This is a genomic window from Rufibacter roseus, from assembly GCF_001647285.1.
GTDB lineage: Bacteria > Bacteroidota > Bacteroidia > Cytophagales > Hymenobacteraceae > Nibribacter > Nibribacter roseus.
Window position 1 is genome coordinate 344,153 of sequence record NZ_LRML01000004.1, and the last position, 57,671, is coordinate 401,823.

Below are 57,671 nucleotides of genomic sequence, written 5' to 3' on the forward strand. Positions count from 1 at the left end.
TGGACCTGCGTTACAAAAACGAGCCTGCCCGCCACAAACTGCTGGATCTTATTGGCGACTTAGCACTAGTTGGCCGTCCGCTGAAAGGCCAGATTTTGGCTGCCAGACCAGGGCATGCTTCTAACGTAGCTTTCGCTAAGAAGATAAAGAAGTACATAAACGAGACCATGGTGAAAAATGCGCCGATGTATGACCCAAAGCGTACCCCGGTCATGGATATCAACAAAATCATGCAGACGCTGCCGCACCGGTACCCATTTGTATTGATTGATAAGATCATTCACCTAGATGACACCACCGTTACCGGTATCAAGAACGTCACAGTAAATGAGCCATTTTTTCAGGGCCACTTCCCGGGTAACCCTGTTTTCCCGGGGGTTTTCCAGATAGAGGCCATGGCCCAGACTGGCGGCATTTTGGTGCTGAACACCGTGCCAGACCCAGAGAATTACTGGACGTACTTTTTAGGAATTGACAAGTGCCGGTTCCGTCGAAAAATAATACCCGGCGATACCATCATATTCAAATGTGAACTGCTGGCTCCAATAAAGCGTGGTATCGCGAAAATGCAAGGTCAAGCTTACGTGGCTGGCCAATTAGTAATGGAAGCAGAGATGTCTGCCAGCATCGTAAGAAAAGACGCATGAACCAACCCCTAGCTTACATACACCCCGAAGCCAGAATTGCGCAGAACGTAGTGGTTGAGCCATTTACCACCATCTCAAAAGACGTGGAAATTGGCGAAGGAACCTGGATAGGCCCCAACGTAACCATCATGGAGGGCGCCCGCATTGGCAAAAACTGCCGCATTTTTCCGGGTGCGGTAATTTCGGCCCCGCCGCAAGACTTAAAGTACAAAGGCGAACCGTCTACCGTACAGATTGGCGACAACACCATCATTAGAGAGTGCGTGACCCTGAACCGCGGTACGGCCCTTGATAAAAACACCACCGCCATTGGTGAGAACTGTCTTATCATGGCTTATGTGCACGTGGCGCACGACTGCCTTATTGGGAACAACGTGATTGTTGCAAATGGCGTGCAGTTGGCAGGTCATATTCTGGTGCATGACCACGTGTTTATTGGGGGCACGTCAGCGGTGCACCAGTTCGTGAGCATTGGTGCCCACGCCATGGTCTCTGGTGGTTCTTTGGTACGTAAAGATGTTCCTCCGTTTATAAAAGCCGCCCGTGAGCCATTGGCTTATGCGGGGGTAAATTCCATTGGCTTGCGCCGGAGAGGTTTCACCAACGAACAAATCAACGATATTCAGCAAATCTACCGCATTTTGTTCATGAGCGGCTTGAACACTGCCTCTGCTGTAGATAGAATAGAGCTAGACCTTTCCCCTAGCCCGGAGCGCGACGAGATTGTAAATTTTGTGCGTAACTCTGGCCGCGGCATTATCAAAGGCTATCAGCGCGATGCAGATTAAGCTTTCCAATTTAGGCAAGCGTTTTAATTACGAGTGGATTTTCCGGAATCTGTCCTATGAGTTCACCACAGGCAAGGCGTATGCCATCTTGGGGCACAACGGGTCCGGGAAATCCACTTTGCTTTCTATCCTGAGCGGTTTCCAGTTAGCCTCTGAGGGTAAAATTGATTATGCGGTGAATGGTAGAGCCGTGACTGTTGAGGAGTTGTATCGTTACCTTTCTATTGCAGCGCCCTATCAAGACTTACTGGAGGAACTCACACTGGAGGAGATGATACTATTCCACACCCGCTTCAAGGCACTTAGGAACATTACCCCCCAGCAACTCCCCGACCTCCTCAACCTTCAAGCCTCCCGCCATAAACTGGTGCGCGATTTTTCCTCAGGTATGCGCCAACGGCTGAAACTGGGGTTGGCCATTTACTCCGACACTCCCCTGTTGCTGTTAGATGAACCTACCACCAATTTAGACCAAGATGGCGTGGCGTGGTATCTAGAGCACCTGCACCAGAACCGCAGGAATCGTTTGGTCATTATCGGCTCAAATGTACCGCATGAATACAGTTTCTGCGAGGAGCAACTGCCAATAAACCAGTTTCATTATAAGGCACAGGGACGGAAGAAGCTATAGGTATTTTCCTGTTTTCAGGCTGTTTTTCAAAAAAGAGGGCTAAAACAGAATGCGCCCGCTCAAAAAGACCTCGCAGTGTCTCCAAGACCTGCGAGTGTCTGTGCCAGTATCGTTTGCCTACCAATTCAGCACACTACAAGCGATTCACCCATTGAAGGGGGCAGAAATGTTTACACGTTTTAGCCATGACTTTCTCGACTGTAAGGACAGGTCGCGACCTGTCCAATCCGGTAGCCGCAGCAGCCAAGCCAGCCCTAAAAGAATAAACTGGCAATTTCTCTTGTTACATTGCGAACCAAATACCTCTCCTAGCGCAAAGGACAGGTCGCGACCTATCCCTACATCAGCAATGCGTGCTCTCCTTTCTAAACATCCCCCTCGCCCCCTTCAAAGTGGGAGTATGCTCTTTGCTCACTTTGATAATAACAGCAACTGAAAAAATAAAAAGCTAGACTGTCGTTTTCGGCCTGTTTTCCAAAAATCAGCCCCAAAACAGCTTTAAAAGTAAAAAAGCCACCGCAAGTGGTGGCTTTCCCATATATGTAGTAAGGTGGCGCAGGGCTTTGCTTTGGGCAAAGCATATATCTACAAGAGAAGTCTAATTACAGACCTCTTACCTTTCAGTCTTAATACAAAAAACGTTCCAAGTTTTACCAGTTACTCATTAGCCGGATACAGCACTGGGGGCTCCTTTTCCTTTGTTTTAAGGATGAACGGCCGAAGGGCTTCGGTCTCCTCTAAGTACAAGAATGCGTCGTACCGTTCCGGAATGATGGTAGGTACGTAATTGCCGAACATTTCGCGGTTAGGGTCATAGACTACACCAATGGCGCGGTGCCCTATCTGCTGACGGGCTTCGTCAATTTCGCGGAGTTCGCGGGAAAGCAGGAGCTTGTCGGTGGCGCCCAAGTTATGGAGCCAATCTTCCCAAGAACCTTCCTGGGCAGGTGGCATCTCCATCTTCTTCATTGGGGCACCCCAAGAGTCGCCGGCAATGACGGTACCTTCATAAGACCCGAAACCAGCTAAGTACACGTTTTCACGGCCGTACTGCTCGCGGGCCAGCTGACCTATGTTTACCATTCCGGCACGGGCCATATCGGTGAAGCGGGCGTCGCCTACATGGGTGTTGTGTTCCCAAATAATTACTTTGGAGTCAGGGCCATGGAATTCAAGCAGGCGGTTCAGCGTCTCCATCATGTGCGTGTCGCGCACGTTCCATGAGTTTCCGCCGCCCCTTACCATGGTCTTATAGTATTTCTCAGCGTTAACCGCTACCAAGGCATTCTGCTCAGCATCAAAATCAGACTCTGGATTAGAAGCAGGATTTTTGTGCTGTTGCTGTGCCATTTCCTTCAGCAGTTCAAGCACTTCTTCCTCGCAATCTTCTGAGACGTAAGCCACGGCTCTGGCATAATCCTGCGGGTCTGAGCTGTAAGGTTCAAAACATTTAAAGGCTTCTTTCGCGGCTTTTACGGCTTGGCCGTCTTTCTTCTCCAGGTATTTCATGATACGCTGCAGAGAATCCCAGAGGCTGTACACATCTAAGCCATAGAACCCTACTTTCTTGTTGTTGGGGTGGTCGTTGTGTTCTTTCAGCCACTCTACCAGCGCCGCAATTTCCCAGTTGCCCCACATCCAGGTAGGCCACCGGTTAAAATGCTTCAGCACGTCAGACACTTTAGTACCTGGCTTACAATAACCCTTAATGAATTGGTTTACCTGATAGCAGTCGGGCCAATCGCCTTCCACGGCAATAAAGGTAAAGCCTTTCTCTTCTATCAGTCTTTTAGAAATAGCCGTACGCCAGGCGTAGTAGTCAGACGTGCCATGTGAGGCTTCCCCCAACATCACAATACGGGCATCTCCTATATCATCTAATAAAACATCTAAATCAGCTTTGTTCTCCAGCCTATGGTATGGCAAGTTAGTGTATGTCATGGATAAAGCGGTAAAAGAATTACTTGCCCTTTTACCCCTCCTGCTTTCATAAGGTTTGCCTGATTTAAACCATTTTTTAAAAAAATATTACAAAATCATAAAAAGTCAGGTTTAGCAACGGGCGGAACAAAGCTTTTATCAAAAACCAGGACCTACATTTCTAAATCGCCACTCCCTCAGCTAAATATATCATTTTTAATATACTTTCTGTCTCAAATCAACCGCCCTTACGCCATAATTATCACCTATCACAGGTTGGCACGGGCAGTGAGACTTCTTGTTTTAGGCCTATTTTTACAAAAACAGACCTAAAACAAAAAAGCCCCACTCCAAAAAGGAATGAGGCTTCTTTAGCGACAAGAGTAAATCTAATTAGCGGCACCGCCAAACACACGGCGTAATAACTCGGTGGTGCGGGCAATAGGGTTTTCGCGGATGTTGGCTTCCTCCTGGGCAACTAATAAGAATAATCCGTCAATGGCTTTTTGGGTGGCATAGGCCTCTAAATCTGGATTAACCTTTTGCACTAGCGGTATGCGGTTGTATTGGTTCACCAAATCAGCGTAATACTTGGTGGCGTTCACCTTATCTAGCGACTGGCTCATGATGGGCCGGAAAGCCTGCGTCAGTTGGTCAGTCGTGGTGCGGCGCAGAAACTGGGTAGCGGCGTCTTTCTCGCCTCTTAAAATGTTCCAGACATCGTTAAACGTGAGTTGCCTGATAGCATTCATAAAAATAGGCACTGAGCTTTTTGCTGCGTCTTCGGCCCCACGGTTGAGCGTGAGAATAAACTTGTCAACTTGGTCGCCCAGCCCTACATTGCGAAGCGTATTTTCTACCCGCTGCACATCAGGCGGAAACGGAATACGGATAAGGCTGTTTTGGTAAAACCCGTTGGTTTGCGAAGCCTGCGTAGCTCCTCTGTTAATTCCTTGTGCCAGGGCTTCACGCAGACCCGAGGCAACTTCGGTTTGGGTCAAAGGTCGGTTGGCGCCTACGGTACCATTGATTCCGTCCATGGTTTGCTGAATCTGGCTGGCGGTGCAACCGGAAAGGCCAATAAAAGCGAGTACAGCCAAAACAAAAGCTGGCGATATAAGTTTGCTCATACGTGCGTTCATAGTGTTAAAAGTTGGTAAAGTACCCTACGCATAAATCAGACCAAAGAAATGAAAAAAAATATATTGGCAGAAATTATCACCGTTGGTGATGAACTTCTGTACGGACAGGTCATTGACACCAACTCGGCCTGGATGGGCGAGGAACTGGGCAAAATTGGCATAAGAATTAAACAGATAACCAGTATTTCTGACCAAAGAGAGGCCATTTGTGAAGCCTTGTCGGCGGCCATAGAACGGGCGGATGTGGTATTAATGACCGGCGGACTGGGCCCAACCAAAGATGACCTTACCAAACACACTCTTGCCGAATACTTTAAAACCGAGCTGCAATTGCACCAGCCTTCTTTAGACGATGTAGAAGCCATTTTTAAACGCTACAACAGGCCTATGCTGGAGGTAAACCGGCAACAGGCTTTCCTTCCGGCTACCTGCACCCCCATCAGAAATGTGTTAGGCACTGCACCCGGAATGCTGTTTCAGGAGCAAGACACCTTGATTTGCTCTATGCCTGGCGTGCCGTTTGAAATGAAACGCATGATGACCGATACCGTGCTGCCGCTCCTGCAATCCCACTTCCAGCTGCCAAAAATTGTGCACAAAGTGGTACAGACCATTGGCATAGGCGAATCATTTTTAGCCGAAGCCATTGCCGATTGGGAAAATAACCTGCCCCCCAACCTGAAACTGGCATATTTGCCACACCTTGCGGGGGTGCGTTTGCGGCTAACCGGTGTGCCTACCGCCGAAGAAAATCTGGAGCCCCTCATGCAAGCGCAAATAGAACAGTTAAGCCTGTTGATTCAGCCATACATTTTTGCCTACGGCGAAGTAACCTTAGAAGAAGCCATAGGCCAACTGCTCAAAAAACAGAACCTGACCATTGCCACAGCTGAAAGTTGCACCGGTGGATTGGTGGCACATAAACTCACCAGCGTGCCCGGCTCCTCGGCATATTTCATGGGCAGTGTGGTAGCCTACAGCAATGACGTAAAAACGGCGCAATTGGGGGTGAAATCAGAAACGTTGGCTCAACATGGCGCTGTAAGTGAAGAAACCGTCAAGCAAATGGCTGAAGGGGTGCGTACCCTGCTGAAAACCGACATTGGTGTGGCCACCAGTGGCATTGCAGGGCCAGACGGTGGCACCCCAGAAAAACCCGTCGGCACCATTTGGATTGCCTATTCTGATGCCCACCAAACCCTAGCCCGCAAAATTAACTACAACAAAACCCGATTGCTCAACATAGAGTACACCACCCTACAGGTGCTAAACCTAATCCGGCAAAGTTTACCGCCAACCGTTGACCAATAAGCAAAAATCTCTAATTTTGCCTAACAGATGTTAGCTTTTCAGGATTCTCTGCCTTGTTTGCCTGTTTGGTTTCAGGTTTTTCTGTAACATTGCATAGAAGACTATTTGCCTTCATCTCACAGACACCACGGTTTCTGTTTATTTTTAACTGATAACCCCAATACTGACAATATGGCCCTTGTAGAAATGGTGATGCCCAAAATGGGCGAAAGTATCATGGAAGGTACCGTGCTTAAATGGTTGAAACAAGTAGGTGACACCATTGAGCAAGATGAATCTGTACTGGAAGTAGCCACCGACAAAGTGGATACTGAAGTACCTGCCATTCAAGGCGGTGTACTGAAAGAGATTCTGGTACAAGAGGGTCAGGTAGTGGCCGTAGGCGCTCCCATTGCAGTAATTAGCACTGGCGGCGATGAAGGCAGCTCCTCTACTTCTGCTCCGGCACAAGCATCAGAAGCACCATCTGCCCCAGCAGCACAACCTACTACCCAGCCCGCCGCCCATCCAGCCGAGGCACCGCAGGCTTCCGCCCAAACGACACAGCGTCTGGAGCAGCCGGCATCCGGTAGATTCTATTCACCGCTGGTACTGAACATTGCCCGCGAGGAAGGTATTTCAATGCAGGAACTGGAGTATATTCCGGGTACCGGCAAAGAAGGACGTGTTTCTAAAAAAGATATTCTGGAGTATGTGGCTAACCGCCAAAGCGGCGCCCAAACTGCTCCGGCTCAGCCACAGCCAGCTGTCCAACCACAGGCACAAGCACCTGCTCAGCCATCTGCCCCACAACCGGCCGCTTCGGCACCAGCTTCTGCCCCATCGGCTCCGGCCCAGTCCTACAGCGGCAACGTAGAGATTATAGAGATGGACCGCATGCGGAAAATGATTTCGCAGCGCATGGTAGACAGCAAGCGCATTTCACCGCACGTCACCTCTTTTGTAGAGGCCGATGTGACCAACATTGTGAACTGGCGGAATAAAAATAAAGACGCCTACAAGAAGCGCGAAGGCGAAAACCTCACCTTTACGCCTATTTTTATTGAAGCCATCGTGAAAGCTATTAAAGACTTCCCGATGATTAACGTGAGCGTAGACGGTGACAAAATCATTAAGAAGCGCGACATCAACATTGGCGTGGCCGTTGCCTTGCCGAGCGGTAACCTGATTGTGCCGGTTATTCATAATGCCGACCAGATGAATCTGAACGGTTTGTCTAAAAAGCTGAACGACCTGGCCAACCGCGCCCGCATCAATAAACTCACGCCAGCTGACCTGTCAGACCCTACCTACACCATTTCTAACGTAGGTTCTTTCGGCAACGTGATGGGTACGCCTATCATTATGCAGCCGCAGGTAGCCATTATGGCCGTGGGCGCTATCAAAAAGAAACCAGCCGTAATTGAAACTCCGGAAGGCGATTTAATTGGCATCCGCCAGTTTATGTTCCTGTCGCACAGCTATGACCACCGCGTGGTAGACGGCTCTTTGGGAGGTATGTTTGTTCGCCGCGTAGCCGATTACCTTGAGGCTTTCGACCCGAATCAATCCATCTAAATCTGGAAATGTGGAGATGTGACGATGTTTTCGTTTCCGGTTCAGAACGGCTCTCTGCAAAAACAGAGAGCCGTTCTGTTTTCTGCCTGTTTTAAGAAAATCAGCCCTAAAACACATATTGCAAAACTCGATATCCTAGAATATAGTAAAAGCTTTATCTTGGCTGGCAAAACCTGACCTAACACTATGAAAAATACCCTGTTTCTTATTCTTACTGCTTTCTTCTTATTCTTAGCCATTTACTTTTATTGGGGCATGAGCAAAGCCGAAAGCCAGTTGGTGGTGTATGAAGAAAAGGTCACTAGCCTGGAAGAACAGGTGCGCCGGTACACCCACCGACCAAACGTTGACTCGCTCACCCCTATCTCACCTGTAACCCCACAGGTTGACACGTCACCGGATGACACTAAAGTCACGCCACCAGAATCTGCCGCCTTTGAAGACGAACTAGGTAGTTTGAGCAATGGAGATGTGCAAAGACTAAAGCGGAAAGGACTTAAAAACCCGGAAGCTGATTTGATGAATGACCTTATGCGCAAGCAGAAAAGCCTGCTCACCACTTCCGGTACTATGGGCGGCACCATGGCCATCAGAGACATCCGCATTTTAAACGACCGCCACGCCCTCGCCTATTTTGAAGACGGACACAACGGCGGCCACCTGTTGCTCAGATACAGCGTAGAAAACGGCAACATCTCCTGGACCAGGCTTGATTCTTATACTATCTAGCTTTTTTGGTTTGTTTTTAAGAAATTAGGGCAGAAACATACTTCGGCTGCAATTCCTAATATTATTCTTTTTTGAAGGGATAATTTTCTGCTGATTGTAAAATTCTTGATCCTTCACTTTTGTCATCCCGAGCGAAGCCGAGGGACCTAACGGAAACATTTTATAGAGAAAGGCGAAGTGGCTGCTACTGCATCTGATGGGTCTCGAGCTGTCCGTACATCATCATCAGCTGCTCAAAAGACCTCGCAGTGTCTCCAAGACCTGCGAGTGTCTCCGCCAATAGCCATTGAGCATTCAGCTACTTATTCAAAAACCTATAGTAAATCCAACCGCCTACTGCATACAGCACCACATCTACCACATCACCGGTGTAGCGTTCCATATACTGCGGCAGAACTACCTCAAACAGAACAGACACATACACCACCACAAACGCCACCTGATATACACTGAACCTAACCTGTGTTCCGTAGAAAAACCGCATGACAAACAGCGTGACGGTTAGAACAAGAGGCAGGCACAGCAGGTCGTCTAAGAAATGTTGAACAACTAGCGGACGCGGTATCTGGAGCCAAACAATGCCCCTATGCCCCAGGTAAATAGCCGTCAGTATCCAAAAGATTGGCCGGAAAGTTTGCCAGCTTAACCGGCCAGCACTGCTATCAGCCATAAAATAAAAGATACTACGGCTGCAAAGGCCAACTGGAACCCTAACCCTATAGATTTCCAGAGTTTGGTGAAGGAAGAATCATCGGGGTTAATCTTGATGAGGTCAACGGTGAAGCGCTTGCTTTCTTCTTCCTTCCGCTCTTCCTGCGCCTGCTGCCGGGCAAAGGCATCGGGATCTAAAAGGTGCTGGCAGTGCTCACATCTATCAGCTGGATCATGGTTCCAACTAGACCATTGGCCGCAGTGAGGGCATTTCTTACTTGATTTCATATCTTTACGTACGGGCTCAGGCATCAGAAGATTGTAAAAACGGAGTGTTCTGTCCCTTCATTCTTTGCTAAAGTAAAACAGGAAAAGAAAACTATACCATTGTGGCACCTACATCTTCTGAATAAACCCTGCTCTGCTTCTGCTTTTAACCTACTTTCTGAAAAACAGGCCCTAAACAGAAGCAGAGCAGCTACTTCAGCCAGTTCAGGTTTGAAAACAAGCAAAGGTATTTTCTGATAGTCATAGCGGTCTTGCAGATACAGGAAATCTGAAACTGTGGCAACGCATTCATTCTTGCTTATCTTTGCCCAAACCCGACTGCCGTGTATAAACAACTCATTCGCCCGCTGCTTTTTCAGATGGACCCTGAAAAGGTGCACCACCTTACCGCCAATACTTTAAAAGGAGCTTTTCAACTACCGCTAACCAAATCTATTTGCCGCTCTATGTTTCAGGTCTCAGACCCTAGGCTGGAGCGTGAGGTGTTTGGGCTGAAGTTTCCTAATCCGGTAGGACTTGCCGCAGGTTTTGACAAAGACGCACGGCTGATTGATGAGTTCTCTGAGTTGGGTTTCGGGTTTATTGAAATAGGAACGCTTACCCCTAAAGCGCAGGAAGGAAACCCTAAACCACGCCTGTTTCGGTTACCGCAAGACGGAGCCATTATCAACCGCATGGGCTTTAACAACCAAGGAGTTGACAGAGCGGTGGAACAACTGCGCATGCGCAAAAGCAATGTGATTGTGGGCGGCAACATCGGCAAAAACAAAGTCACGCCCAACGAGCAGGCGCTGCAAGACTACCTCTACTGTTTTGATGCGCTGTATGACGTGGTAGATTATTTTGTGGTGAACGTAAGCTCACCCAACACGCCAGATTTGCGGGCCTTGCAAGAAAAAGAGCCGCTGCTGGAACTGTTGAGCAATCTACAGAACCGGAACCAAGGCAAAGCTAAGCCAAAGCCCCTACTCCTGAAAATTGCCCCAGACCTAAATCATGCCCAGTTGAACGACATTGTGGAGATAGCCGTGCAAACGAATCTTTCTGGTGTTATTGCCACCAACACCACCATTAGCCGGGCTAATTTGAATACACCGGCGCAGGCCGTAACGGAAATTGGCGCGGGCGGTCTAAGCGGAAAGCCTTTGACCAACGCCTCTACTGAAGTGCTGAAATACCTTCGGCAGCAGTTGCCACAGCAAGTGAGGTTAGTGGGCGTGGGCGGCATTATGACACCCGAAGATGCCTTGGAGAAGTTAGCGGCCGGCGCCGACTTAGTGCAACTTTACACGGGCTTTATTTATGAAGGACCTGCCCTCATAAAGCAAATTAACCAACGCCTTATCAGTTAACTACTCTGTCTTTCACTATATTCAGAGAACCATATACAGCTAAATTCTTCCAAACTAATTGAACAGAAAATTGTAGATTTGAGGTTTGGAGATATCATGGCTACGAATACATATAAACGAGATGTAGGGACTGATCCGCGGCCTAAGAACATGCCGAGGAGTCAGAACGAACCAAAGGGGAAGTTTGAAGGACGGGCTCCTAAAGAGCCCCGGCAGAAAAGGACTTTTTCAGCCCCTCAGCTGCCTTTTACCTTTCTGAAAGATCGGCGGCTGCAGCTGTTCTTCGGTTTCTTCTTTCTGTTGTCTTCTTTGTACCTGTCTATTGCTTTTGTCTCGTTCTTGTTCACCGGAGCCGCTGACCAAAGTGTGGTTGAGTCTGTTACTACTTCTGATGTAAAAGAGGCGGGTCTGGAGTCAGAAAATTGGCTGGGCTTATTTGGCGCCTGGATTTCTGATTACTTTATTAACCGCTGGTTTGGAGTTGCTTCCTTTTTCTTTGTCCCAATGGTCTTTTACATTGGGTACCGTATTGTTTTCCGCCGCACCAATGTCACCCTATCCTCTATTGTTACCCTTTGCCTGTTTGGCCTGCTATGGGGCAGCATTTCTGCCGGCTACATTGTTCTCACTAGCCTGAATGTAGAAGGATATGGCTTTCTAAGTGGAGCCATTGGATATGAATCTGCCCTTTGGCTGCAAAGCCTGATTGGTGTAGGCACAGGGTTTTTACTTGTGTTTTTACTCGTGATGTTCGTGATTTTCTTCTTTGACATCACCACCCTTAACCGGCCTAAAGCCTCTAAGGCCAGTGAACCTGCCGTGGCGGCCAACACTGTGGCCAGACCAACAGAATCAGCAGCAAACGTGTATGCTTCTCCTTCTGTGGCCATGAACCACCTCACCAACCCGACCGGCACACTTGAACCCGAAGAAGAGGAAGAGCAAGAGCCCACTATAGAGCCGGAAGAAGAATTCACACCACCATTTGCCGTGCAGCAACAGGTATCTGCTGCTGCTAAGGAACTAATTATTGATCAAGAAGAAGAGAATGAAGTCGAATTATTCGCTGAAAATGATCTTCCCGTTACTCCGCGGCCCACTACTTCCACTTCCGTTCCGCTGTCTCTGGAGGTAGAAGACGATGTGCTGATCATTGAAAATGAGCAGAATGTACCGGCACTGGAAGATGAGGAGTTAGATTTGGACATAGCCAAAGTGGAGCCGGAAGACGAAGCCGACACCTTGACGAGTGAAAACTATGATCCTACCTTGGATTTGCCGCGCTACCAGTATCCTTCTATTGATTTACTCACCGATTACGGCGCCGCCAAAGTACAGGTAACCAAAGAAGAACTGGAGGCAAACAAAGACAAAATTGTAGAAACCCTCGGTAACTATAGCATTGGCATAGCCAGCATAAAAGCGACCATTGGCCCTACCGTTACACTGTATGAAATAGTACCAGAGGCTGGTGTGCGTATTTCCAAAATCAAAAGCCTTGAAGATGATATTGCTTTGAGTTTGGCTGCCCTAGGAATCCGGATCATCGCTCCTATTCCGGGTAAAGGCACTATTGGTATTGAGGTACCGAACAAGAAAAAGGAAATGGTGCCTATCAAGGCAATTTTGAGTACTGAGAAGTTCATGAAGAGCGAAATGGATTTGCCTATCGCCTTCGGAAAAACCATCACGAACGAAGTATTTATCACTGACTTGGCCAAAATGCCTCACTTACTTATGGCGGGTGCCACGGGGCAGGGTAAATCGGTAGGTTTGAACGCCATACTTACTTCGCTGTTGTACAAGCGCCACCCCTCACAGCTCAAATTTGTGTTGGTAGACCCTAAAAAAGTGGAATTGTCGCTGTTCAACAAGATTGAACGCCATTTCCTGGCCAAACTGCCTGACACAGATGAAGCCATCATTACTGATACAAAGAAAGTAGTTAACACGCTGAACTCGCTCTGTATGGAGATGGACCAGCGCTATGACCTTTTGAAGGAGGCAGGTTGCCGCAACCTAAAGGAGTACAACCTTAAATTTGTAGAGCGACGCCTCAATCCAAAGAAAGGGCACCGCTTTATGCCGTACATCGTGTTGGTAATTGATGAGTTAGCTGACTTGATGATGACCGCCGGTAAAGAAGTGGAAACACCTATTGCCCGTTTGGCCCAGCTGGCCCGTGCCATTGGTATTCACTTAGTGGTGGCCACACAGCGTCCATCAGTGAACGTAATCACAGGTATTATCAAAGCCAACTTCCCGGCTCGTATATCTTTCAAAGTAACGTCTAAAATTGACTCACGTACAATCCTGGACACTGGCGGAGCCGATCAGTTAATTGGCCAGGGCGACATGCTGTTCTCACTGGGTTCAGACCTGATCAGGGTACAGTGCGCGTTCGTTGACACCCCTGAGGTTGATCGTATCTGTGATTTCATTGGTGAACAACAGGGCTATCCGGATGCGTATATGCTGCCAGAGTTTGTAGGCGATGACAGCGGCAACGAAAAAGCCGAGTTCGACCCTAGCAACAAAGACGCTATGTTTGAAGAAGCAGCCCGGATTGTGGTGACTCACCAACAGGGAAGTACTTCTTTGCTGCAACGCCGCCTGAAGCTGGGCTATAACCGCGCAGGCCGTTTAATTGACCAATTAGAAGCCGCCGGCGTGGTTGGTCCGTTTGAAGGAAGCAAAGCCCGTGAAGTTTTAATTCCAGATGAATACAGTTTGGAACAGTTATTGAATAACATGAATCCATAACGTAGGAATTCATTTATTCTCATTTAACTATAGAACCATGAAAAGATTATTTTCTATGCTGCTCGCTCTCTTAGCTGTTGTTCAGATAGCAAGCGCGCAGAATAATACCAAAGACCCGCAGGCAGAGAAGATTCTGGATGCCATGAGCAAGAAGTACCAAAGCATGAAAGCTTTCAGGGCTTCTTTCTCTCAAACTACTGAGAGTCCTTCTGCCAAAGCGAAGGAGACTATTAATGGCGACATAACGGTGGCCGGCAATAAATTCAGACTGGCGGTAGCCGGACAGGAAATCATCAACAACGGCACTACCATCTGGACTTACATGAAAGATGTAAACGAAGTGAACATCTCTGACTTTGACCCGGATGATCAGGAAATGACACCTAACCAAATCTATTCGCTTTACAAGAAAGGCTACAAGTATTATTACGCCGGTGAAGCAAAAGAGGGCGGTGAGGCCGTACATGTGATAGAATTAACTCCGGAAGATCGGCAGAACCAGGTGTTCAAGATCCGGATGCACATCAGCAAGAAGGACAACACCCTGAAATCATGGAAAATGTTCCGCAAAAACGGCAACCGCTATACGTACACCATTAAAAAATTCACACCCAACCCAACCCTTGAAGCAAACTACTTCGCGTTTGACAAGAGCAAGTACAAAGGCGTGAATGTAGTGGATCTCAGATAGAATCAGGTAGCACGTATCAAGTATCAAGACAAAGAGGCTCCTGCTTTAAAGCAGGGGCCTCTTCTGTTTTAGTGCTGTTTTCTGAAAAGAATAGCTAAAAGGGCACTCAGCAAAGACTCTCGCAGGTCCTCCGGACGCTACGAGGTCGTTTGAGCAGGCGGTTTGGTATCAGCAGGCGAACTGAACCCACCCCTACCCCTCGAGTCCTGAGTCATCAAATAATATAGAAAAGATACCATTCCCACTCTTGCCTTTCCTGCGGGAGCGGGCAACGCAGTGCCAAGGGCACGCAGGCGCTTAGCGGGAGCACGAGACGAAGGTTCAAATTAGTAGTAGCCACCGATACAATGGAACTTCGCACGGCTGCCAAGTGGTAAAATAATTGGAGCCCCTCCTGTCTGAGCGGCAGCGAGTCAGGGGCTTCTTGATTCTTTTGGTTACTTTTCTCATCAAGGAGAAAAGTGACAAACCCCAGCAGGGAGAGAAGAAGCTAGAAATATAGGAATAGCGGTTGTGGGAGCAAAAGCCGTAGAGGTTGTTGGTGAGAACACGCAACAACGGCGGAAGGTACAGCGGTGTTGGGAGTAAAAGTGCTGGTAGAATATTGCATCTTCGTTAGATCCTTCGGCTAGCGCTCAGGATGACCAGAAGAAGTAGAATTTGAATTATGTTAGCTGAAACCTGTTTTTCATCCATTTCCCTAAAAACAAGGCAAAAACAACTTAGCTTTGCAACAACCCAATCCTGCCAAAACTATGACCAGAGACCAGCTATTTGAGCAAATCCAACGCAAGCGTTCTTATCTGTGCGTTGGCCTAGACACCGACATAAAAAAAATCCCGCCGCACTTACTCAACCACGAAGACCCAATTTTTGAGTTTAACCGTCAGATCATTGAGGCAACGTCAGATCTGTGTGTGGCATATAAACCTAACATTGCCTTTTATGAAGCCCATGGCCCCAAAGGCTGGGTGAGCCTACAGAAAACATTGGAAGTTATTCCGCAAGATGTCTTCACCATAGCAGATGCCAAACGTGGCGACATCGGCAACACATCAGAGCTATACGCGAGGGCATTTTTTGAGCAGATGAATTTCGACTCCATCACGGTGGCACCCTACATGGGCGTTGACTCGGTGCAGCCATTCCTGCAGTTCCCAAACAAATGGGTAATTCTGCTGGCACTCACCTCTAACCCGGGGCACGATGACTTCCAGATGCTGAGTGTGGTATCACATGGCAAATCATATTTCTTATTTGAGAAGGTGTTGGAAAAAAGTCAAGCTTGGGGTACGCCAGAAAATTTAATGTACGTGGTAGGCGCTACCCGCTCAGATTATGTAGAAAGAATAAGAGCCTTAGCGCCAGATAGTTTCTTGTTGGTGCCTGGCGTGGGCGCTCAGGGAGGAAGTCTTGAGGAGATTTCAAAATTCGGAATGAACAGCCATTGCGGTTTGTTAGTAAATTCTGCAAGACAAATTATTTACGCCTCACAAGGAGAAGATTTTGCAGAAAAAGCGAGAGAAGCGGCCTTGGCAGTACAGCAGGAAATGGACCGCTACCTGAACGACTATTTACCTGCCTAAGCGTTTTAGACCTAATTAAAGGAAATCAGCTGGAAAACGGCAACAGCCTTTCGGGCGCTCCTGCGTAAGAACAGGAGACGCACGAAAGGCTGTTCTATGAAAGAGGATTTTCTGCACTACATCTGGCAATACCAGTATTTCCACAAAGAACAACTGCAAACCACCGCAGGCGAGGAAGTGGTAGTGCTACACCCTGGCTTCTACAACAAAGGAGACGCTGGCCCAGATTTTTCCTCGGCGCGGGTACTAATTAACAACACTGAATGGGCTGGAAGTGTGGAAATACACTTAAAATCATCTGACTGGCGGCGCCACCAGCACCAGCATGATGCTAAGTATAATCAAGTAATTCTGCATGTGGTGTGGGAAGAAGACGAACCTGTGCGCCGGCAAGAAGGAACTCTTATGCCCACTCTTGAACTGAAAGGACTGGTAAATCTGCCGTTGCAGGCGCAGTACCAAGAACTGTTCTGGAGCAAAGAGATCATTCCCTGCGCTCCTCAGGCACCAAAGATTGATTCCGTGCACAAATCTTCCATGATGGATAAAACCTTGGTGGAGCGATTGGAGCTTAAAGCGGGTCTTGTGCTGGAAAGGCTGGAACAAAACAAGCAGGATTGGGAAGCCACTGTTTACCAAACCATGGCTTACGGCTTTGGATTTAAAATAAACCAAGATGGCTTTCTGCGGCTTACACAGGTACTGCCATGGAACATAATAAACCGGTACTGCAATAACCCAAACCAACTGGAAGCTCTTCTTTTCGGACAAGCTGGTTTTTTACATGTTGCAGAAACAGCCATTGCCGACGAATACGTGCAAACCTTAGCAAAAGAACACCGCTTCCTCGCTCATAAGCACAACCTCTCCCAGCCCTTGCCCAAGAGCGCATGGAACATGCTTCGCTTGAGGCCCGCTAATTTTCCGGCAGTGCGACTGGGTCAGTTTTTTGCCGTTCTGCAGGCGCACCCGCACCTATGGTCGGAGTTGGCTCTCTGTGACAGCAAAGAAAACTATTACCGCTACTTCCTTCAAACTCCACCTATTTACTGGCAACAGCATTATGCCCCTGGCAAACCATCAGCCCACCAGTTCCCGCACATAGGTGAAGAGAGCATACAGAACCTGTTAATCAATGTGGTGGCGCCATTACTGGTAGCCTATGGCAAGCGCATGGGCAATGAAACGTATCAAGATAAAGCCATAGAGTTGCTGGAGAGCCTAGGTAAAGAACAAAACAGAATCACTAGGTTGTACAGCAATTTAGGTTTCACCCATAGAAGTGCCGCTGACTCTCAGGCGCTCATTGGCCTCTACCACACGTACTGTACACCCCGAAAATGCGTACATTGCGCTGTTGGCCATCGCCTGATGAAACAGAACCTCACCTAATTCAATGCCGTTGCACTCTAACTGGCTTCACCTTCCTGTTTTCTTTCTGCTGGTATACTGGCTGTGGCGTTCTTTGGGTAAGCCAGAGCAGAAGCCGCTCATCTTTTGGAGTGCATTGCTATTGAAGCTAGTGTGCGGAATCTTGCTTGGGTGGCTGTACTTAACTTACCTGCCAGGCGGCGACACGTGGGGCTACCATAAGCAGGCGGCAGTAGTAGCAAATTGGGCGACTGACAATCCCGTGGATTACCTGCGGTTCCTCATTTTCAATGAGCACGTTCCTCTGCAGATACGGTTCAAAGAATTCTCCAATACCTTTTTCTTTCTGAAACCACTAAGTCTGCTACACCTGTTCACAGGCAATTCTTACTGGGGCAGCAGCCTTTACTTATCCCTTTTCAGCTTTTGGGGATGCTGGTTCCTGGTGTCTCACCTCCGGCGGCACTTCCCCCAATTTGGTACGGCAGCTACTATTTCATTTTTATTCTTCCCTTCAGTAGTTTTCTGGACGAGCGGAGTCACAAAAGACAGTGTCTTAATGGGCAGCCTTTGCTTTACGATTGGCCTCTTCCTGCAGATTTTAAAGCAAGAACAACCGAAGCCATTTTATAAGTACCTGCTCTTGATACCGGCAATTTGGCTCTTGTGGCGAATTAAATTTTTTCTGGCAGCCGTCTTAATTGTGTTAATGGTCACGCACCTACTTTTAAAAACTATTACGCAGCGGGTAGTTTGGTTGCAGTCGAAAGAGCGGCAACTGCTGGCTTGGTCTGCACTCATGTCGGGCGGGGCATTTGTGGCCTCGTTTGCCCATCCCACATTCAACCTCAGCTTTTTTGTGCGGCACATTGTCTGGAACTACCGGAACATTATGGCTGTCTCAGACCCCGAAAAGCCGCTGCTGGTGGTGTACAAACTACAGCCCAGCCTGTGGTCAGTCATACAAAATGCTCCTTCTGCCCTCCTCCAGATGGTCTTCCGGCCTTTCATCTGGGAACCAGCGCCGCTATTTTATAAACTGGCTGGTATAGAGAATCTGCTTATTGCTCTATTAGTAGTGGTCGCCATTACAAATTTGGTACGTCACAAGAAATTCCCATCGTTGCCGGCATTTCTTGGGGTGCTGCTGCTGTTTTTCGTGATTGGAGGGGTGCTGGTTTCTTTGCCCACGCCCAACTTCGGTTCTTTGCACCGTTACCGCGCGCCGTTGTTGCCGTTTTTCCTATTGCCCATTTTGGCTTGGGGACCAGTTCCGCAGTGGCTCCGGAAGCTCCTCTAAAACAGGAACTAACCTATTCCGTTTTCTTTCCCTATTTTTGCAGGATATTCTGTTTTAGCCTTATTTTCTTCAAGACAGCCCTGAAACAGACTCAAATGTTCTCTCCAGACGCATTGTCTTGTGTAGAGAAGCACCTATAAAATTAAAATTTATGCAGAATCCTGTTATCATATTGGGCGCCCAGGAACTGGGAATATTAGCTTTGGATGCCTTTCAGAGCAACGATGTAGTGGTGTATTGTTTCTTAGACGACCAAGTAGCCCTGCAACAGAAAGAAGTGAATGACATCACCGTGATGGGCAACACCGAGGATGAGAATTTCCTGAAGCTGCTGGGCAAAAAATGTGATGTGTTTGTGGCCGCCGAAGATACAGCCGCCCGCAAAAGCCTCACCAAAATGCTTAAAGACGAATACAAGGTAGTACCGGTAAACGCCATCCATAAATTCAGCTATGTATCTGAGCACGCTTGGCTGGGTCACGGAAACTCAGTTCAAGCCGGAGCGGTAATCAACTCTAACGCTAAAGTGGGTGACAGCTGCGTTATTGGTCCCAGAGCTGTAATAGACGCCAATGCCGTGCTGGAGGACCATGTACAGCTAGGAGCCGGTGCCATGGTTAACGCCGGAGTTACTATTGCCGAGGGTGCCTTCATCGGAACCGGAGCCGTGGTGGTATCAGGTGTAAAAATTGGCAAGAACGCCCGCGTAGGAGCCGGTGCCGTGGTAGTAGCCGACGTAGCCGCCAAGCAAACCGTATTCGGTAATCCCGCAAAACCAGTTTAGTTTGAACTTAAGACGCAAGATTCAAGACACAAGACTTTCCCAAAGTACTGACTCAGAACCTAGGCTCAAGACTAAAGCTGACGAATGTCATTTTCTGTTTTGGGACTGTTTTTCCTAAATTTGCCCTAAAATGGAATTCAGGATAAAAGTCTTGTGTCTTATGTCTTGAATCTTGTGTCTCACAAAAATTTACACTTAGCTTGAAACTAAGCAGTATGAAAAAGTACAGTATCTTACTCTATTACCACTACACCAAAATTGAAGACCCGGAACTGTTCCGCGAGGAGCACCATTTGCTGTGTCTTAAGTTAAACCTGTTGGGTCGTATAATTGTGGCCGCCGAAGGCTTGAATGGTACCGTCTCCGGATTGGTGGAAGATTGCGAGGCTTACATGGCCGCCGTAAAGGCAGACCCTCGTTTTGCCGGCATTGACTTTAAAGTTGATTACGCCGATGAGCACGCCTTCACCAAACTGCACGTGCGCCACAAGCCGGAAATTGTACACGCAGGCCTCCGCAACATAGACCCAACGGAACGAACGGGGGTGCATCTGTCGCCGCAGGAGTTCAAGGAGATGAAGGACCAGGAGGACGTGGTGGTGCTGGATGTGCGCTCTGACTATGAGCACAGCATGGGCAAATTCAAAAATGCCGTGACACTTGATATTGAGAACTTCAGGGAGTTTCCGGAGAAGCTGGACGAGCTGAAGGAGAAGTACGACGGTAAAAAAATTCTGACCTACTGCACCGGCGGTATTAAATGCGAGAAAGCCAGCGCCTTTTTGCTGGAAAAAGGCTTTGAAAACGTGTACCAGCTGCACGGCGGCATCATTAAATACGGCATAGAAGCCGGCGGCGAAGACTTCGAGGGCAAATGCTATGTATTTGACAACCGCGTGGCCGTTGACGTGAACAAGGTGAACCCAGTGGTGATTTCCCGCTGCCACGTGTGTGAAACGCCATCGGCTAGAATGGTGAACTGCGCTAATCCGCACTGTAACCTGCACGTACCTATTTGCGAGGAGTGCGGCGTAAAAATGGACGGAGCCTGCTCTACCACCTGCCAGGAGCACCCAGACAAGCGTCCTTACGACGGCACTGGCTATTACCAGAAAAACACCAACGGCTACAACCCGTACAAAGGCTTGAACCGCCGCAAGACGGAGCAACCCAAGGCTGTTTAATTTACTATATCATAAACAAAGCGCCGCTAGTTGCTTCTAAGGCAATAGCGGCGCTTTTCTATTTTCATACCTTTACCCGATAGCCGCTTCTCTTTACCGGATCGGCTGTACCAGGCAAAGAATATTTTTAAGCTCGTACCACCTAAAAAATAAAACTATGGCCCGAATACCGGAGTCTGAATTAATCCTGAACGCAGACGGCAGCATCTATCACCTGAACCTGCTGCCAGAGATGATATCTGACACCATCATCACCGTTGGCGACCAAGACCGGGTGGCTTTGGTGAGCAAACATTTTGATTCCATTGAGATACAGGTGGCCAAGCGGGAGTTTGTCACCCACACCGGCTACTACAAGGGCAAACGTATATCGGTAGTGTCTACGGGCATTGGCACCGACAACATTGACATTGTGCTGAATGAGCTAGACGCGCTGGTGAACGTTGATTTTGTTACCCGCGAACCATTGGCCCCAGAAGATAGAATCTCGCTGAAGATTGTGCGCATTGGCACCTCCGGCGCCCTGCAGGAAGACGTGCCGCTGGGTAGTCATTTGGCTACCGAATACGCCGTGGGCTTAGATACGCTTATGCAGTTCTACCCGCTCATGGAAACAGGTTTCGAGACCGAGATTGCGGTGCAGCTGCAGCTGGCACTTGGCCTCGGCTTCCTCCCCTACTGCGTGAAAGGCTCTGATTTGCTAAGAGAGCAGGTTGCGCATGACATGATCATGGGCAACACCTTCACCTGCCCTGGTTTCTACGCTCCGCAGGGTAGATTACTGCGCCTGCAGCCAAAAATTGAAGGTGTCATTGAAAAGCTGAAGTCGTTTGAGTACGAGACCATCAAGTTCACGAACTTCGAAATGGAAACAGCCGGTATTTACAGCTTAGGCCGCCTGCTGGGCCATGATGTTCTTTCTCTGAATGCAATTGTAGCAAACAGAATCACTCATCAGTTCGCACCTAATGTGAATGAAATCATTGATGATTTAGTGGTGAAAGTGCTGGAACGTATATAGAAGCTGTGAAGGCATTTGAGCCGCTGGTTTTAGGCGCGTTTTCTTGAAAATAGGCCTAAAACAGAAGAGCCTCTGATTTAATATCAGAGGCTCTTCTGTTTTATATAATTGATTAACTCAGAAAAACTCAACCGAATAAATAGCGGAAGTAGGCAAAGTCACGCCCGCCTTGATGGTTACAAACTCTTTATCAGCTTGCCAGATGGTGGTTCTTACGCGCAACATATCGCCGGTGGCCACCTTAAAAACTATTTCTACTTTGCCTTGGTACCCGTTACCCAAACGACTGCCCCGCTCCAGATTATGCAGGCGGCGTACTTTTGATTCATTATCGGTCAGCACATCTTCCTGGGGAAACTGAAGCTGCGGAATCACTTCTTTCTCAATTAGAGTATAGGGCGAGTTTTTTGTTTCCATAATGCTCTGCTTTTGTTGAGGTCTGTACACTAATCAAACAAGAATTTGTCATAAAAGCAAATGAATGTACAAACATTCAACAGGTAGCAAAAGAGCCACTCAAATGTTAAAAATCTGTTTTAGTCCTCTTTTCTTAAAAATAGGCCTAAAACAGACTACAATTTAAGCAAGAATTCCATAGTGTCTACTCCATCGGCGTAATCGCTCACGGCAGGGCATTGCGCCTGCCCGAAAGAGAAACTGTTTTCCCAGTCGGCATTCTTGGAGACGATGCACTGCAGTTTCTCCTGCACTCCAGCTACCTTCTCACGCAAATCCTGTTCATCCGTATAAGTCTCATAAAACAGCACCGAAATAGGCGAAACAAGTTGCTGGCTCTCCGTCACCATTAAAAAACCGTTATCTAGGTGCGGCACAGCGTTTACCAGAAATATAGACTTGTTGTAGTCATAGTTGTTCTGGTATTTGTGGTGGTTCACTACTTCCTTTTTGTATTCTATGGCCTCAAAAAATGGCGTGAAGTCATACCCTTCGGGAACATAAGCTTTGGCCACGTTTCGGCAGCCCAGCCCGTAGTAGCGCAAAATATCATCGCCTAAGGCGGCCAGTTCTTCTTGCGTTTCTTCTCCGGTGAGCACGGCAATGCTGGTGCGGTTTTTCCGGATGATGTGCGGCCGCTTGGCGAAATAGTATTCAAAGTAGCGGGCCGTGTTGTCAGAGCCGGTGGCAATAATGGCGTCAGATTCTTTTAGCATCTGCACCAACTGAATCTGCTCCTGAAAGGCTGGCTCTATCTCCACCAACTTGCTCAGCAAATGCGGCAGCAGAAAAGGGTCATCGGAGCTTGGCTTGGCTTGCAAGATATGGCCCGATAATAGAATACATAGCGCATCATGAAACCCTACGGCCGGAATGTTCCCCGCCATCACCACCCCCACTTTTTTAGGGGCTTCATTGGTTTCCGGAAAATTATATTGGCCAATCCACGTTCTTAGTTGGTCGGCCTGCAGCATGCTGGCAATTCCGTCTAGCGCGGCGGAAACATTTGGCAGGTCAAAGAAGTTATTGTGCTGTCCGGCGCGCCGGGCCAGGTATTCGCGCTCCTCCAAGGGTAAATCCCGAAGGTAATCGCCTAATTTTATGAATGCGGTAAGTCTATTTTCTAAAGTTAGCATGAAGGGGTAACAGTGGGTGCGTGAGAAACGTTTGAAACAATGCGCACTAAGTATTACTTTTGCGCGCGGAATGGCGTGCCGATGCCGGCGCAAAATTACTAAAAAGAAACAGGAGATACGATTATGGCTATAATGATAACGGATGAGTGTATCAACTGCGGCGCGTGTGAGCCGGAGTGCCCCAACACTGCTATTTACGAAGGTGGCATGCAGTGGACCTGGGGAGATGGTACCTCTCTAACCCAAGTAGAGAAAGACGGCGGCGTGGTAATTGACGGCAAAGCCCCTCAACCGCCTATTTCTGACGAATTCTACTACATAGTGTCTGACAAATGCACCGAGTGCTGCGGTTTCCACGAGGAACCCCAGTGCGCTGCCGTTTGCCCTGTAGACTGCTGCGTAGATGACCCTGATTACCGCGAGACCGAAGAAGAGCTATTAGCTAAAAAAGAATGGCTGCACGCCAGCTAATCATTTCTTTGATGATAATTTGAATGGAAACCCGCCCTGTGCGGGTTTTCTTTTGTATATCTTTTTTGGGCTTATTTTTCAGAAAACAGGGCTAAAACAAAATTCTCTCTCCCTCAACGTCTATCTAAGGCTAAAGCCTAACCAAAACTATTTACTATTTTTGCCATTCCATTGTGGCGCAAGGTCCTGCAACCAGATAAGCGCTGCCTGATACAATAACAAAGATGTCGATTCCGAAGACCTATAATCCTAAAGAAGTAGAAGACAAGTGGTACGCCACCTGGCTGGAGCGCGGCTTTTTCAAGTCGAAACCAAACCCTAAAAAGCAGCCGTACACGGTGGTTATTCCGCCGCCCAACGTAACGGGCGTGCTGCACATGGGCCACATGCTCAACAATACCATTCAGGATGTGCTGGTGCGCCGTGCGCGTATGCAGGGAAAGGAAGCGTGTTGGGTACCTGGTACCGACCACGCCTCTATTGCCACCGAGGCTCGTGTGGTGAACATGCTCAAGGAAAAAGGCATCAAGAAATCTGACCTCACCCGCGAGGAGTTTCTGCAGCACGCGTTTGAGTGGAAAGAAAAGTACGGCGGCATCATTCTGGAGCAGCTGAAGAAACTGGGCGCCTCCTGCGACTGGGACCGCACCCGCTTCACCATGGAGCCAGACATGACCGAGGCCGTGATTCAGGTGTTCGTGGATTTGTACCGCAAAGGCCACATTTACCGCGGCGTGCGCATGGTCAACTGGGACCCGCAAGGCCTCACTGCTTTGTCAGATGAAGAAGTAAACTTTAAGCAGGTTAACGGTAAGCTGTACTACCTGCGCTACGGCATCGAGGGCTCAGACGATGTGCTCACCGTAGCCACCAAACGCCCAGAGACTATTATGGGTGACGTGGCTATCTGTGTGCACCCCGAGGATGAGCGCTATAAGCACTTGGAGGGCAAAAAAGCCATTATTCCGCTAGTGAACCGCGCCATTCCAATTATTTTTGATGAATACGTAGACCGCGAGTTCGGGACGGGTGTGCTGAAAGTAACCCCAGCCCACGACATCAACGACTACGAGCTGGGCGTGAAGCACAACCTGCCTAGCATTGACGTACTCAACGACAACGGTACTATTCACGAGCGGGCTGGCCTGTACGTGGGCGAAGACCGTTTTGTGGTGCGCAAGAAAATCACGAAAGAGCTAGAGGAAAAAGGGCTGCTGGAGAAAGTAGAAGACTCGGTGACCAACGTTGGTTTCTCGGAGCGTACGGATGCCGTGATTGAGCCGAAGCTTTCCATGCAGTGGTGGTGCAAGATGGATGAAATGGCCAAGCCCGCGCTGGAGAACGTGATGAACGACACCATTAAGCTGCATCCGCCTAAGTTCAAGAACATGTACCGTTCCTGGATGGAGAACGTGCGCGATTGGTGTATCTCACGCCAGTTGTGGTGGGGTCAGCGAATTCCGGCGTACTACCTGCCAGATGGCACCTTTGTAGTAGCCTGTACGCCTGAAGAAGCTTTGGAAGAAGCCCGCACTAAGTCTGGTAACGCCAAACTGAAACTGGAAGACCTGCGCCAAGACGAAGACGTGCTGGACACCTGGTTCTCCTCTTGGCTGTGGCCCATCTCGGTGTTCGACGGATTCAAAGACCCGGACAACGAAGATATTCTGTACTACTACCCCACCAATGACCTGGTAACTGCCCCTGAGATTCTGTTCTTCTGGGTGGCCCGTATGATTATGGCTGGGTATGAGTTCCGCCGTGAGCTGCCGTTCCAGAACGTGTATTTGACCGGTATTGTGCGTGATGCCCAGGGCCGTAAAATGTCAAAATCGTTGGGTAATTCACCAGACCCGCTGGACCTGATTGAGCAGTACGGTGCAGACGGTGTAAGAGCCGGTATGTTGTTCAGCTCCCCTGCCGGAAATGACCTCTTATTCGATGAGAAACTATGCGAGCAGGGTCGTAACTTCAGCAACAAAATCTGGAATGCATTCCGCCTCATCAACGGCTGGGAAGTAGACGAAACCCTGGAGAACCCGAACGAGAAAGCCATCAAGTGGTTCGACTCTAAATACAACGAGGCCCTGAACGTACTGGAAGACCACTTCGACAAGTTCCGTATTTCCGATGCCCTGTTGACGGTGTATAAATTAGTTTGGGACGACTTCTGCTCTAATTACCTGGAGATGATTAAGCCTGCGTTTGGCTCTCCTATAGATGCGGCCACGCTGCAGGCTACAAATGACTTCCTGGAGAAACTGATGAAAGTGCTGCACCCGTTCATGCCGTTCATCACCGAGGAAATCTGGAACTCTATGAAAGAGCGGGCCCCTAAAGATTGCTTAGTGGTAGCCAAATGGCCGGAGAAAGGACGCATTGACGCTGATTTGCTAAGACAGACCGAGTACGTACTGAACGTGGTAGGCCAAATCCGGAACACGCGCAACAGCAAGAACATCTCGCCTGCTAAAAAGCTAGCTCTGCACGTACGTCTGGCGGAGGGCAAAAACCCTATTGCCGGCTATGAAACTCTGGTGAGTAAATTAGCTAACTTAAATGAAATTCAGGAGACCGAAGAACAGTTGGATAATGCCTTGTCATTCGTGGTGGAGAGCTCTGAGTTCTTCATCCCGATGGAGGGTAACATTGACGCCGCCGCCGAACGTGCCCGCATCTTGAAAGAGCTGGACTACACCAAAGGCTTTCTGGCCAGCGTAGAGAAAAAGCTCAGCAACGAGCGTTTCGTGAGCGGCGCCCCAGAGGCCGTTATCAGCGCCGAACGTAAAAAGCAAGCCGACGCCGAAGCTAAAATTGCTGCGCTAGAGCAGAGTTTGGCGGCACTGCCGAGTGAATAGATTATATTATTAATTGTTTCAAAAGCGCTGCTCCATCTAGAGCAGCCGCTTTTGTTTTAAGAAAATCGCCCATATCAGATCGTTCGGACAGGGCTTGACCTGTCCCCTGCGGTTCCAATATATCATCGCCTCCTATGCAACGTTATGTGTGATTCTCGGGATTGCGTGGCGGACAGGTCGCGACCTGTCCCTACGTCACAACCTCCTGCCTTTACCAACTGTATAACCCATCTATGCAGGAAAAGGGAAAAATACACATCGGCACCTCGGGTTGGCACTACAATCACTGGAAAGGTAATTTCTATCCGCCCGGTGTCACCTCCAAACAGTTCACAGAGTACTACCTACGCTATTTCCGAACAGTAGAAATCAACAATTCTTTCTACCGTCTTCCTACTGCTGAAACATTTGCCAGCTGGCGCACCAGTGTACCCGATGATTTTCTTTTTGCGGTGAAAGGCAGCCGCTACATCACCCACATGAAGAAGCTGAAAGACCCGCAGCAGGGACTTTCGCTGTTGTTGGGCAATGCGCAGGCACTGGAGGAAAAGCTTGGGCCTATCCTGTTCCAATTGCCGCCCATGTGGCGCGTGAACGTGGAGCGCTTACGTGATTTCCTAAAAGCCCTGCCGCCTTACTTCAGGTATACCTTTGAGTTTAGGGAGCCTAGCTGGTACAACGAAGAAATTTACGCTTTGCTACGCGAGCACAACCATGCATTCTGCATCTATGAACTAGCGGGGCACATGTCGCCGCTGGAAGTTACGGCTGACTTTGTTTACGTGCGTTTGCACGGGCCCGGCGGCAAGTACCAGGTAAGCTACTCAGACAGCGCCCTGCAATGGTGGGCTACCGCCTGCCACAACTGGGCCAGCCAAGGCAAAGATGTGTTTGTGTACTTTGACAATGACCAAGAGGGCTACGCTGCATTCAACGCCATCACCCTACAACAAATGGTCAATAGTGCCTAATTCTAAACTCATCAAATTATCTGTTTTTGACCTCTTTTTCTAAAAACAAGCTAAAAGCAATGTAACCCAACAGCAGGCGTTGGGGTAAGCATAGGCCTGTATCTATTTCCCTGATTACGCAGCATGTCTTTATCCAAGTCTATTTCAGAAAAGCTTTTCGCCTGGCTTTCTGCCCAAGGGCAAAAGTTTCGATTCTGGATAGCTCCAAAATTTACTTTTAACTATTGGCGCAATTTAGGAGTCAGAGGCTGGGCGCGCGTTTTTCTGAAAGGGATAATGGCCTTGGTACTCTTCTTTTTCATCTTCTACCTGATGGTGTACATCGGGTTCTTCGGCAACATGCCCTCTCAGCGGAAACTCAAAGCGGTGCAGAACAACATGCCCTCTGAGGTGTACACTGCTGATGGTGTTCTGATTGGTCGCTTTTTTATCCAGGACCGGACCAATGTAAAGTATGATAAGATTGCCGAGCCTGCCATTCATGCCCTCATTGCCACCGAAGATGCTCGTTTCTACGAGCACGGCGGCGTAGACTACAGGAGCCTGGCCCGCGTACTCATAAAAACCTTGCTCCTGCAGAAAGAAACATCAGGCGGGGGCAGCACCATATCTCAGCAGATTATCAAAAACCTCTTCCCGCGCAAGAGCCTTGGGGTTCTATCTATGCCTGTGAACAAGCTACGCGAGGCTATTCTGGCTAAGCGGCTAGAGCAGGTGTACAACAAGCAGGAGATTCTGGAGCTGTACCTGAATACTGTGCCCATGGGTGGCAATATCTACGGCATTGAATCAGCGGCTCGCCGGTTTTTCAGCACCTCCGCAGACTCCTTAAAAACCGAAGAAGCCGCCGTGCTGATTGGCCTGCTTAAAGGTACTACTTATTATCACCCCAGATTACACCCAGAGCGTTCCAAAATCCGGCGGAATGTGGTGCTTGCCCAAATGGAGAAGTATGGTTTCCTCACTGCCGCCCAAACAGATTCGCTGCAGGCCCTCCCCCTCAAGCTTAGATATAACCCCTACTCGCATAACACCGGTTTGGCTACCTATTTCAGAGAGCACCTGCGGGAGGAATTAAGCCAATGGGTATCCCAAGTAGATAAGCCCAACGGAGAGCCATACAACCTGTACACCGATGGTCTGAAAATCACCACCACCCTAGACAGCCGCGCCCAACGGCACGCGGAGGCTTCCTTAAAGAAGCGGATGTACTCGCTACAAATTGATTTTGACAAGCACTGGGGCAAGAGGGCACCATGGTCGGGGCAGCCGGAAATATTAACCGCAGCCAAGCAAAGGTCGCTTCGGTACAAGCGCCTGAAAGAGGCCGGGGCATCTGAAGAGGAGATAAACGAAATTTTCAATACCCCAGTAAAGATGAACGTTTTCCGCTGGAGTGGCACTACCTCCCGTACCCTCTCCCCCTTAGATTCTATTAGGCATTACCTGCGGTACCTGAATGCGGGCTTTCTGGCTATGGAGCCAGAAACTGGCTACATCAGGGCTTGGGTAGGCGGCATCAATCACTCCTTTTTCAAATATGACCACGTGCGTGCCAAGCGTCAGATTGGCTCCACATTCAAGCCCATTGTATATGCTGCTGCCCTTGAGAAAGGCATTGCCCCCTGCTCCTATTTTTCAAATGACCGTCGCACTTTTCCGGATTATGAAAACTGGTCGCCCCGCAATGCTGATAATCAATATGGCGGAGCTTATTCCATGCAAGGAGCCCTCACCCAATCAGTGAACACCGTGGCCGTGAACGTGGCGCTCCAGGCGGGTCTGCCCAGTGTCATCAACACAGCCAAAAGCTTGGGCATTACTGACCAGATTCCGGAAACACCAGCCATTGCCCTAGGCACCATGGATGCCAATCTTCTGGAAATGGTGACCGCCTACGCCACCTTGGCCAATGGCGGATACGAGGTTGAGCCACGGTACATTCTTAAAATTGAGGACCGGCAGAATAGGGTCCTATTAGACTACACCACACCTGAAGAAAACAGAAGAAAGATTCTGTCTAGCCAAACGACCGCTCTGCTACGCCCCATGCTAGAGAGTGTCATCAGCCAAGGCACCGGCCGCCGCCTACGAAGCACCTATAACTTAAAGATGGACATAGCGGGCAAAACCGGCACCACGCAATCGCACGCCGATGGCTGGTTTGTGGGCTTCACGCCTGACTTGGTAGCCGGGGCTTGGGTAGGTGGCGAGGACCGCCGCATTCGCTTCCGTGATTTGAAACTAGGTGAGGGCGCCAATACAGCGTTGCCTATTTGGGCAGGTTTCTTCCAACGCCTTACCAAAGAAAGAGAGTTTAGAGGCTACGCTACGAGTAAATTCCCTGCCATTCCGGAGGCACTTCGCGGTTACCTGAACTGTCCGCCTTACCAACCGCCTGCTCCTGTTGCCCCACCTGAAGAGGAACGTGGAATTGATAAGTTTCTGGAAAAGGCGGAGAGGAAGTTGAAAGACTTTTTTAAAGGGAAGAAAAAGAAAAAGAAGGAAAAAGATTGGCAGGAGGAGTTGGAGGAAGAGATTGAAAGAAAGCAGCGGGGAAGAGGACGCGGGAATTAGGTTTAATTTGATGCTGAACAATAAGACCTCGCTTCAAAAACACATTTACCTGCAAAAAGCAGATTCTCCAAGAATAGTTCTGCTCATTTCTATAGTCAAATGCTAAATACACGCCAGCTAAGAGCAGATTCTCCCCTTGAGGGGAGCGTAGAGGGGTGTTTACACAGGAGAGCAAACATTTCTGCTCCTTCACTTTTGCTGGATCTTATACTCTTCCACCCAGTGAAGAATCTCATCCAACACCCAAGATATTCTTCTCTTAACATCGATGTCTTCAAATCTAATAATTCTTACTCCATACGCCTTCAACGCTTCTTCTCTGTTTGTATCATACTCAACCTTTTCATTGTGGCTGTCTCCGTCTACCTCAATAGCTAGTCCTATTTCATGGCTGTAGAAATCAACAATGAAATTGAGCATAGGCACTTGTCGGTGGAATTGCACTCCGAGCTTTCTGTCCTTTATCTCTTCCCAAAGCAGAACTTCAGAGAGTGTGCTATTTTTACGAAGTTGTCTTGCTTTCTCACGTAAGTCTGGCCGGTATGGGATAATTCTGTTTGGCATTCCTATATCTACGGAATCGTGGACCGGCAGGTGTAAACACCCCTCTTCGCTCCCCTCAAGGGGAGAATCTGCTTTTGGTACCTGCGTTCACAATTGTGCCAACCCTAAACAGAAACAGAGAAGCCCCACCAGTTAAACTGGTGGGGCTTCTCTGTTTCTGTTTTTTGCCTATTTCCTCAAAAACAGGCCGAAAAAGACTAACTGTTATTACTTACTTCTCTCCTGCTCCAACGTCACTTTGGCTTTGTGGCAGATACCGCCGAGCGGAGGGTTGAACTTAGACACGCTGACTTTTACCTGCTGCACAAACGGGAACTCCTGAAATACGCCTTCAATGATGCGGTGACCCAGGTGCTCCAATAAACGCGCGGGCAAACTCATCTCGTGCAAGACCAGTTTATAGAGGCGTTCGTAGTTCACCGTTTCATCCAGGTTGTCTGAGGCGGCGGCGGCGTGCAAATCGGTTTGGATGTAGAGGTCTACGCCGTATTTGTTGCCAATTTTCTGCTCCTCGTCATAAAACCCATGGAAGGCGAAGAACTCCATGCCCTCCAGCGCAATTTGTCCCATACGTGTGGCAGCCTATAGTTCATCGAAGAAAGAGCCACCGCCGGCTACTGCTGGGGCTGGTTCTCTCTTGGTCATAGGCGGCTGTACCTCTGGTGTGGTAGGCACTGGTTGCTCGCGCTCTGGTTCTGGCTCCTCTACAGGCGTTGGGCTTGGGGCCGGTATGGTATCTGGCTGCGGATCTTCGCGTCTTGGCGGATCAATAGACGGCGTAGGAATAGCTGGCGGCACAATTTCTGGCGTGCGAGGGCTTACATCTGGAGCCGGATTAGGCGTGGGCACGGCCGGAATGGTACCTGGGGTATCTGGAATTGCTTCGCGGCTACCTCCGCCATAGGCCTGTGGCTCGTCAGCTACTACTGGAGCTGGAGCCGGGGCTACATGGGTTGATACTGCCGGTGCGGCGATGGATGGTGCTGATTCTAGTGATTTCATAAAAGCATCGTTATCATTGTCGGGCCGCTTGGCTTTGGCTTGCGCGGCTCTTGATAAGATACTCCCGATGGCTGCTTTGGGTTTTGCCTTGGTCTTTTCTACTTTCTCCAAGGCGTCCGAGGCCAAGCTCTGCAAGTCACGGACCATGCTCTCCAGGTAATCTTCCAGGCGCAGGTAGTCCAACTCTAGATTTTTGACCTCGGCTTGCATGTCAGAAATGGTTTTATCGGCTTGCTGGAAGGCGTTGTCTACCATGCTTCTGGCTTTTTGCCGCGCGGCCTCCAGAATCTGGTCGGCCTGTAGTTGGGCTTCCCGTATTTGCAGGTCGGCGGCTTTAGAAGCTTGCTCAACCATGCTGTTGCTGGTGTCTTCGGCGGTCTTGAGTGTTTTGTAGAGCGATGATTCCACCTCGCGCATTTTCTGCGTTTCACGGGTGGCGGCTTCCAACTTCACTTTCAGGTCTTTGTTTTCGTCTTGCAGCTTCTCCCACTGCTGAGACAAATTAAGCAAAAAGGCTTGTACCTCATCCTTGTCCAACCCTCTGAACGCTTTTTCAAACGTTTTCTGTCTGATTTCTAACGGTGTAATCTTCATATCTACTTCAAGGTTAACGCCCAAACCGCAATGCTACGGTCATCGCTACACGAAACTAACTGATTCCAATGACTAGACCAAAACAATTTATTCACTGATGTGCCGTGACCTGCGTGGCGGGCTTTATCTATCACTTTCAGCAATTTAAAACTCTGGGCATCCCACACCTTAATGGATTTGTCCATGCTGCAGGTGGCAAATAATCGGCCATTGGGGCTGAAGGCAATGTGGTTGAGCGTGAAGAGGTGCGCAATAACGCTTACGTGCTCGGTATAAACGTTTTCCACGTCCCACACTTTCAGGTGGGCATCACGACTGCCGCTGAGCAAATAGTTACCATCAGGAGTATAGGCTACAGTGAACACGGAATTGGTGTGGCTTGCCAGCGTCTGCTTTACCTCCAGCGTTTCAGGGTCTAGGATCTGAATTTGGTGGTCGCTCAGACCCACGGCTATTTCCTGCTTCTCCGGGTGAAGCGCAATGGCCCGCACACTTTTCTCCGAGAGCCTCACCGCTTTTTGCACTTCCAACTTTTCAAGGTCTATGCTTACTAACGTACCATCACCCAAGCCTACAAAGACCAGCTGGCTTTGGGCGGAATATTGAATATCAAAAATAGCGGCGGGCGGCAGCGGAATGGTTTTCACAATTTGTTTCTGCTCCAAATCCAGCACTTCCAGGCTGTTTTGGTTGTGGCCAATGAGCAGCCAATTCCGCTCGGGCACGTACCTAAGCGCGTACACACTGGAACTCACCTTGGCTATTAATTCGCCCTGCTCTGGGTTGGTCAGGTCCCAGCGCACCACCATTCCATCGGCTCCGGCAGAAAAGAATTTCTGGTTCTCAGGCGCGCGCTCTAACGTGTATACACAGTCGCGGTGGCCGGTGAGGGTGGTGACTTTTTCAACCTGAAACGGACTTGCCATGGAGAAACGGGAAAGGTGAAATGCTATTTTTGGCTAAATTTACCAAAAACAGCCCGAAAACAGATTTTCTTCTGCTTTATTTGCCTATGCCCCTTCTGCGCGTAAAACAGCTAAACTCCACCTCTTACCTTGGCCTATGGCGAGTTGAGGAAACAGTGGAGCAACTGCGGGCATCTTTACTGGAGCTTCGGCCGAGCCACGAAATACCCGTCTTCAAAGCAGAAACAAGAAACAAAGAGTGGTTGGCAGCCAGAATATTAGCCTACACATTACTGGCCGAACTGACGCATGAGCCGGTACTGCTGGAGAAGCACGAAACGGGGCAACCCTACTGTACAGCTGAACATCTTCAAGTCTCCCTTACGCATTCTGGACCTTGGGTGGCGGCTCTTATTTCAGCTACTTACAGAGTTGGCATAGATATTGAACAGAAGGGTAACAAGGTAGAGCGGCTCATCTCTAAATTTATGAATGAAATCGAGCTAGCCGCTGTAGAAAACAGACCTGAAAAAATGCACCTGTATTGGAGCGCGAAAGAAACCTTGTACAAAGTGTATAGCCATAAAAAGCTGCTGTTCAAGGAGAACATTCGGCTTCAATATTTTGATCTTCAGCCGGAAGGACAGTTCAAGGGCAGAGTACAGACAGATAACTTCAAGGAAGATTATGACGTTTTGTACGAATCTACCCCAGATTACGTGTTAACCTATACGTTGGCGCCTCTTGCAGAGACACAAGATGTAAGACACAAGACGTAAGGTTGTTAATACTTACAAGATTTTACACGATGATGTAAAGGTTTAAAATCTTGAGTCTAACGTCCTGAATCCATAAAAAAAGAAATATGAAACGAATTTACACCCTAGCCCTCACATTGCTGATAGGCAGCATGGCCTTTGCTCAAAGCGGTTACCGTGTTGGGGTAAAAGTGGAGGATTTTACGCTTAAGAATCTTCAAGGGCAGGCCGTACCGTTATCCAGCTTTAATGATGCCCAACTGGTAGTAGTGGTGTTCACCAGCGTAAAATGCCCTTATGCCAAATCTTATGAGGCGCGTTTGCAACAACTTGATCAGACATATGCGGGGCGGGGCGTTCGGTTTGTTTATGTCAATGCACCAATAGGTTTGGAAGAAGGCACCGCTCCCAAAGCCCAGCCTGACGACGCAACTGCCAACAATCTCAATTATCCTTATTTAGTAGACGAGGGCCAGCAACTCAGTAAGCAATTCGGCGCCACAAAAGCCCCAGAGGTATTCGTGCTGCAAAATTCACCTGATGGTTTCTTTCTGCGCTACAAAGGCGCCATTGACGATAATCCGCAGGTGGAGTCATACGTGAAAGAAAGATATTTAGCCAGTGCCCTTGATAATCTGTTGGCGGGCCGCTCCGTTGGCACCTCTGAACGCCGTGCCACCGGGTGTATGATTAAACGCTTTTAGTTGTTGATTGATTATTGTTGATTGTTACTTTCCATAATATCACGCTCCTCACTTATGGCGCAAGAAGTTTCTTGCGCCATCTCTATTTCTAGCCTACATCCCCACGTGCGTTTTTAACCTGTTTTTAGAAATTCAGGCCAAAAACAAATTTCTCTCCCCTCTCACCCGTACCTTTACCCCAGGAACAATTTGTACTTTCTAATTCTTAATTTCTAATTAAAGAAATATGGATTTCCTGGACCCAGACCTGCAGGCTTATGCAGAAGCACACACCACTCCTGAAACTGAGCTTTTGCACCAGCTCAACCGTGAGACGCACCTGAAGGTGATGAAGCCGCGCATGTTGTCGGGGCATTTGCAGGGGCGTACCTTAGCCATGTTCTCGCAAATGTTGCGCCCGCGCCGGATTCTGGAAATTGGCACCTACACCGGTTACTCCGCCCTCTGCCTGACCGAAGGACTTGCCGAAGATGGTATTTTGCACACCATTGATGTAAATGACGAACTGGAAGACATGGTGCGGGACTATATTGAGAAAGCAGAACTGACTCAGAAAATTCAACTGCACATAGGTCAGGCAGCAGAAGTGATTCCAACTTTAGATGAAGTTTGGGACCTGGTGTTCATTGACGCCGATAAAAAGAGCAACGGTGTTTACTATGACATGGTGCTGGACAAGGTGCGGCCGGGTGGCTTCATCATTGCAGATAATGTGCTCTGGAGCGGAAAAGTGGTAGAAAAATTTCGTTCTAAACTAGACAAAGACACCCAACTGGTACTTGACTTCAACCAGAAAATACACCTAGACCCAAGGGTAGAAAACGTGTTATTGCCTATAAGAGACGGTATTCTGGTAATCAGGAAAAAGTAGCCCCCATAAATGTGGATAAGCTAGTGGATAAATAGTGGTCCTCTTTATTTCTTTCTCCCTCTCAAATTTGCCTACTTTGTAGAAGATTACGCCTGTACAACTAGTTACAATATAGTTAATTAACTATCTACAACTCTAGCATTACAAGAGGACAGGTGTTGTCTTATAGTTTTTCTTTGCGAATAGAGTTACCATGAAAAAAAGCTTACTCCTGCTGTTGCTCAGCCTTATATGCTGGGTAGCGCGTGCCCAAAAACCAGTAGTACCTCACAATATTTACTTTGCAGACATGCACCTGCAAGTGAAAGATGATGCCCGGGCCGATATACAGAAGATTGTGGATGCCATTACCAAACACCCCGGCTACTTCCAGAAGAAAGTTGATTTAGCTGATGCTTACTTCCCTTTCATTGAACGTGCATTTGAGCAAGAGGGCGTTCCTACCGATTTTAAATATCTTGTTTTGCAGGAGAGTGGTCTTGTATCTGACGCCGTTTCTACCTCTAATGCAGTAGGTTTCTGGCAATTCAAAGAAGGAGCCGCTACTGAATTGGGCGTTAAAGTAAACAGCAATGTTGACGAGCGCAAGCATATAATTGAATCAAGCCACGGAGCTGCTAAATACCTTTTGCGCAATAACCAATACTACCAAAATTGGTTTAATGCGCTCCTCTCCTATTACCAGGGCCTTACCGGCACAAAAGCCCTGACCAAAACATCTGACATAGGAAAGAAAAAAATGGTATTAGATGGCAGCACCAACAAGTACCTGCTTACTTTTCTTGCCCATAAAATAGCTTATGAGAACGCTGTGGGCAAAAACCCTAACCCTCCGCTGGCGCTTCAAGCGGTTAAGGCTCAGCCAGGGCAAAAGCTTTCCGAAATTGCCCTGCAGGTAAATGCCAAAGTTGAGGAAGTAGAGCTCTATAATAAATGGCTTTCAGCCTCTGCCATTCCAGCCGACAAAGAATATTTTGTTATGATTCCGGTTACTGGCGGTCAGGGCATACAGGCTATTGCCACTCAACCGGCCAGCCCGGTGCAGCAGCCTGTCATAACAGATAAAGTCACCAAAGCGGAATTAAAGACAATAGCGTCCTCACGCAAAGCCGTATTCACTTCGCTAAACGGTTTAAAGGCTATTGTTGCCCAAGAGAATGACACGAAAGACATTCTGGCTTTACAGGCCGATATCTCCACAAGAAAATTTCTACGCTATAATGATCTTAGGTCTTTTGACCCAATTGTACCGGGCAAGAAATATTACCTACAGACCAAACGCACCAAGTCAGACACTGATTACCACGTAGCCCGCGCCGGTGAAACCATGCATGACATTGCACAAGAGTATGGTGTAAAGCTAAGCCGACTATTAAGCAAAAACCGCATGAAGAAGACGGAGGCGCTGGTACAAGGCCGATTGGTTTGGCTAAAACACACGCGCCCCAAAACAACTCCTGTAGAGTTTAGAAGTGTAGAGGTAGAATTCAAGGAAGAACCTGCTATCCCAAGCCAAGGACAGCAAAAACAACAGGTCATTGCCAAAAAGTCTGAATCCACTTCAGAAAAAGGAAAGCCAGAGGCTACAAAAGGAGCCATTGCCTCTGAGCCAACGGCCACTGTTTCTACTTCCCCGGCGCAAGATAAAGCCACAGCAAGCGGTAGTTCAACTAAGGCAGAAAATGGTGCCTTAGCTGCCAATGAGCCAATGAACCACCAAGAATCAGCAGTAGATTCTATTACAGTAAAAGCAGCTACCACGGCGGCCACTTATCCTGTTAAAAGAAATTCAGCACCCGTACAGCCTAAAGCCCCAGACGAACCTTTGGTAGCCGAAGTGAAACCAGCTGCACCCGTAAAGCAAAAACCTGCTTCAGTAGAAGTGTCAACGGAGCACGCGGTGAAGTCAGGAGAGACTTTGTATGCTATATCAAAACAGTACGAAGTTGCGATGGAAGACTTGGTTGCCTGGAACAAGCTAGATGTGAATGCACCGCTGGCGCTTGGCCAAAAGATCAGGTTGACTGGTCCTGCAAAAACTGCCGAAGTTACCCAAGTTGTTTCTTCCGCCCCTGCTTCTCAAGCAAAAAGCACCTCACCTGCTTCAGTGAGCGAACATAAGGTAGCAGCCGGAGAGACTTTGTACAGCATTTCGCGCAAATATGGCATTACTCTACAAGAGCTGCAGAAATGGAACGCCTTAGGCACCTCCGGATCTATTTCAATAGGGCAAAAATTAGTAGTTTCTGCCCCGGCTGCCCCAGTCTCATCAGCACAGCCCGAAGCTCAGACAAATGCAGTTGCTGCTGTCAGTCCGGCTAAAAGCTCGGCTGGGACGGTGACGCATAAAGTAGCCACCGGTGAATCAATGTACCAGATCTCCCGCAAGTATGGAGTGACCATCAAAGAGATTATGGACTGGAACAACAAACCTGACTTTAATGTGAGTGTAGGCGAAAACTTAGTTATAAAGCCGAAGCTGTAACCTGCCCATAACTCAAAAGCTCTGCCGTTTTGGCTGTTTTTTGAAAACAGGCCCAAAACGGCAGAGCTTTTTTATTCAAAGATGCTTGCCCTTAAACCGGCATTTTTCTTTGAGTATTACGAGAAAAATTTGACTACCACTTAAGTCTTTTAATTAAGCTACAGAGTTCAGATTCTTAGAGTTGGCTTACCGGGTAAATTCCATCAGCAGGTACACCACTCCCATTTCTAATTCATAATTTCTAATTTATAATTAAGCACAGTCTTAGTCTTGCCTAGGTGGAGTGGTCAGGACGGAGGCAGCTCTCAAACCAGTTGCTATCTCTGGTAGTATGCCCAAACGCCGGTAAATAGGCCTCACCATTCGCTGCAGAACGGGTAGCTGTATGGCAAACGGAATAATACTCAGGGCACAGAGAATTCCGCAGCCTAGCAAGGTATATGTTACGCCCACATGCTCCGCCACCCAACTAGCCAGTATACTCCCGAAGGGGGCCATGCCCATAAACGCCATGGAGTAAAAGCTCATCACGCGCGCGTTTGTCTTCGTCTACAATGGTTTGCAGAACCGTATTGCAGGAGGCCATCTGCAACATCATACCCAAGCCAGCCAGAAAAATACAGAACATGGCCAAGGGCAAGTTACGGGCAAAAGAAAACAGCACAAGGCCCAGCCCGAACAAAAAGGCAGCCCCTACTATAATTTTCCCTAACCCCACCACCGTTTTACGGGAGGCCAGATACATGGCTCCTGTTAAAGCCCCTACCCCAGACGCTCCCATAATTAAACCCAAAGTATTGGCTGTGCCACCCAGCACATCACGGGCAAATACCGGCATGAGCACACTGAAAGGCATCCCGAAGAGACTTAGCATGGCAATAACCAGAAGAAGAGCCCGGATTGGCGGAAACCCAAACGCATAGCTTACTCCTTCCCTAAGTGACTCCCACACACGGTGCTCCACTGTTGGACGAACAAAGGGCTTCAGGCGCATGGCCAGCAAAGAGGCAATCACGGCCAGATAACTAATAGCGTTGAACAGAAAACACAAGCCCTCTCCTACCGCCGCTATCACTATGCCCGCTATAAAAGGCCCCACCAACCTTGCCCCATTAAACATGGATGAATTTAAGGCAATGGCGTTGCTCATGTCTTCACGGTTTTCCACCATTTCCACCACAAACGACTGCCGGGCTGAAATATCAAAGGCATTAATTACCCCCAATAGTGCACTCAGTACCATAATAGCCGGTATGGTAACATGGTCAGTCAACACCAAGGCCGCCAGCGTACCTGCCTGAAGCATAGAGAGCGCCTGCGTGACGAGCAGCACTTTGTGCCGGCTGAAGCGGTCTGAGATCACCCCGGCTACCGGCCCTAATAAAAAAGATGGCATTTGAGCGGCAAAGTTTACGGCACCCAACAATAGCACTGAGTCGGTGAGGCGGTACACCAGCCAGCTCATGGCTAATTGCTGCATCCAGGTGCCAATTAGGGAAATACCCTGTCCTATGAAAAATAGGCGGTAATTGTAATGACGGAGCGCTCGGAACATATCGCCCAACCGGGAAGAAACTGGTTTGGAAGTAGAATCGGCCATCTGAACATCAAATCAACTTTGTTCATACGAGGCAAAGGCGTTCAAAGATGAAATTCAGGTTACTGGTTCCCTTCCCCATTGTTTCTTATGCTGACTCCTAAAAATTCACATTGACTACTGTTACTTATTCAAAAAGACTCCGTATTTATTCCAACTCCATCAAACTTAAAGTTATTTGAAAATTACTGTTCTGAAGAGTGCCTGTTCCTGCACCTTCTGCAGAGCAGCTCTTGGCTAAAATTTATCGTGCTAGATTATTAGTTATCAGAAAATTAGACGTCCTTTGGTTGCGTAGACTCCTCTTCCTTTGGCAAAGTCTGACAAGTCCAAAGCGCTGTTTAAAACTTCACTTGTATCAGTAAACCGACTTCAACAGATAGTATATGGCAAAAGGAAAGGCACCCGGAAATAATCACCCAAATAGCCGGGTATTTATACCGAAGGGAAAACTGCTAGCCATTGGCGGCAAGGAAAGCAAAAGCGAGAACGACCAGTCTTCCGGCCAAAGCAAAAACATCAATTTCATAAGTGAACAGATTTTAAAGCGCTTTGTAAAAGAACTGAAAGGTGAAAATCCTTTGGTAGCCATTGTTCCTACTGCTTCCAGTGTACCTGAACTTTCTGCCCAAGATTATATTGAAGTATTCAAGCACCTGGGTGTCGATAACTTAGAGGTACTGGATATTCGAAACCGATTAGACACGCTTAAACCGGAGTACCTGGAAACTGTTAAAAAAGCGGCGGGCATTATGTTCACCGGCGGTGATCAGCTGCGCCTGACGGCTATATTTGGAGGTACGGCACTTCTGGAAGCCATGAAAGAGCGCTATGCGTGGTCAGACATAATTGTGGCGGGCACCAGTGCCGGGGCAATGGCCATGTCCACTCCCATGATTTTCGAAGGCGAGTCTGAAGGAGGTTACATTAAAGGCGATGTACGCATTACCACCGGTCTTGAGTTTTTGAAAGACGTGGCCATAGACACCCACTTTATTGCCAGAGGCCGTATTGTGCGCATGACCCAAGCCATAGCCACCAACCCTGAATGCATTGGTATTGGTTTAGAGGAAGACACGGCCATTTTAGTAACCGAGGGCGGGAAAGTGGAAGTAGTAGGCAGCGGTTTAATAACGGTGGTAGACGGCAGAGGCATTACAGAGACCAACATCTTCGATATACAGAACGGCGAGCCCTTTACCGCAAAAGGCCTCAAAGTTCATTTTCTGGGCGACACAGAGGAGTACTTCATCCCCAGCTATACCCGCACCCAGTTAAAGTAAGTTTTGTTTTCGGCCTGGTTTAACTAAAACAGGCCGAAAAACTGAAAAGGAAGAAGTAAAACCTGAGCCAGTTAAAGTCGCTGACTGAGCGAATGAATTTACAGTATATAAAAATTCACCACCTTAGGCTGCTTCTTAAGAGCATCTTCCTCTTTGTATTCCCGCAACATCTGTTTCAGGTCACGGTGAATTGTTTGGGCTATGGAGGTAACAGGCGTATCGGTGGGTTTATTCTCAAAAGGATCTTGCAGGTGAATGGCCATTTTTTCTATCAGCAGGAAAGAAGCCGCAATGGCCACCACCAACGGCACCATCATTACCCCAAACACGTCTATCACCCCAAAGGGCAACAGCATGATAAACAGCACCAACGCTAAGTGGGTGTACAAGCTGTAAGTAGCCGGAAAAATGGTATTCTTGATCCGTTCACAGCCTCCCATGGAGTTACAAAGGCGGGTAAGGGTGCGGTCTAGTTCCACCTGCTGGTATTTGTTGATCCAGCCCTCTTTGTAAGCCAATCGTAAGTCTTCACCATGTAGTTCCAGCAGCCCCACCGGTTTATTGGTGTACTCCTGCAGGTAGACCAGCTGCTCGGGCGACATCAGTTTTTCGGCTTCCTTCACGGGGCAGAGTCCGCGCAGTGACTGACCTAAACTGTAGCACCACGCAATCTGGCGGTTAATGAACCTTTCTTTGAAGTACAATGCCTCCACCGAGTTATAAGGCGTATCAACAAAGTTCAGCACTTGGCGGGAGAGTGTGCGGGAGTCGTTTACGATGGCGCCCCAAAGGGTACGTGCTTCCCACCAGCGGTCATAGGCCTGGTTTGACCTGAACGCTAACAGCAGAGACAGAATAGTACCCAGCATGGCGGGCACCGCAATAGGTATGGAGATTCTGGTAAAATGGAAGTTAACGTATGCCACTCCTACTAGCAGCGCATACAGCAAGACCAGCAGCACCTCTATCTTTATTTTCCCAAACACATACTTTATGGGGATATTTTTCTTCAGCAACATAATTCAAACAGTTAAAGGGGAAAGGGAAAAAATAATGCTCCGAGCAGCGCTTATACAGCAGCACTGGCCATTTGCGTTACCCGCGGCGCAACCGTTATCAAGGGTAGCCCTGCTTTTTCCATGAAAGCAAAAGGGCTTTGACTAAAAGGGCTTATAGCTTGGTAACTGTATTCTTGAGGGCTCACCATTACATCTATCTTATTTGCCTTCAGGAAATTTCGGAAAGACACGTTGGTGGAGCCGTAGAAAAAAACTGGTTCTATGCTCTTTACCTGCTCCACCTCCTTCTCCAGTTGTTGGCATTGGCGGGTAAAACGGGTAGAAATCAGGATTGCCTCTTGCCCCTCCCTGGGTAGCATCAGCAATTCCGTAATAGAGGTAGGCATCGCCAACGCATGGAAAAGCACCACCTTTAGCGGCACACCGGAAAAAGTCTCGGTTAATTCTGTCAGGCAAGGGAAGGTGTCTTCTTTGAAGTTGGAGGGTATAAGCACATGGATCATGGGTGTTATTACTGGTTTCGGTAAACTTACGCCCGTGCCATTAAGCTCATTTAAGAGCGAGATTAGAATGTCATTAGAATTTTATAAATCTGTTTTTATAACTTTGAAACGCCCACAAGGGCTTCTTTGAAATTAAGTTTTGCAGTATGAAAAGCGGATGGTGAAAAAGAGAAAGGCGGTTGTTTTTGAGCCGTTTTCTGAAAAACAGCCTTAAAACAGGAACATATAAAAGGTAAGCTATTTGTTTCTTTATTGGCCAGCTGCCTCTACCGTGGGCAGCAGCACTTTTATCTCCGTGCCCGCCCCCACTTGCGTATTGATGACAATGCTGCCCTTGTGCAACCGCACAATATTGAGCGATAACGGCAGTCCCACCCCATGGCCTTCGAACTCTGAGGTGTTGGAGGCTCTAAAGAAAGGCACGAAGATATGGGGCAGCTCCTGCTCCGGTATACCAATTCCTTTATCGCGTACCACTACAGCTACTAACGTTTGCTCTGACTGAATACTTAAAACCACTTCTTGGTTATGCGAGTACTTGCAGGCATTCATGACAATGTTGCCAATAGCCAATTTAAGCAGGTTTACATTTCCATATACCAGCAGCAGCTCTTCTTCTGTGGGCATCTGGCTAAAATCGAGACGTATGTTGCAGCCAGGGTACAATTGGCTTGTTGATTCTTTCACCAGCCACAGGAGTTCATCAATGCGCACCTGCTCCCAATTCTGCTTTTTGCCATCAAACCCACTTTGGGCCATGCCCAACAGGCTGGTCAAGATGTCTCGAAGCACATCGGCCTCATGCAAAATCACTTCTAATGACTGCCGCTGACCAGAGGTTAAACCGGCGCTGGCCAAGGTAAGTTCGGCTTCACCTTTGATGATGGTTAGGGGTGTGCGTAGTTCATGGGAGGCGTTGCTGACAAAATTGTTCTGGGTTTCAAAAGCGGTTTCCAGCCGGGTGAGCATGCCATTGAATGTTTGGGCCAGCTCTGCCAGTTCATCTTTATTATTGTCTACCTCCAGCCGCTGATTCAGGTTCTCCACCGAAATACCTTGCACGTTTTTGATTATTTCCCGCACCGGATTAAACGTGTGGGCCGTAAACTTTCTACCTATCACATATACTATTCCAACTGAAAGGAGAAAACCGATGAGCAGAAACTTGTACAGCTTTTCCACTTCTTCTAGCCAATAAGGATCATGCGCTGACACCACCACCAAATAGGTTTTATCGTTGGCCTGCTCTAATTTCCCAGCATAGAAAGTGCGGTTTGCCCGGTATCGAGCAGACTGCTTCGCCAAGGCTTCTCGTAGCAAAGGCTCTGGTAGCTCACTAGTCTGTAGCGTCTCCAGTGCCGTCTCTTGCGGAACCTCCAGCAAATACTCTTTCTCCCCCGGAAGCTTTTCTAGATAGGCCTGCCGCATTTGCCGCACCAATTCTTTATCGGTGTTAGAATTTAAGTGCAGGTGCAGATCAGAGGCAATAATGACACGGGTCTCTAAACGCCGGTAGAAGTCTTCAAAGGCATAATGATTGGTGAATAAATAGATAGAGCCACAGAAGACCAGAATCACTAAAGATGTGAGGGCAGAAAACAGAAGCGTGGCTCGGGTCTGTATTTTCATACCTCCACGCTATCTTTCAGCACGTAGCCCATGCCAATGACTGTGTGAATCAATTTAGGGGTAAACTTTCGGTCTAGTTTCTTACGGAGGTAGTTGATGTACACATCTACTACATTAGTGCCCAAGTTAAAATCTACATTCCAAACGTGCTCCAGAATTTCCATACGGGATAATACCCGGTTGGGGCGCTGTGCCAGAAATTCAAGCAACCTGAATTCTGTGGCGGTAAGGGTAATGGAGGTTCCACTACGGGTAACGGTTTTACTTTGAGTATTGATTTCTAAATCTGCCAGTGCGATGAGATGCTTGGCAGGCGTACCATTCTGGTTTCGGCGGGTCAAGTTTCTGATACGGGCTCCCAGTTCGGCGAAGTTGAATGGCTTTACCAGATAATCATCGGCCCCGCCATCTAGTCCCGTTACAATGTTTTCCGGAGAATCCAGAGCGGTAAGCATAAGAATGGGGGTTTGAAGCTCTTGTTGGCGGAGCCTCTTAAGCACGTCTAATCCATTCAGCTCTGGGAGCATGATATCCAGAATAATCAAATCAAAGCCAAAGGAGAGGGCCATGTCTAAGCCAGCGCTCCCGCTCATGGCCACGCTCACCTGATACCCTTCTTCCTTTAGCCCCCGCTGTAGCATACTTGCTAATTTTGGCTCATCTTCCACGAGTAAGATCTTCAGCCCCATATAAACATTCTTTAGCTGTTTCCTCAAAAATAGTAGCGCAAGTGAAACAGACCAAAGTAGTAGTTGCCAAAGTAGTAGTTGTTTAAACTGCTGCGTATATTTTTTTGGTTTCTAACCACGGCACGTTTAAACATTAAGTTTAGGCGAAAGATCAGGCAAAATTGGTTGACCTATTCAAAGAAACTCCCGTTTTGGGGCTGTTTTCATAAAAACAGCCCCAAAACGGGAGAAAACAATAAATTTATATTTTTGAGTAAACCTTACCTACACTACCTTACAATTGCTTGTCGTGTGCAATCTTCTTGTCTAAATAGAAGGTTCCGAAGGGAATGAGTGATGAAATAAATGCCAAGACGACATTCTTGAAAGACCACTTATACTGCACCCATACCTGAAGCAGTAGCAAGCAAAACAAGACAAACAAAACGCCGTGTGCCCAGCCGGTATATTTTACGGCCTCATCTATGCCGGCCATATATTTTAACGGCATGGCTATCAGCAACAGCACAAGGTAAGAGATGCCCTCTATAATGGCGATTAGCCTAAAGCGGCCAAGGGTAGTTTCTAAATGAAAACTCATAACTAAGTAATGCAGATGAAAATCCAAAGGTACACCATCCTTCCGAACTCTGCACCTTCTTCTCACTTTGCCGCAGTAGAGTCACTGGCTTGGGTTCTTTTTAAGATATAAGCCTCTTTATCTTGCTCCCTTTCTGTTACCAGCAAATCTAACCGCAGTTGATTTTCATTTATAACGTCAAAATCTCTGGAGTCTTGCGCTCCTGACTGCAGTAATTGCAGTTCTTTTCCCTTATCGCGCAACGTCCAGGTTCCCTCACTCTGCATTTGCTCAGGCTGATCACGCTGGTATTCCTCCGTTAACGTGTACGTGTTGTCTGCCTTTAGGCTGAGGGTCATGGCAATGCCTTTACAATCTGAACAAGGAACAATGCCTGAGAAAGTACCCACCAGCAATTGTTCAGAATACGGCTCTCGTACCTCTGGGGCGGTAGTCTCTTGTTCTTGAGTTTCATGGTCTGCTTCAGCGGCCTTGCGCTCGTTACAGGCAAAGAGGGTGAACCCCACAAACAACAGACAGAATAACTTTTTCATAGCATAAATTGGCAGGTGATACTCTTCATACTTTCTTGCAAACACTAAGGTTTAAACGGGTTGTAAATGTCAAGCTGTTTTCGGCCTGATTTCCAGAAAACAAGCCAAAAACACCCTTCCTAATCGCAACTTTTAGACCCGAATCCACTGTTTATTTCGTATCTTCGTAGTCCGCTCCAGATTCTTTTCTGACTCTGGACTCAAGACTCAGAACTCAAGACTTTTACATACCGTGCCTGATTTTTCCCACCTTCATACCCATACCCAATATTCGTTGCTAGACGGGGCCGCCAGCATTGGCTCACTCATGAAAAAGGCGCAGGCCGACGGCATGAAAGCCGTAGCCATGACCGACCACGGCAACATGTTTGGGGCATTTAACTTCGTGGCCGAGGCCAATAAGTACAACGTGAAACCTATTGTGGGCTGTGAGTTCTATTTAGTGGAAGACCGGCACCAGAAGAGTTTCAGCAAAGAGCAGAAAGACGTACGCCACCACCAGTTGCTGTTGGCCAAAGACCAGGAAGGCTACCAAAATCTGGCCAAGCTCTGCTCCTACTCGTACATTGACGGCCTCTACAGCAAGTGGCCCCGTATTGACAAAGAGTTGCTAGTGAAATATCACAAAGGCCTTATTGCCACGTCTTGCTGTATTGGCGCCGAGCTTCCCCAGGCCATTCTCTGGAAAGGCGAAGAAGAAGCCGAAAAGCTGTTGAAATGGTGGCTGGATTTGTTCGGTGACGATTTCTACATTGAGATTCAGCGCCACGGCCTCATGAATATTGACGGCACCGGTATGTCTCAGGAAGACGTGAACCAGGTGCTCCTGAAATGGGCCATTAAGTACAACGTGAAGGTGATTTGTACGAATGACTCGCACTACGTAGACCAAACTGACTGGAGCGCGCATGACATTCTGCTTTGCGTGAACACAGGCGAGCAGCAAAGTGTACCCGTGGGTGATTTCAGGACGAATTATTTCAGGTTAATGAGCGGCCGCGGTGAGGTGATTTACGATACCCTGGACAACATCAGGAACACCTACAGCCACGACGACAATGTGCGCCGCATGCTTTACCGCATTGACGAAGAGCTGCAGAAACCGCGCCCTGCTGACCGCTTCGGGTTCCCGAACGACCAGTTCTACTTCAAGTCTCAGGAAGAAATGAACAAACTGTTCGCGGATGTTCCGTTTGCTGTGGACAATACCAACGAAATTGTAGACAAGATTACGCCACCCAAGCTGCAGCGCGATATTCTATTGCCTAACTTCCCGCTCCCACCAGAGCACCCCACCGCTGACTTGTTTTTGCGCCACCTCACCTTTGAAGGCGCTAAGAAGCGGTACACCGAAATCACCCAAGAAGTAGAGGAGCGTCTGAATTACGAACTGGGCATTATTGAAACCATGGGTTTTGCAGGATACTTCCTCATCACTCAGGACTTCATCAACAAAGGCCGTAGCATGGGTGTTGCCGTGGGCCCGGGCCGTGGTTCGGCGGCAGGTTCTGCCGTGGCGTATTGCGTGGGTATCACCAACATCGACCCCATCAAGTATTCGCTCCTGTTTGAGCGTTTCCTTAACCCGGAGCGGGTGTCCATGCCCGATATTGATATTGACTTTGACGACGTGAACCGCCAGCGCGTGATTGACTACGTGGTGGAGAAATACGGCAAAACGCAGGTGGCTCAGATCATCACCTTCGGTACCATGGCCGCCAAATCGTCTATCAAAGACGTGGCCCGTGCTCTAGATTTACCGCTATCTGAAGCGAACGAACTGGCTAAGTTAGTACCTGACACTCCCGGCACTACACTCGCAAAAGCTTTTATTGAATCGCCTGAACTGGCGGCTTTTAGAGAAGGGAATGACCTGAAAGGCGAAACTTTGCGTTTGGCTGAGAAACTGGAAGGCTCTGTACGAAACACGGGTATTCACGCGGCGGGGGTAATTATTGCGCCAGATGACATTACCAACTACATTCCGGTGTCTACCTCCAAAGACTCTGACCTGTTAGTGACGCAGTTTGACGGTAAGGTGATTGAAAGTGCAGGTATGTTGAAGATGGACTTTTTGGGCTTAAAAACCTTGTCCATTCTGAAAGACGCCATGGCCCTCATCAAGCGGAACCATGGCGTATACATTGATATTGACAACATTCCGCTGGATGATGAGAAGACCTATGCCCTCTACCAGCGCGGCGATACTATTGGTACGTTCCAGTTTGAGTCCGAGGGCATGCGCATGTACCTCAAAGACCTGAAGCCTACCAACATTGAAGACTTGATTGCCATGAACGCCTTGTACCGCCCGGGCCCCATGCAGTTCATCCCGAACTTCATTAACCGGAAGCACGGCAAAGAGGAGGTGGAATACCCGCATGACCTGCTGGAACCGCTCTTGAAGAACACCTACGGCATTATGGTGTACCAGGAGCAAATCATGCAGACGGCGCAGGTACTGGCGGGCTATAGCCTTGGTGGTGCCGACTTGCTGCGCCGCGCCATGGGTAAGAAGGACATGAAGAAAATGGCTTTGGAGCGCGAGAAATTCGTGGCCGGCGCCAAAGAGATTCATGATATTCCGGCCAAAAAGGCGTCTGAGGTGTTTGACGTGATGGAGAAGTTCGCGCAGTACGGCTTCAACCGCTCGCATTCTGCCGCCTACTCCGTGGTCGCCTACCAGACCGGTTACCTCAAGGCCCACTACCCAGCCGAATACATGGCTGCGGTGCTGACCCACAACATGAACGACATCAAGAAGGTGACGTTCTTTATTGAGGAAGCGCGTAAGCAACAGATTCAGGTATTGGGCCCAGACGTGAACGAATCCATCCACCAGTTCAACGTGAACCAGCAAGGGCAGATCCGTTTTGGGATGGGCGCTGTGAAGGGAACCGGTGAAGCCGCCGTGGAAGCCATCATTGAAGAGCGCGAGAAGAACGGCAACTACACAGACATTTTTGATTTCGCGAAACGCGTGAACCTGCGCGCGGTGAACAAGAAAACCTTTGAAAGTCTAGCCCAGGCCGGAGCCTTTGACTCCTTTGAACGCTACCACCGCGCACAATATTTGGAGACTCCAGAAGGCGAAAGCATTAACCTGATTGAAAAGGCGGTGCGCTTCGGGAATCAGTTTCAGGCCGAGAAGAACGCTGCCCAGCAGTCGTTGTTTGGCGGAGGAGGAGCGGTGGACATGCCGCTGCCCAAAGTGCCGGACGTACAGCCTTGGACGTTGACCGAGATGCTTCGCCGCGAAAAAGAAGTAATCGGTTTCTATCTCTCAGGTCACCCGCTGGACCAGTTTAAGCTGGAAATTGACTCTTACTGCACCTGCAGTCTGGACCGCATTGCTGAATTCAAGAACCGCGATGTGAACGTGGCGGGTATTGTAAGCAACGTGGTGGTGCGCACGGGTAAAAACGGCAATCCGTTCATGCTCTTCTCTTTTGAGGATTATGATAACACCATGGGCTTGGCTTTATTCGGAGAGGATTTCGTGAAGTTCTCTCCGTACATCAAAGAAGGCATGTATCTGTTCATAAGGGCTAAGGTAACGTTACGCTACAAGTCTGAAGACCAATGGGAGCTGAAGCCTATCTCTATGCAGCTGCTCAGTGACGTAGCCGACAAGATGGCCAAAGGCGTACGCATGGACATTGACATACGCAACATCAACGCCCTGCTCATTGACCGCTTGGAAGAAGCCGCTGTGAATAGCCCTGGACAGAAGAAGCTGGAGCTGGTGTTAACAGAGCCTGGTGAACGGTTGGCCGTGGAGTTGTTCAGCCGGAAATACAGAATTGACCCTAAGGCGTTCCTGCAGAATGTGAAAGATTTGGAGGTGGCTACTTGTCAGTTGATTTGATTCAAATTAATTACTATGAAATGGATAAAAAGGCTTCTAACTGAAGATGAATTAAAAAGTTATATCTTAAATAATGATTCACTAGATAAAGTTTATGCCAGGATGGAATTCTCTTGGGAGAACTACAATAATGAGCAAGTAATAAAAGAGGAATATGAAGTTCTACAAAAAAACAATTTATCCTCTCCATCTTTTGAGGAATTAAAATCTTCTACAAGCTCCATTGCAGCATCTTACCCTTCTGGCGTAAGATGGGAAGTTGATTCTTATTAATGTTGTTCGTTAAGCTCGGGAGAAGCAAATTATTTAATTGGAGGGTTGCCAAATGTATCTTCCTGACGCATTGACATATCCATACTTATAGCTATTTTCTGAGCCCAGCAAACCTATCCTTGCCAAACCATTTTTAAACTTTTCTGCTTTATCAAATTGAGGTTTTATGATGATATTATTATCCTTATCTAAATAACCCCATTTATTCCCTCTTTTGAATGCGGCTAATCCTTCAGAAAATTGCCCTAAGCCATAGTAAATAATTGGAACAACTATTTCACCTCTTTTATTGATAAAGCCAAGTTTTGTATCTTCATCACAAACGATTGAAGCAATAGGCTTTATACCTCTAGCAGCCATCCTGCTACTTCCAAACCCTACTTCTTCTCTGCAGTTAACTCTTCTTGTAAAACTTACCATTGCAAGACCTTCTGAAAAGCTGGAACCAAAATAAGAGTTACTACCAGTTGCCCTAAACTCAAATTTATCATTTTCAATTATTTCAAACTTTCCTTTTTTACCTATAAATCCTACTTCGTGTCCATCATAAGCTAAAGCAAGACCTTCTGAGAATTCATGACACCAAGTAAACTTGGGCGGAAATAAATAATCTCCGTTTTTATTTATCCCTCCAAATTTTCCGTTAGAACCAACGATTGCAACGCCATCTGTAAAATCTTGTGCTTCTTGATAAGTCGGGTTCAAGTAATACGAAGTTTGTCCAGCTTTTATAAATCCATAGTTTTCTCCAATACTAAATCTCATCAGCCCTCCACTCATGGAATAGATATTATCAATATTAGTATTGACTAACTGACTGTTTCCCTCTCTATCATAAATTTTGTATTTATCATTAGATTTCAAAACAATAGAACCCTCCTTAAAATTCGGGAACTTTTGAAAATCCACAAATCCTTCCTCAATCCTAATCACTACGTTCCCGCCCTTGTCTATATAATTGATTCCAGACTCCACTTCAACTTTTGCTAATCCTTCATTGAAATCACCAGCGTTTAGAAACTGGGGTTCTAAAATGAGATTTCCTACTGAATCTATATAGCCCCATTTCCCACCTTGCTTGATAGCAAACAGATTCCCTTTAAAAGGTTCTCTTTTACAAGAAGAACAGAAAAAGATGGCGACAATTAAATATGTAATTACAGAAAATGTTTTTATAGAACTCATTATTACAAACCTAATAAGTTTACAATAGCTGTTAAATTTATAAAAAAAAGACACTCTCTTCTAGTTTTAATTTATCTCTTCGCCATCCGCTTTTTTTTTCGAGATGTAATCATCGCTTTCTCCGCTCTTCCGGATTTATCAATCCGGAAGTTCTCTGTCGGGGATTTATCAATCCCCGTGCGCACGCTTTCCTAATTGGCCAGTAACGGGGATTATGAAATCCCCGACAGAGTGGTTCGGGATTGGTAAATCCCGAACAGCAGTCAGAGGTCTTGAAGCAAGCAATCAAGCAGCAACGTTAAAAGAGAACTTTTGAGAACTCACAAAGTCGGCACTACGTAATTTTTTTCATGGGCATCAAGAACAAAATCCATGAAGGCCACCTTTATTATTTGACATTGACGGTGGTGGATTGGATTGATGTTTTCACCAGACCTGTTTACCGCCACATCATTATTGACTCGCTCAAATTCTGCCAGGAGAAGAAAGGGCTGGAGTTGTATGCGTGGGTTTTGATGAGCAACCACCTGCACCTAATTGCTTCGGCCAAAGAAGGCTTTCATTTGTCAGACATTTTAAGGGATTTCAAGAAATTTACCAGCCGAAGCATTGTTGCTGCCATTCAGCAAGAAAATGAAAGCCGAAAGGAATGGATGCTGCACCGCTTTCAGTTCCAAAGCAATGTGCAAAGCAAAGTAACCAACCACAAATTCTGGCAAGACGGCAACGAGGCGAAAGAAATACACTCAAATGAATTCCTACAGCAGAAGCTAGATTACATTCACATGAACCCCGTGAGGGCAGAAATGGTGCGGGAGCCGGAGCATTATCTCTACAGCTCTGCGTTGGATTATGCCGGCGGCAAGGGCCTTTTGAAAATTGTTCTGGCAGATTAGATGCTCTCTGTTACCTAGCACGTCCATTTCTTTGCCAATCCCGGCAATTCCCGTATCTTTGTCTCAACCTTCGGGTTCTTGGCTTTTCCGGTTTAAAGTTGGCTTCCACCTCTTTTTACCAGAAAAGCCTTGTCTTTTTAGAGTTCCGCCATTCTGTCACAGCCTTCTTATCTGCAGCGTATTAACCTTTTTCTATCAAATTCAGTAGATATACTGATGTTTTTGGCTTATTTTAGCAAAACCAGCCCTAAAATGGTATCCTGCAGGATACTGGCGAGGCTGACAGAAAAGCGTTAATTTTACCAGATATCCCTTTTGGTTCTATATTTGAACTAGGGCCGTTATATTCAAAAGAAATCATAAACCGACAATTATGGCACATAAAGCAATAGAGATCACCGATGCTAACTTCGAGGAGATCATCAATTCAGATAAACCTGTATTAGTAGACTTCTGGGCCGAGTGGTGCGGACCTTGCCGCATGGTAGGCCCTGTAGTAGAAGAACTAGCCGGCGACTATGAAGGCCGGGTGGTAGTAGGAAAAGTAGACGTAGATGCCAACCCGCAGACTTCTGCCAAGTTTGGTATCCGTAGTATCCCTACCCTGCTGGTTTTCAAAAACGGACAAGTGGTAGACAAACAAGTAGGCGCAGTTCCGAAAAACGTGTTGGCCCAGAAATTAGATGGTCAATTAGCCTAGGCTAGTTTACCCTTCTTAAAAACAGAAAAGCCGATCCTTTACAGGATCGGCTTTTCTGTTTTTGGTCTGTTTTCTGAATATCAGGCCATAAAGACGCTGATTCAAAGAAAGAGAGTCCTGTTTGAGACCTGCTACTGACTCAGGACTCGTGACTCAAGACTCAGAACTCTTTTTTATTCGCACCCGCAGAGGCTCTTTTCAAGCTCACAAATATCTTTGTACCCTTGCTCTAACTGACGCAAATAGGCCTTGAGGCGTTGGTTATGCTCCCGATGTCGGTTGTAGTTCATTTCAGTGGGCGGAGTCTTGGCAAAACTCTCCATCTCAATGACCTGTTTCCTAAGTTCTTGTTTTTTCTCATACAGGCGTCTGATATGCGCTGGCAATGAATCTTCGGGGTATTGAGTTTTGAAGGCATTTTCCATGCAATCATCTTTCTTCAAATATAAAATGACCTTGTGTTCTACATCTTGGGTAAGCTCACGTAATACATGGCGTTCTTTCTCCAGTAACTGCTCCTCCAAACGCTGATTAAACTGACGGGCGGCTCTGTTCACCTCTTCGCGGCAGCTCCGGCACTTGGTGACATTGGCTTTCTCTACCAGTTGGTTCCGGAAACTCACATTTTCTTCGGAGGGCGCCGCATCCCGAAGACGCACCACCTCTCTGGCGAAGGCATCAGTATATTGGGCACTCTCCAGCCTTTTCAAGTGACGGGACAGACCCTCTCCCTCTAAGGATGCCGCCAAAAACTCCTGGTTGGGAAGTTCTACTGAATATAGCTTGTTTAAGTAAGCCTCGCGCTGGGCTATTGTATAAGGTCTATTTTGCTCCTGGTCCAGTTCAAGTAGCGTGTTTACCAGTTCCCGCCCATTCTTGAGGTTAAGGTCGGCCGCCATAAAATTATCGGCATTGGAAATGATATTCTGGTACTCGTCTTTGAACACCCGCTGGTAAGTGTTGTTTCTGGAAAACTCCCTGTCACGGAGCTGGGCTGTTGTCTTGAGCCGCTTGTAATCCTGAATAACAGAAAACAGTGACTTGGCATTAGCTTCGGGGCTGTTGTTTTTATAATTGAGGCGGTAGTTGTTCAGGTTCTGCTTCAGGTCAGCAAAATTGCGCAAAAACTCCACGAAATATTTTTCCTGCCGATAAGCATCATCACTCACTAGGCCAGAATTGTGGGCCTGTTCAATACGCACCCGGCGCCGTTCAATGGTTTCAGAGGTGATCTCGCTGCCCGTCAGCACATCCATGCGGTACAGTGACTTGTAATTGGCCACCACCAGCAAAGGATAGTTTTTGTAGTTCAGCGCCGCCTCTAGCTTTTGCCGCTCAAACCCCTGTGGGCTGTTTTCCAAGAGCTCTTTCAGGCGGCTCATGTGCAAAGGAGGCAGCTTTGCAAAAGAAGGCACAAATACATACACCCTTACCGAGTGCAGTCTGGTATTAAAGTTTTGCCCCTCATATAACCTGATGGTAGAGCTAAATCTGTATTCTTCCCGTTTGGCGGCATTCCGAATAAGATTTCCGAACTCCCCAACCAATGACAGCATAGCCGCCTGCGGTACTACTTGTTTGCCGATGTTAGAAAGTTGGTTGGCTATAATGTTAAAGAAAACATCACGGCTATCAGAAGTGAACAATTTGGCATCAATGGTGGCGTCTATGTTCCGTTCGTCATCTGCCAAGGGCAGCTTGTCAATAATCCGGATTGCTTCAATATGGTCAGAAACGTTGGTAGTGTACTCTTTCTTTGAATTATCTATTGCGAAATTGTACAGAGGGTACACTATTGGGTCTTGCCCAAACAACTTGGCGTTCTTCAATTGAGCCGAAATAAACAACGACTCCAGATTGATATAATCTCTTCTACGGGCTTTCGTGGTGCCCTGCTCCAGTTCATTGATCACCTTGGTAAACTGCCCCGGGTTGAACAGGTACATATCGGTAGTCAGGTACTGCCATTCATCTGTGAACTCAAATTGATCTAAGTAGTTGTAAGCCAGACGGGTTTCTATCATATCCTGGCCCTGCCCTCTGAAGGGGATCAACAGCAAGAAAAAAAGAAAGAAGCGGAGGGTACTGCTCAATTTCATGAATTCACTCTTATTTTGTGAGGGATCTTTCTACTAACGAAGAAAACTGGGTAACGCGTGTGGACCTCTACAAAGTTCGTTCCTAAAATATCTAAAGCAAAGGGTAAGAAGCGATTCAGCCGCCAAAGGAATGTTATTTTCTGTAAAAAATTGATGACATCGGCAAGCGGTTGTAAGTGCAAGCGGTAATCACGAACTTCCGCCTTCAAAAATTACCTACTGGTGCCTGTACTGCTTCGCCTTCAAAAATTACTTCAAAGCCCGCTGTTCTGGTTTTTAGCCACAAGCGCGTTCACGCTGCTGTACTATTTTGCGGCGCATGAAGGCTTTTACTTCGGCGATGACTATTCTTACAGTCTCTACGCGCACCAACTCCTGCAGGGCACATACCATTTAGACGAGTATGTCTTCTGCCACCGTTTTATGGTGTTTGTACCCACTGCACTGTTTTATTGGCTTTGGGGTATGAATATTTACACAACTACGCTTTGGCCTTTGCTGTGTACGTTGGGCACCTATTTGCTTCTCTTCTTAACCTTTAGAAGAACTCACCCTTCTGCCACCTCCTGGGCACTGGTTTTACTGGGGTTTTATTATTTCCAGTTAAACACCTCTAACTACCTGTACCCAGACAACATCTTGCTCTTCTTTTCGGCAGCCTGTCTGTTAGTTCTTTATAAGGCCCGCTCTCCTCTGCCCAATAAATCAGCTAAAATCGGGTTAGGGCTACTTTTTGCTACTCTCAACTTGCTAGCATTTCTCACTAAAGAGACCATTGTGTATGCCGTTCCATTTTACGGGTGCGTGTTTTTATATCATATATATTCTCGCAAAAACCGATGGTTCTGGGTAACTGCAGCTGTATCAGGCGCCACTTTCTTGTTTCTTTACTTTTACCTGTACGCTTTCTACACGGGTCACGCTTTCCAGCGATTCATTGACATTCAGAATGCAGGCTTAGCTGATACCTCAAGCACATTCATATCACAACCTTTTATTTCTCATCTGCCAAGGCTTACCTACGGCCCAATACTTTTTTTTATTGGCTCCGGTTTGGCCATTCCGTTGATTTTTGCGGCTCTGTATTTCTTCATTCCAGCTAAGCCTAAATTGATTAATCTGCAGCACCCACTCTCTTTCTGGGCGGTAGCTACCTTGGCCATGCTGCTCCCCATTTGGGTTGGTTCTGTCTCGCTGGGCTATTACAAACCTATGCCTTTGCTGCCCCGCATGTTTCACCCGCTTTTGCCTGCTTTTTGCGTACTGGCAGGGCTCAGCATTGAGAGAATTGGGGAGAAACGATGGATTTATGCTCTGTTAGCCATTCTATTTGCTCTATCTGCTTACTTAGCTGGTGGTGTCATGTGGACTCTGTACCTGCCGCCGATGCTGTTCTTTTTGGTGGCATTTTTCTGGCCAGTGCTCAGGAAAGCTTGGTTAGCACTTTGTGTAGTAGCGCTAGCTCAGGCAGTCAGACCAGCTTATTTCATGCTGAAGCCAACCGTTTCTTATTATTTTGAGCAGAAAAATATTGTTGACCAACATTTAGCACACCCTGAAGGCAATTACACCGTGTACATGGATTCTACTATGCTGCGCCGGCACCCTTTCTTCTATGGTTTTAAAGTTCCTTCAAATTATACCTTCAAAGGCTACGCTGCTTTTGACCATCACCTAACCGCACCAACTGATACAACTTTTCTTCTCATCAATAATGGTGTGCTTGAACATCCGGAGCTTATGATGCAGCTACGTGAGAAAGATATTCTGCCCTTTTTTCCAACGGCAAAGCTTCTAGACCAAAAGGGGAAAGTTAAATTGTATTACCTCCCCCAAAAGCAGCAGCCTTAAAACAAAAGAGGCCGGATTGTTTCCGGCCTCTTTTCTTAAAAACAGCTTTAAACCAGAAAAGCAGCAGCTCTTCTGTAAAGAACTAATCTTTATAAATAAGTACTTCGCTTTTTTTGTTGTTGATGTAGCCGCGGTACATGCCTTCTGAGTTAAAAGGCATAGCGAAATTACCGTTCTTGTCTAAAGCAATGAGGCCGCCTTCGCCGCCAAACTTCACCAATTTATCCATAACTACTTCCTCGGCTGCTTTCTTAATTGGCAGCTTTTTATAGTTCATCAGGGCTGCCACGTCATAAGCCACCACAGCCCTGATAAAATATTCCCCGTGGCCAGTAGCTGACACCGCACAAGTGTTGTTGTCGGCGTAGGTACCGGCGCCTATAATAGGGGCGTCTCCCACTCGGCCGTAGCGCTTGTTGGTCATGCCGCCGGTAGAGGTAGCAGCGGCCAGGTTTCCGTACGCATCTAAAGCAACGGCACCCACGGTACCAAACTTTTTGCCCTCGGTAAATATATTCTCTCCGTTGTTGATGCTGCTGGTTGTATCAGAGTGATCAAGTTTTACTTTTTCACTTTGGCGGGCACGCTCCAATTGCTGAAAACGGGTTTCAGTACGGAAATAAAAAGGATCTACAATAGTTTGGCCTTGTTCTTTCGCGAACTGCTCGGCACCGTTGCCCATCATCATGACATGAGGAGACTTTTCCATCACGGCGCGGGCCGTGGAGATGGGATTACGGATGGTGGTGACGCTGGCAATAGCACCGGCATTGCGGGTTTTGCCGTCCATAATGGCCGCATCCATCTCGTTTTTACCTTCGTTCGTAAATACGGCGCCTTTCCCGGCATTAAAAAGCGGCGAGTCTTCCATTACTCTTACGGTGGCCTCTACAGCATC

At 47.8% G+C, this 57,671-nt stretch carries 50 protein-coding genes (2 of these 50 running past the window's edge); 29 read left to right on the forward strand and 21 right to left on the reverse strand.

Features of this window, described 5'->3' with window-relative positions:
* The 3 genes in view from A8O23_RS07810 to A8O23_RS07820 are tightly spaced (each overlapping or abutting the next) and all read left to right on the forward strand, a layout consistent with a single transcriptional unit that may run on beyond the window.
* A protein-coding gene (locus tag A8O23_RS07810) for a bifunctional UDP-3-O-[3-hydroxymyristoyl] N-acetylglucosamine deacetylase/3-hydroxyacyl-ACP dehydratase (protein ID WP_066619120.1) crosses the window boundary here: on the forward strand, positions 1–647 show its end. 748 nt of this gene lie to the left of the window's left edge; only the last 647 of its 1,395 coding nucleotides appear in the window; the start codon falls outside the window, past its left edge; its stop codon occupies positions 645–647.
* Positions 644–1,435 (forward strand): acyl-ACP--UDP-N-acetylglucosamine O-acyltransferase, encoded by a 792-nt coding sequence (gene lpxA, locus A8O23_RS07815; RefSeq protein WP_066619122.1) that lies wholly within the window; start codon positions 644–646, stop codon positions 1,433–1,435. The genes A8O23_RS07810 and lpxA overlap by 4 nt, the downstream gene beginning before the upstream one ends.
* Complete coding sequence (locus A8O23_RS07820) at positions 1,425–2,066, forward strand: ABC transporter ATP-binding protein (protein WP_066619124.1); 642 nt, start codon at positions 1,425–1,427, stop codon at positions 2,064–2,066. Before lpxA ends, A8O23_RS07820 begins: the two co-directional genes overlap by 11 nt.
* 657 nt (positions 2,067–2,723) lie before the next feature.
* Here A8O23_RS07820 and A8O23_RS07830 read toward each other — a convergent pair.
* A complete protein-coding gene (locus tag A8O23_RS07830) occupies positions 2,724–4,007 on the reverse strand; it encodes an erythromycin esterase family protein (RefSeq protein WP_066619128.1) in 1,284 nt (427 codons plus the stop codon).
* A gap of 368 nt (positions 4,008–4,375) precedes the next feature.
* Complete coding sequence (locus A8O23_RS07835; protein ID WP_066619136.1) at positions 4,376–5,116, reverse strand: DUF4197 domain-containing protein; 741 nt, start codon at positions 5,114–5,116, stop codon at positions 4,376–4,378.
* A gap of 60 nt (positions 5,117–5,176) precedes the next feature.
* On the opposite strand from A8O23_RS07835, the gene A8O23_RS07840 reads away from it, so the two are divergent.
* The 3 genes from A8O23_RS07840 to A8O23_RS07850 all read left to right on the forward strand — a co-directional run bounded on the left by A8O23_RS07840 (position 5,177) and on the right by A8O23_RS07850 (position 8,725).
* Complete coding sequence (locus A8O23_RS07840; protein WP_066619138.1) at positions 5,177–6,439, forward strand: competence/damage-inducible protein A; 1,263 nt, start codon at positions 5,177–5,179, stop codon at positions 6,437–6,439.
* Between the two features lie 171 nt (positions 6,440–6,610).
* Positions 6,611–7,996, forward strand: a complete 1,386-nt coding sequence (locus A8O23_RS07845; protein ID WP_066619140.1) for a dihydrolipoamide acetyltransferase family protein — start codon at positions 6,611–6,613, stop codon at positions 7,994–7,996.
* Positions 7,997–8,182: 186 nt separating this feature from the next.
* A complete protein-coding gene (locus A8O23_RS07850) occupies positions 8,183–8,725 on the forward strand; it encodes a hypothetical protein (RefSeq protein WP_066619142.1) in 543 nt (180 codons plus the stop codon).
* A gap of 298 nt (positions 8,726–9,023) precedes the next feature.
* Here the strand turns inward: A8O23_RS07850 and A8O23_RS07855 are convergent, their stop codons facing one another.
* Together A8O23_RS07855 and A8O23_RS07860 are read right to left on the reverse strand one after the other, a co-directional pair.
* Positions 9,024–9,395: a hypothetical protein gene (locus A8O23_RS07855; RefSeq protein ID WP_066619144.1), complete on the reverse strand. Its 372-nt coding sequence runs from the start codon at positions 9,393–9,395 to the stop codon at positions 9,024–9,026.
* On the reverse strand, positions 9,368–9,664 hold the full coding sequence (locus A8O23_RS07860; RefSeq protein WP_066619564.1) for a hypothetical protein: 297 nt from the start codon (positions 9,662–9,664) through the stop codon (positions 9,368–9,370). The genes A8O23_RS07855 and A8O23_RS07860 overlap by 28 nt, the downstream gene beginning before the upstream one ends.
* A 323-nt stretch (positions 9,665–9,987) precedes the next feature.
* Between A8O23_RS07860 and A8O23_RS07865 the strand changes: the two genes are divergently transcribed.
* The 9 genes from A8O23_RS07865 to A8O23_RS07905 all read left to right on the forward strand — a co-directional run bounded on the left by A8O23_RS07865 (position 9,988) and on the right by A8O23_RS07905 (position 21,716).
* Complete coding sequence (locus A8O23_RS07865; RefSeq protein ID WP_066619147.1) at positions 9,988–11,016, forward strand: quinone-dependent dihydroorotate dehydrogenase; 1,029 nt, start codon at positions 9,988–9,990, stop codon at positions 11,014–11,016.
* Positions 11,017–11,112: 96 nt separating this feature from the next.
* Positions 11,113–13,779: an FtsK/SpoIIIE family DNA translocase gene (locus A8O23_RS07870; protein ID WP_066619149.1), complete on the forward strand. Its 2,667-nt coding sequence runs from the start codon at positions 11,113–11,115 to the stop codon at positions 13,777–13,779.
* Positions 13,780–13,816: 37 nt separating this feature from the next.
* Entirely contained in the window at positions 13,817–14,470 is a 654-nt protein-coding gene (locus tag A8O23_RS07875; RefSeq protein ID WP_066619151.1) for a LolA family protein, read from the forward strand.
* Between the two features lie 755 nt (positions 14,471–15,225).
* Positions 15,226–16,056, forward strand: a complete 831-nt coding sequence (gene pyrF, locus A8O23_RS07880) for an orotidine-5'-phosphate decarboxylase (RefSeq protein ID WP_066619154.1) — start codon at positions 15,226–15,228, stop codon at positions 16,054–16,056.
* A 96-nt stretch (positions 16,057–16,152) separates the two neighbouring features.
* Positions 16,153–17,448 carry a DUF2851 family protein gene (locus A8O23_RS07885; RefSeq protein ID WP_066619157.1) on the forward strand — a complete coding sequence of 432 codons (1,296 nt, stop codon included), beginning with the start codon at positions 16,153–16,155 and terminating at the stop codon, positions 17,446–17,448.
* A 4-nt stretch (positions 17,449–17,452) separates the two neighbouring features.
* Positions 17,453–18,727 carry a hypothetical protein gene (locus A8O23_RS07890; RefSeq protein WP_066619160.1) on the forward strand — a complete coding sequence of 425 codons (1,275 nt, stop codon included), beginning with the start codon at positions 17,453–17,455 and terminating at the stop codon, positions 18,725–18,727.
* A gap of 151 nt (positions 18,728–18,878) precedes the next feature.
* Positions 18,879–19,511, forward strand: coding sequence for a NeuD/PglB/VioB family sugar acetyltransferase (locus A8O23_RS07895; protein WP_066619163.1), 633 nt, complete (start codon positions 18,879–18,881; stop codon positions 19,509–19,511).
* A gap of 215 nt (positions 19,512–19,726) precedes the next feature.
* Positions 19,727–20,695, forward strand: a complete 969-nt coding sequence (gene trhO, locus A8O23_RS07900; protein WP_066619165.1) for an oxygen-dependent tRNA uridine(34) hydroxylase TrhO — start codon at positions 19,727–19,729, stop codon at positions 20,693–20,695.
* A 157-nt stretch (positions 20,696–20,852) separates the two neighbouring features.
* Entirely contained in the window at positions 20,853–21,716 is an 864-nt protein-coding gene (locus A8O23_RS07905) for a nucleoside phosphorylase (RefSeq protein WP_066619167.1), read from the forward strand.
* A 117-nt stretch (positions 21,717–21,833) separates the two neighbouring features.
* Here A8O23_RS07905 and A8O23_RS07910 read toward each other — a convergent pair whose 3' ends face one another.
* The gene (locus tag A8O23_RS07910; protein WP_066619567.1) at positions 21,834–22,133 is read right to left on the reverse strand and encodes a hypothetical protein; all 300 of its coding nucleotides are present in this window, start codon (positions 22,131–22,133) and stop codon (positions 21,834–21,836) included.
* A 155-nt stretch (positions 22,134–22,288) separates the two neighbouring features.
* Positions 22,289–23,308, reverse strand: a complete 1,020-nt coding sequence (locus tag A8O23_RS07915) for an acyl-CoA reductase (RefSeq protein WP_066619171.1) — start codon at positions 23,306–23,308, stop codon at positions 22,289–22,291.
* Between the two features lie 123 nt (positions 23,309–23,431).
* Between A8O23_RS07915 and A8O23_RS07920 the strand changes: the two genes are divergently transcribed.
* The 4 genes from A8O23_RS07920 to A8O23_RS07935 all read left to right on the forward strand — a co-directional run bounded on the left by A8O23_RS07920 (position 23,432) and on the right by A8O23_RS07935 (position 30,185).
* Entirely contained in the window at positions 23,432–23,779 is a 348-nt protein-coding gene (locus A8O23_RS07920) for a 4Fe-4S binding protein (RefSeq protein WP_066619174.1), read from the forward strand.
* Between the two features lie 224 nt (positions 23,780–24,003).
* Positions 24,004–26,637, forward strand: coding sequence for a valine--tRNA ligase (locus A8O23_RS07925; protein ID WP_066619177.1), 2,634 nt, complete (start codon positions 24,004–24,006; stop codon positions 26,635–26,637).
* A 233-nt stretch (positions 26,638–26,870) separates the two neighbouring features.
* Complete coding sequence (locus A8O23_RS07930) at positions 26,871–27,608, forward strand: DUF72 domain-containing protein (protein ID WP_066619179.1); 738 nt, start codon at positions 26,871–26,873, stop codon at positions 27,606–27,608.
* 123 nt (positions 27,609–27,731) lie between these two features.
* Complete coding sequence (locus A8O23_RS07935) at positions 27,732–30,185, forward strand: penicillin-binding protein 1A (protein ID WP_082882951.1); 2,454 nt, start codon at positions 27,732–27,734, stop codon at positions 30,183–30,185.
* Between the two features lie 189 nt (positions 30,186–30,374).
* On the opposite strand, the gene A8O23_RS07940 is transcribed toward A8O23_RS07935, so the two are convergent.
* The 4 genes from A8O23_RS07940 to A8O23_RS07955 form a co-directional block, all read right to left on the reverse strand.
* Complete coding sequence (locus A8O23_RS07940) at positions 30,375–30,749, reverse strand: endonuclease domain-containing protein (protein WP_066619181.1); 375 nt, start codon at positions 30,747–30,749, stop codon at positions 30,375–30,377.
* Positions 30,750–30,956: 207 nt separating this feature from the next.
* On the reverse strand, positions 30,957–31,319 hold the full coding sequence (folB, locus tag A8O23_RS07945) for a dihydroneopterin aldolase (RefSeq protein WP_066619184.1): 363 nt from the start codon (positions 31,317–31,319) through the stop codon (positions 30,957–30,959).
* A 12-nt stretch (positions 31,320–31,331) separates the two neighbouring features.
* Positions 31,332–32,345 (reverse strand): DivIVA domain-containing protein, encoded by a 1,014-nt coding sequence (locus A8O23_RS07950; RefSeq protein ID WP_066619186.1) that lies wholly within the window; start codon positions 32,343–32,345, stop codon positions 31,332–31,334.
* 2 nt (positions 32,346–32,347) lie between these two features.
* On the reverse strand, positions 32,348–33,271 hold the full coding sequence (locus A8O23_RS07955; protein ID WP_066619188.1) for a WD40 repeat domain-containing protein: 924 nt from the start codon (positions 33,269–33,271) through the stop codon (positions 32,348–32,350).
* Between the two features lie 86 nt (positions 33,272–33,357).
* On the opposite strand from A8O23_RS07955, the gene A8O23_RS07960 reads away from it, so the two are divergent.
* The 4 genes from A8O23_RS07960 to A8O23_RS07975 all read left to right on the forward strand — a co-directional run bounded on the left by A8O23_RS07960 (position 33,358) and on the right by A8O23_RS07975 (position 38,068).
* A complete protein-coding gene (locus tag A8O23_RS07960) occupies positions 33,358–34,029 on the forward strand; it encodes a 4'-phosphopantetheinyl transferase family protein (protein ID WP_066619571.1) in 672 nt (223 codons plus the stop codon).
* 86 nt (positions 34,030–34,115) lie between these two features.
* The gene (locus A8O23_RS07965; RefSeq protein WP_066619190.1) at positions 34,116–34,712 is read left to right on the forward strand and encodes a redoxin domain-containing protein; all 597 of its coding nucleotides are present in this window, start codon (positions 34,116–34,118) and stop codon (positions 34,710–34,712) included.
* 226 nt (positions 34,713–34,938) lie between these two features.
* Positions 34,939–35,583: an O-methyltransferase gene (locus A8O23_RS07970; protein ID WP_066619192.1), complete on the forward strand. Its 645-nt coding sequence runs from the start codon at positions 34,939–34,941 to the stop codon at positions 35,581–35,583.
* A gap of 193 nt (positions 35,584–35,776) precedes the next feature.
* Positions 35,777–38,068, forward strand: coding sequence for a LysM peptidoglycan-binding domain-containing protein (locus tag A8O23_RS07975; protein ID WP_066619194.1), 2,292 nt, complete (start codon positions 35,777–35,779; stop codon positions 38,066–38,068).
* A gap of 264 nt (positions 38,069–38,332) precedes the next feature.
* Here the strand turns inward: A8O23_RS07975 and A8O23_RS21870 are convergent, their stop codons facing one another.
* On the reverse strand, positions 38,333–38,596 hold the full coding sequence (locus tag A8O23_RS21870) for a hypothetical protein (RefSeq protein ID WP_239693366.1): 264 nt from the start codon (positions 38,594–38,596) through the stop codon (positions 38,333–38,335).
* Positions 38,538–39,668: an MFS transporter gene (locus A8O23_RS07980; protein ID WP_239693367.1), complete on the reverse strand. Its 1,131-nt coding sequence runs from the start codon at positions 39,666–39,668 to the stop codon at positions 38,538–38,540. The genes A8O23_RS21870 and A8O23_RS07980 overlap by 59 nt, the downstream gene beginning before the upstream one ends.
* A 383-nt stretch (positions 39,669–40,051) precedes the next feature.
* On the opposite strand from A8O23_RS07980, the gene A8O23_RS07985 reads away from it, so the two are divergent.
* Positions 40,052–40,948: a cyanophycinase gene (locus A8O23_RS07985; RefSeq protein ID WP_066619196.1), complete on the forward strand. Its 897-nt coding sequence runs from the start codon at positions 40,052–40,054 to the stop codon at positions 40,946–40,948.
* Positions 40,949–41,046: 98 nt separating this feature from the next.
* On the opposite strand, the gene A8O23_RS07990 is transcribed toward A8O23_RS07985, so the two are convergent.
* The 6 genes from A8O23_RS07990 to A8O23_RS08015 all read right to left on the reverse strand — a co-directional run bounded on the left by A8O23_RS07990 (position 41,047) and on the right by A8O23_RS08015 (position 45,901).
* Positions 41,047–41,967 (reverse strand): bestrophin family protein, encoded by a 921-nt coding sequence (locus A8O23_RS07990; protein ID WP_066619198.1) that lies wholly within the window; start codon positions 41,965–41,967, stop codon positions 41,047–41,049.
* A gap of 50 nt (positions 41,968–42,017) precedes the next feature.
* A complete protein-coding gene (locus A8O23_RS07995; protein WP_066619200.1) occupies positions 42,018–42,470 on the reverse strand; it encodes a hypothetical protein in 453 nt (150 codons plus the stop codon).
* A gap of 249 nt (positions 42,471–42,719) precedes the next feature.
* Positions 42,720–44,099: a sensor histidine kinase gene (locus A8O23_RS08000; protein WP_066619202.1), complete on the reverse strand. Its 1,380-nt coding sequence runs from the start codon at positions 44,097–44,099 to the stop codon at positions 42,720–42,722.
* Positions 44,096–44,788, reverse strand: coding sequence for a response regulator transcription factor (locus tag A8O23_RS08005; protein ID WP_066619204.1), 693 nt, complete (start codon positions 44,786–44,788; stop codon positions 44,096–44,098). The genes A8O23_RS08000 and A8O23_RS08005 overlap by 4 nt, the downstream gene beginning before the upstream one ends.
* Before the next feature lie 274 nt (positions 44,789–45,062).
* Entirely contained in the window at positions 45,063–45,368 is a 306-nt protein-coding gene (locus tag A8O23_RS08010; RefSeq protein WP_066619206.1) for a DUF3817 domain-containing protein, read from the reverse strand.
* Positions 45,369–45,430: 62 nt separating this feature from the next.
* The gene (locus A8O23_RS08015; protein WP_153042118.1) at positions 45,431–45,901 is read right to left on the reverse strand and encodes a copper resistance protein NlpE; all 471 of its coding nucleotides are present in this window, start codon (positions 45,899–45,901) and stop codon (positions 45,431–45,433) included.
* A gap of 232 nt (positions 45,902–46,133) precedes the next feature.
* Here A8O23_RS08015 and dnaE point away from each other — a divergent pair, with 232 nt between their 5' ends.
* On the forward strand, positions 46,134–49,769 hold the full coding sequence (dnaE, locus tag A8O23_RS08020; protein WP_066619210.1) for a DNA polymerase III subunit alpha: 3,636 nt from the start codon (positions 46,134–46,136) through the stop codon (positions 49,767–49,769).
* Between the two features lie 15 nt (positions 49,770–49,784).
* On the forward strand, positions 49,785–50,042 hold the full coding sequence (locus A8O23_RS08025; protein ID WP_066619213.1) for a hypothetical protein: 258 nt from the start codon (positions 49,785–49,787) through the stop codon (positions 50,040–50,042).
* A 33-nt stretch (positions 50,043–50,075) separates the two neighbouring features.
* On the opposite strand, the gene A8O23_RS08030 is transcribed toward A8O23_RS08025, so the two are convergent.
* Positions 50,076–51,227 carry a WG repeat-containing protein gene (locus tag A8O23_RS08030; RefSeq protein ID WP_066619216.1) on the reverse strand — a complete coding sequence of 384 codons (1,152 nt, stop codon included), beginning with the start codon at positions 51,225–51,227 and terminating at the stop codon, positions 50,076–50,078.
* Between the two features lie 350 nt (positions 51,228–51,577).
* Here A8O23_RS08030 and A8O23_RS08035 point away from each other — a divergent pair, with 350 nt between their 5' ends.
* Entirely contained in the window at positions 51,578–52,123 is a 546-nt protein-coding gene (locus tag A8O23_RS08035) for an REP-associated tyrosine transposase (protein WP_066619219.1), read from the forward strand.
* 373 nt (positions 52,124–52,496) lie between these two features.
* Positions 52,497–52,823: a thioredoxin gene (gene trxA / locus A8O23_RS08040; RefSeq protein ID WP_062542637.1), complete on the forward strand. Its 327-nt coding sequence runs from the start codon at positions 52,497–52,499 to the stop codon at positions 52,821–52,823.
* A 173-nt stretch (positions 52,824–52,996) separates the two neighbouring features.
* Here the strand turns inward: trxA and A8O23_RS08045 are convergent, their stop codons facing one another.
* On the reverse strand, positions 52,997–54,922 hold the full coding sequence (locus A8O23_RS08045) for a hypothetical protein (protein WP_066619220.1): 1,926 nt from the start codon (positions 54,920–54,922) through the stop codon (positions 52,997–52,999).
* 222 nt (positions 54,923–55,144) lie between these two features.
* On the opposite strand from A8O23_RS08045, the gene A8O23_RS08050 reads away from it, so the two are divergent.
* A complete protein-coding gene (locus A8O23_RS08050; protein ID WP_066619222.1) occupies positions 55,145–56,773 on the forward strand; it encodes an ArnT family glycosyltransferase in 1,629 nt (542 codons plus the stop codon).
* Between the two features lie 82 nt (positions 56,774–56,855).
* Here the strand turns inward: A8O23_RS08050 and A8O23_RS08055 are convergent, their stop codons facing one another.
* A protein-coding gene (locus A8O23_RS08055) for an isoaspartyl peptidase/L-asparaginase family protein (protein ID WP_066619225.1) crosses the window boundary here: on the reverse strand, positions 56,856–57,671 show its 3' portion. It continues 228 nt past the right edge of the window; 816 of the gene's 1,044 nt are visible here — the last part of the coding sequence; the start codon falls outside the window, past its right edge; it ends in the stop codon at positions 56,856–56,858.

Coding starts and splice junctions, on each gene's coding strand:
- lpxA (WP_066619122.1), top strand. CDS start 644: ATGAACCAACCCCTAGCTTACATACACCCCGAAGCCAGAATTGCGCAG.
- A8O23_RS07820 (WP_066619124.1), top strand. CDS start 1,425: ATGCAGATTAAGCTTTCCAATTTAGGCAAGCGTTTTAATTACGAGTGG.
- A8O23_RS07830 (WP_066619128.1), bottom strand. CDS start 4,007: ATGACATACACTAACTTGCCATACCATAGGCTGGAGAACAAAGCTGAT.
- A8O23_RS07835 (WP_066619136.1), bottom strand. CDS start 5,116: ATGAGCAAACTTATATCGCCAGCTTTTGTTTTGGCTGTACTCGCTTTT.
- A8O23_RS07840 (WP_066619138.1), top strand. CDS start 5,177: ATGAAAAAAAATATATTGGCAGAAATTATCACCGTTGGTGATGAACTT.
- A8O23_RS07845 (WP_066619140.1), top strand. CDS start 6,611: ATGGCCCTTGTAGAAATGGTGATGCCCAAAATGGGCGAAAGTATCATG.
- A8O23_RS07850 (WP_066619142.1), top strand. CDS start 8,183: ATGAAAAATACCCTGTTTCTTATTCTTACTGCTTTCTTCTTATTCTTA.
- A8O23_RS07855 (WP_066619144.1), bottom strand. CDS start 9,395: ATGGCTGATAGCAGTGCTGGCCGGTTAAGCTGGCAAACTTTCCGGCCA.
- A8O23_RS07860 (WP_066619564.1), bottom strand. CDS start 9,664: ATGAAATCAAGTAAGAAATGCCCTCACTGCGGCCAATGGTCTAGTTGG.
- A8O23_RS07870 (WP_066619149.1), top strand. CDS start 11,113: ATGGCTACGAATACATATAAACGAGATGTAGGGACTGATCCGCGGCCT.
- A8O23_RS07875 (WP_066619151.1), top strand. CDS start 13,817: ATGAAAAGATTATTTTCTATGCTGCTCGCTCTCTTAGCTGTTGTTCAG.
- pyrF (WP_066619154.1), top strand. CDS start 15,226: ATGACCAGAGACCAGCTATTTGAGCAAATCCAACGCAAGCGTTCTTAT.
- A8O23_RS07885 (WP_066619157.1), top strand. CDS start 16,153: ATGAAAGAGGATTTTCTGCACTACATCTGGCAATACCAGTATTTCCAC.
- A8O23_RS07890 (WP_066619160.1), top strand. CDS start 17,453: ATGCCGTTGCACTCTAACTGGCTTCACCTTCCTGTTTTCTTTCTGCTG.
- A8O23_RS07895 (WP_066619163.1), top strand. CDS start 18,879: ATGCAGAATCCTGTTATCATATTGGGCGCCCAGGAACTGGGAATATTA.
- trhO (WP_066619165.1), top strand. CDS start 19,727: ATGAAAAAGTACAGTATCTTACTCTATTACCACTACACCAAAATTGAA.
- A8O23_RS07905 (WP_066619167.1), top strand. CDS start 20,853: ATGGCCCGAATACCGGAGTCTGAATTAATCCTGAACGCAGACGGCAGC.
- A8O23_RS07910 (WP_066619567.1), bottom strand. CDS start 22,133: ATGGAAACAAAAAACTCGCCCTATACTCTAATTGAGAAAGAAGTGATT.
- A8O23_RS07915 (WP_066619171.1), bottom strand. CDS start 23,308: ATGCTAACTTTAGAAAATAGACTTACCGCATTCATAAAATTAGGCGAT.
- A8O23_RS07920 (WP_066619174.1), top strand. CDS start 23,432: ATGGCTATAATGATAACGGATGAGTGTATCAACTGCGGCGCGTGTGAG.
- A8O23_RS07925 (WP_066619177.1), top strand. CDS start 24,004: ATGTCGATTCCGAAGACCTATAATCCTAAAGAAGTAGAAGACAAGTGG.
- A8O23_RS07930 (WP_066619179.1), top strand. CDS start 26,871: ATGCAGGAAAAGGGAAAAATACACATCGGCACCTCGGGTTGGCACTAC.
- A8O23_RS07935 (WP_082882951.1), top strand. CDS start 27,732: ATGTCTTTATCCAAGTCTATTTCAGAAAAGCTTTTCGCCTGGCTTTCT.
- A8O23_RS07940 (WP_066619181.1), bottom strand. CDS start 30,749: ATGCCAAACAGAATTATCCCATACCGGCCAGACTTACGTGAGAAAGCA.
- folB (WP_066619184.1), bottom strand. CDS start 31,319: ATGGGACAAATTGCGCTGGAGGGCATGGAGTTCTTCGCCTTCCATGGG.
- A8O23_RS07950 (WP_066619186.1), bottom strand. CDS start 32,345: ATGAAGATTACACCGTTAGAAATCAGACAGAAAACGTTTGAAAAAGCG.
- A8O23_RS07955 (WP_066619188.1), bottom strand. CDS start 33,271: ATGGCAAGTCCGTTTCAGGTTGAAAAAGTCACCACCCTCACCGGCCAC.
- A8O23_RS07960 (WP_066619571.1), top strand. CDS start 33,358: ATGCCCCTTCTGCGCGTAAAACAGCTAAACTCCACCTCTTACCTTGGC.
- A8O23_RS07965 (WP_066619190.1), top strand. CDS start 34,116: ATGAAACGAATTTACACCCTAGCCCTCACATTGCTGATAGGCAGCATG.
- A8O23_RS07970 (WP_066619192.1), top strand. CDS start 34,939: ATGGATTTCCTGGACCCAGACCTGCAGGCTTATGCAGAAGCACACACC.
- A8O23_RS07975 (WP_066619194.1), top strand. CDS start 35,777: ATGAAAAAAAGCTTACTCCTGCTGTTGCTCAGCCTTATATGCTGGGTA.
- A8O23_RS21870 (WP_239693366.1), bottom strand. CDS start 38,596: ATGAGCTTTTACTCCATGGCGTTTATGGGCATGGCCCCCTTCGGGAGT.
- A8O23_RS07980 (WP_239693367.1), bottom strand. CDS start 39,668: ATGGCCGATTCTACTTCCAAACCAGTTTCTTCCCGGTTGGGCGATATG.
- A8O23_RS07985 (WP_066619196.1), top strand. CDS start 40,052: ATGGCAAAAGGAAAGGCACCCGGAAATAATCACCCAAATAGCCGGGTA.
- A8O23_RS07990 (WP_066619198.1), bottom strand. CDS start 41,967: ATGTTGCTGAAGAAAAATATCCCCATAAAGTATGTGTTTGGGAAAATA.
- A8O23_RS07995 (WP_066619200.1), bottom strand. CDS start 42,470: ATGATCCATGTGCTTATACCCTCCAACTTCAAAGAAGACACCTTCCCT.
- A8O23_RS08000 (WP_066619202.1), bottom strand. CDS start 44,099: ATGAAAATACAGACCCGAGCCACGCTTCTGTTTTCTGCCCTCACATCT.
- A8O23_RS08005 (WP_066619204.1), bottom strand. CDS start 44,788: ATGGGGCTGAAGATCTTACTCGTGGAAGATGAGCCAAAATTAGCAAGT.
- A8O23_RS08010 (WP_066619206.1), bottom strand. CDS start 45,368: ATGAGTTTTCATTTAGAAACTACCCTTGGCCGCTTTAGGCTAATCGCC.
- A8O23_RS08015 (WP_153042118.1), bottom strand. CDS start 45,901: ATGAAAAAGTTATTCTGTCTGTTGTTTGTGGGGTTCACCCTCTTTGCC.
- A8O23_RS08025 (WP_066619213.1), top strand. CDS start 49,785: ATGAAATGGATAAAAAGGCTTCTAACTGAAGATGAATTAAAAAGTTAT.
- A8O23_RS08030 (WP_066619216.1), bottom strand. CDS start 51,227: ATGAGTTCTATAAAAACATTTTCTGTAATTACATATTTAATTGTCGCC.
- A8O23_RS08035 (WP_066619219.1), top strand. CDS start 51,578: ATGGGCATCAAGAACAAAATCCATGAAGGCCACCTTTATTATTTGACA.
- trxA (WP_062542637.1), top strand. CDS start 52,497: ATGGCACATAAAGCAATAGAGATCACCGATGCTAACTTCGAGGAGATC.
- A8O23_RS08045 (WP_066619220.1), bottom strand. CDS start 54,922: ATGAAATTGAGCAGTACCCTCCGCTTCTTTCTTTTTTTCTTGCTGTTG.